The sequence below is a fragment of the Streptococcus sp. AS14 genome (genome assembly GCF_000286495.1).
GTDB lineage: Bacteria > Bacillota > Bacilli > Lactobacillales > Streptococcaceae > Streptococcus > Streptococcus sanguinis_P.
Genome location: NZ_ALKI01000012.1, coordinates 1 through 57,671, shown reverse-complemented (window position 1 = coordinate 57,671; position 57,671 = coordinate 1). Strand labels below are relative to the sequence as shown.

At 42.7% G+C, this 57,671-nt stretch carries 52 protein-coding genes, 9 tRNA genes and 4 pseudogenes; 15 read left to right on the top strand and 50 right to left on the bottom strand.

The annotated features are described in order from the left end of the window. Window positions 1–83: 83 nt before the first annotated feature. From HMPREF1150_RS06840 to pbp1b, 29 genes are all read right to left on the bottom strand, one after another. Entirely contained in the window at window positions 84–1,121 is a 1,038-nt protein-coding gene (locus HMPREF1150_RS06840) for a sensor histidine kinase KdpD (RefSeq protein WP_009659680.1), read from the bottom strand. Next, complete coding sequence (locus HMPREF1150_RS06845) at window positions 1,088–1,786, bottom strand: response regulator transcription factor (protein ID WP_009659583.1); 699 nt, start codon at window positions 1,784–1,786, stop codon at window positions 1,088–1,090. The genes HMPREF1150_RS06840 and HMPREF1150_RS06845 overlap by 34 nt, the downstream gene beginning before the upstream one ends. 12 nt (window positions 1,787–1,798) lie before the next feature. Beyond that, on the bottom strand, window positions 1,799–2,521 hold the full coding sequence (locus tag HMPREF1150_RS06850) for a lantibiotic ABC transporter permease (protein WP_009659777.1): 723 nt from the start codon (window positions 2,519–2,521) through the stop codon (window positions 1,799–1,801). Beyond that, the gene (locus tag HMPREF1150_RS06855; RefSeq protein WP_009659764.1) at window positions 2,521–3,309 is read right to left on the bottom strand and encodes a lantibiotic ABC transporter permease; all 789 of its coding nucleotides are present in this window, start codon (window positions 3,307–3,309) and stop codon (window positions 2,521–2,523) included. Before HMPREF1150_RS06855 ends, HMPREF1150_RS06850 begins: the two co-directional genes overlap by 1 nt. A gap of 1 nt (window position 3,310) precedes the next feature. Further along, on the bottom strand, window positions 3,311–4,018 hold the full coding sequence (locus HMPREF1150_RS06860) for an ABC transporter ATP-binding protein (RefSeq protein WP_009659738.1): 708 nt from the start codon (window positions 4,016–4,018) through the stop codon (window positions 3,311–3,313). A gap of 93 nt (window positions 4,019–4,111) precedes the next feature. Then, the gene (gene folK, locus HMPREF1150_RS06865; RefSeq protein ID WP_009659675.1) at window positions 4,112–4,924 is read right to left on the bottom strand and encodes a 2-amino-4-hydroxy-6-hydroxymethyldihydropteridine diphosphokinase; all 813 of its coding nucleotides are present in this window, start codon (window positions 4,922–4,924) and stop codon (window positions 4,112–4,114) included. Between the two features lie 87 nt (window positions 4,925–5,011). Continuing rightward, entirely contained in the window at window positions 5,012–5,566 is a 555-nt protein-coding gene (folE, locus tag HMPREF1150_RS06870; protein ID WP_002901696.1) for a GTP cyclohydrolase I FolE, read from the bottom strand. Beyond that, window positions 5,547–6,944, bottom strand: coding sequence for a folylpolyglutamate synthase/dihydrofolate synthase family protein (locus HMPREF1150_RS06875; protein WP_002901698.1), 1,398 nt, complete (start codon window positions 6,942–6,944; stop codon window positions 5,547–5,549). Before HMPREF1150_RS06875 ends, folE begins: the two co-directional genes overlap by 20 nt. A 1-nt stretch (window position 6,945) precedes the next feature. After that, on the bottom strand, window positions 6,946–7,905 hold the full coding sequence (folP, locus tag HMPREF1150_RS06880; protein ID WP_009659647.1) for a dihydropteroate synthase: 960 nt from the start codon (window positions 7,903–7,905) through the stop codon (window positions 6,946–6,948). A 194-nt stretch (window positions 7,906–8,099) separates the two neighbouring features. Continuing rightward, the gene (locus tag HMPREF1150_RS06885) at window positions 8,100–8,738 is read right to left on the bottom strand and encodes a hypothetical protein (RefSeq protein WP_002901701.1); all 639 of its coding nucleotides are present in this window, start codon (window positions 8,736–8,738) and stop codon (window positions 8,100–8,102) included. A gap of 117 nt (window positions 8,739–8,855) precedes the next feature. After that, window positions 8,856–9,605 carry a CPBP family intramembrane glutamic endopeptidase gene (locus tag HMPREF1150_RS06890; protein WP_032905425.1) on the bottom strand — a complete coding sequence of 250 codons (750 nt, stop codon included), beginning with the start codon at window positions 9,603–9,605 and terminating at the stop codon, window positions 8,856–8,858. A gap of 143 nt (window positions 9,606–9,748) precedes the next feature. Further along, a complete protein-coding gene (locus HMPREF1150_RS06895; RefSeq protein WP_009659752.1) occupies window positions 9,749–10,942 on the bottom strand; it encodes an acetate kinase in 1,194 nt (397 codons plus the stop codon). Between the two features lie 36 nt (window positions 10,943–10,978). Continuing rightward, window positions 10,979–11,944: a class I SAM-dependent methyltransferase gene (locus tag HMPREF1150_RS06900; protein WP_002901707.1), complete on the bottom strand. Its 966-nt coding sequence runs from the start codon at window positions 11,942–11,944 to the stop codon at window positions 10,979–10,981. A gap of 81 nt (window positions 11,945–12,025) precedes the next feature. Then, complete coding sequence (gene comGG / locus HMPREF1150_RS06905; protein WP_002901710.1) at window positions 12,026–12,415, bottom strand: competence type IV pilus minor pilin ComGG; 390 nt, start codon at window positions 12,413–12,415, stop codon at window positions 12,026–12,028. Next, entirely contained in the window at window positions 12,396–12,833 is a 438-nt protein-coding gene (gene comGF / locus HMPREF1150_RS06910) for a competence type IV pilus minor pilin ComGF (protein ID WP_002901713.1), read from the bottom strand. Before comGF ends, comGG begins: the two co-directional genes overlap by 20 nt. Further along, on the bottom strand, window positions 12,817–13,110 hold the full coding sequence (gene comGE / locus HMPREF1150_RS0111185) for a competence type IV pilus minor pilin ComGE (RefSeq protein WP_002914478.1): 294 nt from the start codon (window positions 13,108–13,110) through the stop codon (window positions 12,817–12,819). The genes comGF and comGE overlap by 17 nt, the downstream gene beginning before the upstream one ends. After that, window positions 13,076–13,510 carry a competence type IV pilus minor pilin ComGD gene (comGD, locus tag HMPREF1150_RS06915; RefSeq protein WP_002901717.1) on the bottom strand — a complete coding sequence of 145 codons (435 nt, stop codon included), beginning with the start codon at window positions 13,508–13,510 and terminating at the stop codon, window positions 13,076–13,078. The genes comGE and comGD overlap by 35 nt, the downstream gene beginning before the upstream one ends. Next, window positions 13,470–13,787, bottom strand: a complete 318-nt coding sequence (comGC, locus tag HMPREF1150_RS06920; protein ID WP_002896769.1) for a competence type IV pilus major pilin ComGC — start codon at window positions 13,785–13,787, stop codon at window positions 13,470–13,472. Before comGC ends, comGD begins: the two co-directional genes overlap by 41 nt. Beyond that, window positions 13,787–14,821 (bottom strand): competence type IV pilus assembly protein ComGB, encoded by a 1,035-nt coding sequence (gene comGB, locus HMPREF1150_RS06925; protein ID WP_260468518.1) that lies wholly within the window; start codon window positions 14,819–14,821, stop codon window positions 13,787–13,789. Before comGB ends, comGC begins: the two co-directional genes overlap by 1 nt. After that, the gene (comGA, locus tag HMPREF1150_RS06930) at window positions 14,751–15,692 is read right to left on the bottom strand and encodes a competence type IV pilus ATPase ComGA (protein ID WP_009659597.1); all 942 of its coding nucleotides are present in this window, start codon (window positions 15,690–15,692) and stop codon (window positions 14,751–14,753) included. The genes comGB and comGA overlap by 71 nt, the downstream gene beginning before the upstream one ends. Before the next feature lie 129 nt (window positions 15,693–15,821). Beyond that, window positions 15,822–16,202: a DUF1033 family protein gene (locus tag HMPREF1150_RS06935; protein WP_002901723.1), complete on the bottom strand. Its 381-nt coding sequence runs from the start codon at window positions 16,200–16,202 to the stop codon at window positions 15,822–15,824. 318 nt (window positions 16,203–16,520) lie between these two features. Continuing rightward, on the bottom strand, window positions 16,521–17,627 hold the full coding sequence (locus tag HMPREF1150_RS06940) for a glycosyl hydrolase family 8 (protein ID WP_002901727.1): 1,107 nt from the start codon (window positions 17,625–17,627) through the stop codon (window positions 16,521–16,523). An 8-nt stretch (window positions 17,628–17,635) separates the two neighbouring features. Continuing rightward, complete coding sequence (locus HMPREF1150_RS06945) at window positions 17,636–18,946, bottom strand: glycosyltransferase (protein ID WP_002896777.1); 1,311 nt, start codon at window positions 18,944–18,946, stop codon at window positions 17,636–17,638. After that, complete coding sequence (locus tag HMPREF1150_RS11635; RefSeq protein ID WP_002896778.1) at window positions 18,939–19,082, bottom strand: hypothetical protein; 144 nt, start codon at window positions 19,080–19,082, stop codon at window positions 18,939–18,941. The genes HMPREF1150_RS06945 and HMPREF1150_RS11635 overlap by 8 nt, the downstream gene beginning before the upstream one ends. A gap of 11 nt (window positions 19,083–19,093) precedes the next feature. Further along, window positions 19,094–19,882, bottom strand: a complete 789-nt coding sequence (locus HMPREF1150_RS06950) for a hypothetical protein (RefSeq protein ID WP_002901732.1) — start codon at window positions 19,880–19,882, stop codon at window positions 19,094–19,096. Further along, the gene (gene wecB, locus HMPREF1150_RS06955) at window positions 19,875–21,032 is read right to left on the bottom strand and encodes a non-hydrolyzing UDP-N-acetylglucosamine 2-epimerase (RefSeq protein WP_002901734.1); all 1,158 of its coding nucleotides are present in this window, start codon (window positions 21,030–21,032) and stop codon (window positions 19,875–19,877) included. The genes HMPREF1150_RS06950 and wecB overlap by 8 nt, the downstream gene beginning before the upstream one ends. A gap of 762 nt (window positions 21,033–21,794) precedes the next feature. Continuing rightward, entirely contained in the window at window positions 21,795–25,442 is a 3,648-nt protein-coding gene (gene rpoC / locus HMPREF1150_RS06960) for a DNA-directed RNA polymerase subunit beta' (RefSeq protein WP_032905424.1), read from the bottom strand. A 40-nt stretch (window positions 25,443–25,482) separates the two neighbouring features. Then, window positions 25,483–29,049: a DNA-directed RNA polymerase subunit beta gene (gene rpoB, locus HMPREF1150_RS06965; RefSeq protein ID WP_009659821.1), complete on the bottom strand. Its 3,567-nt coding sequence runs from the start codon at window positions 29,047–29,049 to the stop codon at window positions 25,483–25,485. A 393-nt stretch (window positions 29,050–29,442) separates the two neighbouring features. Beyond that, entirely contained in the window at window positions 29,443–31,857 is a 2,415-nt protein-coding gene (gene pbp1b / locus HMPREF1150_RS06970) for a penicillin-binding protein PBP1B (protein ID WP_002910864.1), read from the bottom strand. Between the two features lie 154 nt (window positions 31,858–32,011). Here pbp1b and tyrS point away from each other — a divergent pair, with 154 nt between their 5' ends. After that, entirely contained in the window at window positions 32,012–33,268 is a 1,257-nt protein-coding gene (gene tyrS, locus HMPREF1150_RS06975) for a tyrosine--tRNA ligase (protein ID WP_009659641.1), read from the top strand. Window positions 33,269–33,360: 92 nt separating this feature from the next. Continuing rightward, window positions 33,361–34,209 (top strand): putative RNA methyltransferase, encoded by an 849-nt coding sequence (locus tag HMPREF1150_RS06980; protein WP_032905423.1) that lies wholly within the window; start codon window positions 33,361–33,363, stop codon window positions 34,207–34,209. Window positions 34,210–34,292: 83 nt separating this feature from the next. Here HMPREF1150_RS06980 and HMPREF1150_RS06985 read toward each other — a convergent pair whose 3' ends face one another. Together HMPREF1150_RS06985 and HMPREF1150_RS06990 are read right to left on the bottom strand one after the other, a co-directional pair. Continuing rightward, the gene (locus HMPREF1150_RS06985) at window positions 34,293–35,423 is read right to left on the bottom strand and encodes an ABC transporter ATP-binding protein (RefSeq protein ID WP_009659622.1); all 1,131 of its coding nucleotides are present in this window, start codon (window positions 35,421–35,423) and stop codon (window positions 34,293–34,295) included. A 177-nt stretch (window positions 35,424–35,600) separates the two neighbouring features. After that, window positions 35,601–37,823 (bottom strand): annotated as a pseudogene (locus HMPREF1150_RS06990) (SIALI-17 repeat-containing surface protein). A 355-nt stretch (window positions 37,824–38,178) separates the two neighbouring features. Here HMPREF1150_RS06990 and HMPREF1150_RS06995 point away from each other — a divergent pair. The 6 genes and pseudogenes from HMPREF1150_RS06995 to HMPREF1150_RS11625 all read left to right on the top strand — a co-directional run bounded on the left by HMPREF1150_RS06995 (window position 38,179) and on the right by HMPREF1150_RS11625 (window position 42,979). Beyond that, the gene (locus HMPREF1150_RS06995) at window positions 38,179–38,781 is read left to right on the top strand and encodes a TetR/AcrR family transcriptional regulator (RefSeq protein ID WP_009659650.1); all 603 of its coding nucleotides are present in this window, start codon (window positions 38,179–38,181) and stop codon (window positions 38,779–38,781) included. 412 nt (window positions 38,782–39,193) lie between these two features. Continuing rightward, complete coding sequence (locus tag HMPREF1150_RS07000) at window positions 39,194–39,508, top strand: YdcP family protein (RefSeq protein WP_000420682.1); 315 nt, start codon at window positions 39,194–39,196, stop codon at window positions 39,506–39,508. A 10-nt stretch (window positions 39,509–39,518) separates the two neighbouring features. Next, the gene (locus HMPREF1150_RS07005; protein ID WP_050547166.1) at window positions 39,519–40,397 is read left to right on the top strand and encodes a conjugal transfer protein; all 879 of its coding nucleotides are present in this window, start codon (window positions 39,519–39,521) and stop codon (window positions 40,395–40,397) included. 313 nt (window positions 40,398–40,710) lie between these two features. Beyond that, window positions 40,711–40,758, top strand: a pseudogene (locus HMPREF1150_RS12310) (hypothetical protein); the annotation flags it as partial. A 15-nt stretch (window positions 40,759–40,773) separates the two neighbouring features. Next, the gene (gene tet(M), locus HMPREF1150_RS07010; protein ID WP_000691736.1) at window positions 40,774–42,693 is read left to right on the top strand and encodes a tetracycline resistance ribosomal protection protein Tet(M); all 1,920 of its coding nucleotides are present in this window, start codon (window positions 40,774–40,776) and stop codon (window positions 42,691–42,693) included. Window positions 42,694–42,811: 118 nt separating this feature from the next. Next, window positions 42,812–42,979: a cysteine-rich KTR domain-containing protein gene (locus HMPREF1150_RS11625; protein WP_000336323.1), complete on the top strand. Its 168-nt coding sequence runs from the start codon at window positions 42,812–42,814 to the stop codon at window positions 42,977–42,979. A gap of 59 nt (window positions 42,980–43,038) precedes the next feature. Here HMPREF1150_RS11625 and HMPREF1150_RS07015 read toward each other — a convergent pair whose 3' ends face one another. Beyond that, window positions 43,039–43,392, bottom strand: a complete 354-nt coding sequence (locus HMPREF1150_RS07015; RefSeq protein WP_001227347.1) for a helix-turn-helix transcriptional regulator — start codon at window positions 43,390–43,392, stop codon at window positions 43,039–43,041. Between the two features lie 504 nt (window positions 43,393–43,896). Here HMPREF1150_RS07015 and HMPREF1150_RS07020 point away from each other — a divergent pair. Together HMPREF1150_RS07020 and HMPREF1150_RS0111175 are read left to right on the top strand one after the other, a co-directional pair. After that, window positions 43,897–44,319 (top strand): sigma-70 family RNA polymerase sigma factor, encoded by a 423-nt coding sequence (locus HMPREF1150_RS07020; protein ID WP_000804885.1) that lies wholly within the window; start codon window positions 43,897–43,899, stop codon window positions 44,317–44,319. Then, on the top strand, window positions 44,316–44,546 hold the full coding sequence (locus HMPREF1150_RS0111175; RefSeq protein ID WP_000857133.1) for a helix-turn-helix domain-containing protein: 231 nt from the start codon (window positions 44,316–44,318) through the stop codon (window positions 44,544–44,546). The genes HMPREF1150_RS07020 and HMPREF1150_RS0111175 overlap by 4 nt, the downstream gene beginning before the upstream one ends. A gap of 225 nt (window positions 44,547–44,771) precedes the next feature. On the opposite strand, the gene HMPREF1150_RS12225 is transcribed toward HMPREF1150_RS0111175, so the two are convergent. Continuing rightward, window positions 44,772–45,023, bottom strand: coding sequence for a hypothetical protein (locus tag HMPREF1150_RS12225; protein ID WP_001845478.1), 252 nt, complete (start codon window positions 45,021–45,023; stop codon window positions 44,772–44,774). Here HMPREF1150_RS12225 and HMPREF1150_RS07025 point away from each other — a divergent pair. The 3 genes from HMPREF1150_RS07025 to HMPREF1150_RS07035 all read left to right on the top strand — a co-directional run bounded on the left by HMPREF1150_RS07025 (window position 45,007) and on the right by HMPREF1150_RS07035 (window position 47,397). Continuing rightward, entirely contained in the window at window positions 45,007–45,210 is a 204-nt protein-coding gene (locus tag HMPREF1150_RS07025) for an excisionase (RefSeq protein ID WP_000814511.1), read from the top strand. The two genes, HMPREF1150_RS12225 and HMPREF1150_RS07025, sit on opposite strands and share 17 nt — an antisense overlap. Before the next feature lie 81 nt (window positions 45,211–45,291). Next, window positions 45,292–46,509 carry a tyrosine-type recombinase/integrase gene (locus tag HMPREF1150_RS07030; protein WP_001291561.1) on the top strand — a complete coding sequence of 406 codons (1,218 nt, stop codon included), beginning with the start codon at window positions 45,292–45,294 and terminating at the stop codon, window positions 46,507–46,509. Between the two features lie 315 nt (window positions 46,510–46,824). Beyond that, window positions 46,825–47,397 (top strand): TetR/AcrR family transcriptional regulator, encoded by a 573-nt coding sequence (locus HMPREF1150_RS07035; protein ID WP_002896832.1) that lies wholly within the window; start codon window positions 46,825–46,827, stop codon window positions 47,395–47,397. 142 nt (window positions 47,398–47,539) lie between these two features. Here the strand turns inward: HMPREF1150_RS07035 and HMPREF1150_RS12140 are convergent, their stop codons facing one another. The 8 genes from HMPREF1150_RS12140 to HMPREF1150_RS07075 all read right to left on the bottom strand — a co-directional run bounded on the left by HMPREF1150_RS12140 (window position 47,540) and on the right by HMPREF1150_RS07075 (window position 54,764). After that, the gene (locus tag HMPREF1150_RS12140) at window positions 47,540–48,142 is read right to left on the bottom strand and encodes a DUF6287 domain-containing protein (RefSeq protein ID WP_032905422.1); all 603 of its coding nucleotides are present in this window, start codon (window positions 48,140–48,142) and stop codon (window positions 47,540–47,542) included. A gap of 85 nt (window positions 48,143–48,227) precedes the next feature. Continuing rightward, window positions 48,228–48,446 carry a heavy-metal-associated domain-containing protein gene (locus HMPREF1150_RS07045; RefSeq protein ID WP_009659704.1) on the bottom strand — a complete coding sequence of 73 codons (219 nt, stop codon included), beginning with the start codon at window positions 48,444–48,446 and terminating at the stop codon, window positions 48,228–48,230. Between the two features lie 4 nt (window positions 48,447–48,450). Further along, entirely contained in the window at window positions 48,451–50,712 is a 2,262-nt protein-coding gene (locus tag HMPREF1150_RS07050) for a heavy metal translocating P-type ATPase (RefSeq protein WP_009659617.1), read from the bottom strand. Beyond that, the gene (locus HMPREF1150_RS07055) at window positions 50,712–51,155 is read right to left on the bottom strand and encodes a CopY/TcrY family copper transport repressor (protein WP_009659689.1); all 444 of its coding nucleotides are present in this window, start codon (window positions 51,153–51,155) and stop codon (window positions 50,712–50,714) included. The genes HMPREF1150_RS07050 and HMPREF1150_RS07055 overlap by 1 nt, the downstream gene beginning before the upstream one ends. 147 nt (window positions 51,156–51,302) lie before the next feature. After that, complete coding sequence (locus HMPREF1150_RS07060) at window positions 51,303–52,805, bottom strand: zinc ABC transporter substrate-binding protein AdcA (RefSeq protein WP_009659716.1); 1,503 nt, start codon at window positions 52,803–52,805, stop codon at window positions 51,303–51,305. A 9-nt stretch (window positions 52,806–52,814) separates the two neighbouring features. Then, window positions 52,815–53,621: a metal ABC transporter permease gene (locus HMPREF1150_RS07065; protein ID WP_009659808.1), complete on the bottom strand. Its 807-nt coding sequence runs from the start codon at window positions 53,619–53,621 to the stop codon at window positions 52,815–52,817. Beyond that, the gene (locus HMPREF1150_RS07070; protein ID WP_009659575.1) at window positions 53,614–54,324 is read right to left on the bottom strand and encodes a metal ABC transporter ATP-binding protein; all 711 of its coding nucleotides are present in this window, start codon (window positions 54,322–54,324) and stop codon (window positions 53,614–53,616) included. Before HMPREF1150_RS07070 ends, HMPREF1150_RS07065 begins: the two co-directional genes overlap by 8 nt. Next, entirely contained in the window at window positions 54,321–54,764 is a 444-nt protein-coding gene (locus HMPREF1150_RS07075; protein ID WP_009659703.1) for a zinc-dependent MarR family transcriptional regulator, read from the bottom strand. Before HMPREF1150_RS07075 ends, HMPREF1150_RS07070 begins: the two co-directional genes overlap by 4 nt. Before the next feature lie 922 nt (window positions 54,765–55,686). Between HMPREF1150_RS07075 and HMPREF1150_RS11610 the strand changes: the two are divergent. Both HMPREF1150_RS11610 and HMPREF1150_RS11605 read left to right on the top strand, forming a co-directional pair. Continuing rightward, a pseudogene (locus tag HMPREF1150_RS11610) lies at window positions 55,687–55,803 on the top strand (site-specific integrase); the annotation flags it as partial. Window positions 55,804–56,677: 874 nt separating this feature from the next. Further along, a pseudogene (locus HMPREF1150_RS11605) lies at window positions 56,678–56,842 on the top strand (transposase); the annotation flags it as partial. Between the two features lie 50 nt (window positions 56,843–56,892). Here HMPREF1150_RS11605 and HMPREF1150_RS07080 read toward each other — a convergent pair. The 9 genes from HMPREF1150_RS07080 to HMPREF1150_RS07120 form a co-directional block, all read right to left on the bottom strand. Next, a tRNA-Leu gene (locus HMPREF1150_RS07080) sits at window positions 56,893–56,976 on the bottom strand. Window positions 56,977–56,988: 12 nt separating this feature from the next. After that, window positions 56,989–57,060, bottom strand: a tRNA-Gln gene (locus HMPREF1150_RS07085). Between the two features lie 13 nt (window positions 57,061–57,073). Continuing rightward, a tRNA-His gene (locus HMPREF1150_RS07090) sits at window positions 57,074–57,146 on the bottom strand. A gap of 10 nt (window positions 57,147–57,156) precedes the next feature. Beyond that, window positions 57,157–57,227: transfer RNA gene (locus HMPREF1150_RS07095), tRNA-Trp, on the bottom strand. An 8-nt stretch (window positions 57,228–57,235) separates the two neighbouring features. Beyond that, window positions 57,236–57,316: transfer RNA gene (locus HMPREF1150_RS07100), tRNA-Tyr, on the bottom strand. A gap of 13 nt (window positions 57,317–57,329) precedes the next feature. Continuing rightward, window positions 57,330–57,402, bottom strand: a tRNA-Phe gene (locus tag HMPREF1150_RS07105). Between the two features lie 5 nt (window positions 57,403–57,407). Beyond that, window positions 57,408–57,481: transfer RNA gene (locus HMPREF1150_RS07110), tRNA-Met, on the bottom strand. A 19-nt stretch (window positions 57,482–57,500) separates the two neighbouring features. Continuing rightward, window positions 57,501–57,590, bottom strand: a tRNA-Ser gene (locus tag HMPREF1150_RS07115). A gap of 7 nt (window positions 57,591–57,597) precedes the next feature. Continuing rightward, a tRNA-Glu gene (locus HMPREF1150_RS07120) sits at window positions 57,598–57,669 on the bottom strand. Window positions 57,670–57,671: the final 2 nt, after the last annotated feature.

Here is a 57,671-nt window from a genome sequence, read left to right as displayed (position 1 = left end):
CTTTTGTCAAGAAGAAAGCGGCAAAAAAAGGACTGAAAATTTAAACATTGCAGTCCTTTCATCATCTTTATTGATTTCCTTTGTTATTTGCTTTTTAAAGCCACAGTCAACTCGACACAGGCTCCTCCTTGGTCTGGATTGAGCAGGGTCAGACGACCACCGTGCAAGAGAGCTACCTGCTTAGAAAAGGCTAAGCCGATTCCATGATGGGGATTAGCTGAATTGCGGCTTTGGTCACTCTGATAAAAGAGCTGTTCCGCTCCCAGCAGCATCTCCTCTGAAAATGCAGGTCCATTGTTCCAGATAGCAAAAACCAACTGATCCTGCTGTACTGATATCGTCAGCTTCACTTCCTTTTGATCCTGATTAGCATGTTCAAGCGCATTCAGTAAAATATTGAGCAAAGCTCGTTTGAGATAGTCCAAATGAATTGACAAAATCAGACTAAGATCACAATCTTCTTGGAGATAGAAACGATAGCTTTCCTGTTTGCTGAACAGTGCCCAGTCGTCCTGGAGATAAGCCAAAAAATCCTCTAAGGAAAGCTGACTGAACTGATTAGAATCAATCTGAAAAGTCTTAGCGTAATCAATCAAAGAGCCACAATACTCTTCCATCTTGTGACTGGCCTGCAAAATCTCAGCAGCATAGTCTGCCTGTGGCTGGCCCAACTGCGCCAACTCCAAGAGCTCAGCATTCCCCTTGATCACAGTTAGGGGCGTCTTCAAATCGTGCGATGTCGCTGATAGCTGTAAAATCAACTCCTGATTATGCTGCTGCTCTTTTTCTAGAAGACGAGCATTTTCTTGGTGGCTGCTCCGTAAATCGCTATAGACTTCTAGCATTTCCTCAATCCGAAAAAGCTGACTTTGATTTTCTTCTAAAAGCTTCTCGCTCGTTAGCATTTTTATTTCCCTGTCGATTTTTCGGAGCAATTTCAAAATATGATAAAAAGTAATCAGCAGCAAGCTCCCTGCCCAAAAGAACAAGGTGAAAAGAACGTGATTACTTCCTTGCGTAAATTCATAGCCTATAAGCACAAAAATCAAAACATGGAAAAAGACGATTTTTAAACTGGTTGTCCAGACTAGGCTTTTGAAATTTCGGGTTCTAATTGCCATCTATAGCCTACTCCTCTCACTGTTGCGATTGCTTGCAGCCCTTCTTGTTTGCATTTTTGGCGAATCTGATATACGTATTCTGAGATGGAGCGAAGCTGTGTTTCTGAGCTTTCTGGATAAAGCAAGGTATGCAGGCGTTCAGCTGAAAAGGTCTGCTTGGGATTGCTAGCAAGTAAATGCAGTAACTTAAACTCTCGCTCTGAAAATTTCAAGACTTTACCAGAACAGGCAACTTCATAGCGCTCTGGATAAAATTGACAAGAAGCAATTTCAGAATATCGCTCCTCCCGTCTTTCCTCCCGCCGAAGATGAGCTCTGACACGCGCCAGCAATTCTTTGGTCCCAAAAGGCTTGACAACATAGTCATCTGCTCCGCGAAAGAGCCCTTCCACTTTGTCCGCCTCCAACTCCTTGGCCGTCAGAAAGATGATTGGACACGAAAGATGAGGACGAATGTAGGAACACAGCTCAAAACCATTAACAGGCTCCATCATCACATCCAGCAGAATCAAGTCATATCCGACAAAATGCGTCAGCTCCAGCTCTTCTATCCGGTCAAGCGTCGTCACATCATAAGCATCGAGCTCTAGGACATTTTTCACCAGCTTCAAAATGCTCCGGTCGTCATCAACCACCAAAATACGATACTGTCTCATAATTTCCATTATAGCATACCTCTAGCGAACATCTCGTTTCAAGCTTAAGAATATAGCAGAGCTCCAAACCAAAGCTAACCATAACAGCTGTGTTCCCAGCCCTGATAGATCTATTGAATGCTGAAGCCCTTCATACTCAAAAAGATTTAGGGTAGCCAGATCGGGCAGGTATTTTGCTTCCTTGATGAACGTTGCCAATAAACGGCTGAGACCAATCAAGAGAGGAAAGAGCACCGACACCGGCACAACCCAAGATTGAAAGAGCAAAGCGAGGCCGGCAGTTAAGAAAGCTAGAAAAAGATTGCTGAGAAGACCAAAAAAGTTGTAATAAAGGAATTTCCCCAGTAAGGACCGGCTAAAGTCTAGGTCAAATCGAGCCAGCATAACAAGGAAACAGCTGCCTATCATGATACTGTAGAGGATCAGGAGCAGCATGGCCAGAAAAAGGATTTTCCCAGCTAACCAAGCCCTTCTATTTGATACGGTTAGAAAATTCGTTCGCATCCCAGACTTGACAAACTCCTGGGCAAAATAGAGGGAAGTAAAGATGACGATGACAGGCTGTGCCAGATAGAGGGCATGCAAAGCCTCACTCAGAGCCTTTGTCTGGCCAACTGCTGTTTGACTGTAGTCAAGATTCATTAGAAAAAATGGAACGATTACCAGGGCCACCAAGGCTGCACCAAGAGCGAGATAGTAAGAACGGAACTTAATCCATTCGCTTCTAAGTAGAGCTTTTATCATCAGTATCGCCCTCCTAAATCCGTCTTCAAAAAGCGCAGAGAGGTCATGCCGCCGATGACTAGTAACCATACGCCAAGTATCAACAGTCCTTGTAAGGGATTGTTGGCATATTGGGAAGTTGGCGTTGCCGCAAACAACTCTCCTGCTGGTTGTGGCAGATAAGCTCCCCAACTCGTGTGAGCAGCTAGGTAGTTTCCTAAATTATAGATTTGGGGTACGAGAAAAAGCAGAGGAACTAGCATGGTCCGAGCCAATAAACCTAACAAAAATGAAAGGATCCCTAATAAGGTTAGAGATAAGATTTTCCACAAAATCAAACTCCAAGCTGCTTGATTGAGCAGAATTGGATTAAGCCCTTCCTTTCCTAAAGCCAGGTGCATGACCATATAACTAAAGTAAATCGATAAAAAGCTACTGGCAAGAGAAAAGCAAGCAAAGGTCATGAGTTTCCCCACAAGCAACTTCAGGCGGTTATTACAGGTCAAAAGACTGGTTCTCAAGCTATGAGACTGAAATTCCATAGCTCCCAAAATTCCAGCTAAGATGACTAAAACCATGCCTGCCATTGAGGCACCATTGAGGCCTAGATATTCCAGCGGGTCAATGGCTTCTGCCAGACCGGGAACCGTCTCAGGCGTGGCATCCAAGCCGACAGATAAATACTGTCGGCCCTCCAGCCAGGATACGACAGGCACCAATAGCAACATGAAGGCCATACTCACTTTGAAAGCCTTGGTTGAGCAAATTTTCAACCATTCTGAATGCAATAAAGACATCGTTTCTTTCATCTTAAACCTCCTCTGTCAAATCAAAGAAGAGATCTTCTAGGCTGTCTGAATCTTGCAGCACCTCTTCCAATGGTCCCTGCTCAATAATTCGCCCATGATGAATCAAGACTACATCATCTGTCACCATTTGCACCTCTGATAGGATATGAGAAGATAGAAGTACCGTTTTCCCTAAATCAGCCTGCTGACGGATGAACTTTCTAAACCACTTAATCCCACTTGGATCCAGTCCATTAGTCGGCTCATCTAATATAAGAAACTGAGGATCACCCAGCAAAGCTGCGGCCAAACCCAGCCGCTGACCTTCCCCCAGAGACAGGCTTGACAAGAGGTCCTTTCTCTTATGAGCGATTCCAGTCATCTCCAAAACCTCATCGATCCGAGACTTGGGAATAGCATTACTCTCCGCAATAATCCTCAGGTGGTCATAGACCTTTCGATTTGGCAGACCGCCAATGCCGTCAAAGGCTGCACCTACCGTTCTGAGCGGATAGGTCATTGACTGATAGGTTTGCCCATCAAAAGTCGCAGTCCCAGACGTCGCCCGATCTAATCCCAAGAGAATCCTCAAGGTCGAACTTTTACCAGCACCGTTCGGGCCTAGAAAAGCTGTAATCCGCCCGCTTCTAGCTGTAAAAGAAATATCTTCTAAAATCTGCTTGCTCCCATGCTTTTTGCAGACTCCTTCTATTTTCACTATATGTTCCATATTGAACTCCTTTTGATTTTTCTTTAGTATACAGGGGCAAGTTCAGAGAAAGTTCAGACAACAAAAAACTTGCCTTGCGACAAGTTTCTTTTCTCATTTTTCAACCGCATCCCAGAGCTGGCGGATGCTTTTTTTCTGCACCGGATCGACAAAGTGTGGAGCGATTTCCACCAAAGATTGCAAGACAAAAGCTCGCTCAGCCACATAAGGATGAGGAACAATCAAGCCCGGACTGTATATCTCCTCCTGCCCTATGTAAAGGATATCCAGATCAATCACACGAGGTCCCCATTTGATCTCCCGCACGCGCCCTAGATCCGCTTCGATAGCCAAGAGCGTCTGCATTAACTCCTCAGGATTGAGCCAGGTTTCAACTTCAACAACTTGATTGAGAAACGGATCCTGCTCAACGCCACCCCAAGGCTCTGTCTCAATGCGGCTTGATGCCTGCAAAATTCTTATATTTTGCTCGGCCATTTTTTCCAGAGCCGCATCCAGATTGGCAGTTGGGCTGCCTTGATTGCTCCCCAGAGCGATAAAGGCTTTTCGCTTTTGACGCACCAGCTTGACTGAGCAGGTCTCTAAAGGCAGCGGCACGGGTGCCCAAGGCTTCTTGACCTCCAAGCTGACCTTCTGCACCAAAGGATGAGTCAGAAAAATCCGATCAATCAGCTTGTAAGCCAACGTCTCAATCAAGTCTTCCTTGCTTTCCTGACACCAGTGGGTCAAATCATGAGCCAATTCTCCATAGTGGATAGAAGCTGTCAGGTCGCCTGTTTTGGCAGCCCGAGTCATATCATAATCCAAAATCAGATCCAGCACAAAACGCTGGCCCAATTCCTTCTCCGCTCCAAACAGACCGTGATAAGCATACACTTCCAAATCCTTAATGCGTAGCTGATCCATTCTCTTATCCTTTCTGATTCAAGTTTCTGCATTTCATCCTTAATAAAACTATCTAACCTTTCCTAACATGCTCCACCACTGATAAGATCAATGTCCCATCAGCTTGTAAGCTTCATTTTTCAGATCCTTATTCGTCGCTAAAACGCCACGCGCTGCTGTAGTAACCGTTGCAGTGCCAGGCTTTCTGACTCCTCGCATATTCATACACATATGCTCAGCTTCCACCCAGACCAGGGCCCCTTGAGCACCCAGATAGTCCATCAAGGCCTCAGCAATCTCTACGGTCAATCGCTCTTGAATCTGCGGTTTCTTGGCATAGACCTCTACTGTTCGGGCCAGCTTGGACAGGCCTGCTACCCGACCATTAGGCACATAGGCGATGTGAACCTTCCCGTAAAATGGTAGGAAGTGATGCTCACACATGGAATGAAAGAAAATATCCTTCTCCACTACCATATTATTGTCAATGATTTCAAAAGACTTGGCCAGATGCTCCTCAGCAGTCTCACCCAGGCCAGCAAAGATTTCCTGGTACATTTTAGCAATGCGCTGTGGCGTCTCCTGCAAACCTTCGCGGCTTCCGTCTTCTCCAACCGCCTCAATAATCTGGGCAACAGCTGCTTCAATTTTCTTCGTGTCCATATACGCTCCTATGTTCATTTTTATTTTTTGATAACTGACTTGACTGAGAAGGACGCTCAGCAAAGTCTAACTTGCGATTCTCAAGGATTGATTTTCTAACCTGAGCTAGAAAATAAAGAGAACCCGTAATCAGCAAAAGCTCATCTGACTCATGCTCTACTGCTAAATAATCTGCTAAATAATCCGGCCATTCTTTGTAAGACAGGCTTTGCTGCTCAGCCAAGGCTTGCATACTCTCTTTAGAAAAACTCCGCGGATCGGCAAAGGCTGTCAAGCTTATAGCTGCTTTGGGAATCTTTTGCAGGAGCTCCACCATATCATTCAAGGCTTTGGTTTGGATACAAGCAAATAAAATGTGCTTCTTATAAGTCGGATAATGCTGGTTCAGTGTCGCAGCTAGCGACCGCAGGGCATGGGGATTATGGGCTCCATCCAGAAGAATAAGCGGCTGATCCAATATTCTTTCCAAACGCCCAGGCCATACAGCAGCAAGCAAAGCACTCTCAACCTCTGCTTTTGTCAATAAGGGCAGCGACTGCAGCTGACAGTATAGGTCGCACAAGTGCAGAGCTAGTCCAGCATTATCTGCCTGATGCAGTCCCATCAGAGCTGTTTGATACGAGTCTTTGGCCCGATAGGCATTCGAAAAGGAAAAGCTCTCCTCCGCCTTCTCTGACACTTGATGTTCCACTTGATAGTCTTGAGACCAAGAAAAGAGCGGAGCATCTTTTTCAGCAGCCTTTTGCTTGACTACTGCCAGAGCCTCTGGCTCCAACCTACCGGTCACAATGGGAACTCCAGGCTTGATAATGCCAGCTTTCTGCTGGGCAATAGCCTCTAGACTGTCACCCAGCAGGGCCACATGATCCAAACCAACTGTCGTGATAGCAGTCAGTAAGGGCTGGCAGACATTGGTACTATCCAAAAGCCCACCCATGCCGACCTCGATAATAGCCACATCCACCTGCTGCTCAGCAAAATAATCATAAGCCAGAGCCGTCACAATCTCAAACTCAGTTACCCCCTGCAAGCTAGAGTCTGTCGCATACTGGGCCAAAAGCTCTTGGTAAAGAGACAACAATCGCTGAAGGTCTTGGTCGGAGATCGCATTGCCATTAATGGCAATCTGCTCATTGTAGCTGACTAGGTAGGGAGAGGTGAAAGTGCCAACACGCAGGGCTCGCACCTCCAAAAGTTGGCGCAGATGGGCAATGGTCGAGCCCTTGCCATTAGTCCCTGCAATATGGATGACTGGCAGCCGCAAATGCGGATTCCCCCGCAGCTCCAGCAAACGCTCCATCCGCTCCAAGCCAAAATTGGGACTGGCTGTCCGATAGGCTTCCAACCAACTTAAATCAGGTAATTCTTGTTTTTTCATCTTACTTATATTGACCTAGATTGAGATCTTCTGTCTGCTGCGCTAGACGAATCGCATCACCAACGGCAGCAGCCATCCGGTGCTTAGCCACTTCGTGCACTCTGACAACTTCAACGCCTCTGCTAGCCGCAAGGCTAGTCAGATGGGCTGAAGCTGTATCACGGTTTTCGAAGCCTTCCTGAGTCTCAGGATTGACCTCAAAGTCGTTTTCTTCTAAGATACTAACGAGAAACCGCTTACGAGAAACCCCAAGAAAAATAGGGAAACCAGCCTGATGGAGACTATCCAACTCCTGCAAAATGAGAAGATTCTCCCGCTTGGTCAAACCGAAACCAATTCCTGGATCCAGCATGATATTATCACGCGAAAGACCGGCGTTTTCGGCCACCTTCAAAGATTTCTCAAAACACTTCCACATTAGTTCTGCAATCGGCAGCTCTGCAAAAAGAGATAACTCTTCCTTTGTGAAGGCTGAACCAAAGCCAAATTCTGGGAAAATTTTTGAGCTGGCATGTTGAGGACGAGCCATCACTGGATTAAACATGATAATGACTGGCGCGCCATATTTCGCAGCAGTCTCTGCCATCTTTTCATCACCCAAAAGACCGGTAATATCGTTGATGATATCTGCACCCGCAGCCAAAGCCGCTGCAGCCACTTCCGACTTCCAAGTGTCCACAGAAATCACAATATCACTTTCCCGACGAATAGCTTCAATGATCGGCACAACCCGTTCTATCTCTTCTTGAATAGCCACAAAATGACTGCCCGGCCGAGGCCGAGTAGACTCACCACCAATATCCAGCATGTGAGCTCCCTCAGCAATCAGCTTTCTAGCCTGAGCCAATGCCGTCTCAACCGTATTGTAGCGCCCACCATCTGAAAAGGAATCCGGCGTCGCATTGATAATGCCACAGAGACCCGTTCGGCCATCTGGAGCAATTGCTTTTAGATTCACCATTTGACTTTCATCTCATTTCTATCGACTGCCCTGCTCTTCAACAAAAAAGTCACACTCATCTAGTGTACCGCAAAGCTCTCAGCAGATGCAGCATCCAGTCCTATGAACTGCACTCGACTTCACAAGAAGACCTTGTCTAGTCCCTTGTTTCATTTACCATTTTACCATAATTCTTCTATTTGACAAAACACTTTCTAAAAGCAAAAGGGTAAAAGGCTGAGAATAATCATATTTCTGAGAATATGGGCCAGCATAGACAGCTCCAAACGCTGAAAATAAGGCCTGAGGAGATGGGCAAAGACTAGTCCCAAAACTAGATGGGACAGAAAACACAGAGTTTCCTGAGGATTTTTCGCAAGGGAAAAGCAGAGCAAACCTAGTGCAATCCCCCAGCTCTTCCGATAGCGAAGAGAGAAGTCACTGTCAACAAATTTCGGTGCTGCAGGGGATAAGACGGCGATGTCAATCCCCAAAAGCAAAAGAGAAGACGACAGAAAACTCTCCGTCAGCATCTGCTCCACCGCCTGACCTGACTGCACCTCCTTACCACACAGCAGAAGAACCCCCGCAGCATTGACCAAAATCATCAAAAAATACAAGAAAAGCAAGTGTCGACAATTGCTTGACTGACGCAGAGAACCTTTGATTTCCTGCAGCTCTCTGGCAAAATAAAAGGCACAACAAAAAAGCAACCCCAGCAAGCCCACCATAAAAAGCAGATTAGCCTGACTAAAGACCAAGCGATGAGGCATTGGATGAAGCATGAGCAGCAGTCCCGTCTGAGACAACATAGCCAGTAGTAACAATTGAATGATTTTCTCTAGTTTCAGCATATTCTCTCCATTCTTCTCTTATCATTATAGAAGAAGTAAGAGCAAGCTGGTAGAAATCCCCTCAAATGTCCTAATTTGTGCCTCAAATGACAAAAAAAGCAGGTATTCTCTGCTTTCCTACTTGTTCACCAAACCTGTCAGTATCATAATGAGTACTGCAACTCCATTTCTTAGCATGTGTGCTAAAATAGACATTTCCAAACGCTTAAATATGTAAGCAACAGCAGCTAAAACAGCACCCATACCTGCATATATAACAAAACTGCCGATATTGGTCGGACCATGAAAAAGACCGAAAAGAATGACTCCTACAACCAAGCCCCAAACATAATGCTTGGTAAAAATTTTCTGAGGAATCAAACCGCGAAAGACTACTTCCTCCAAGATAGGAGCCTGAATCACAGCTCCTACTACTAATAAAATCTTGGGTACATGCTGAAATAATGCATTCAAGGCATCCTGATTAGCAGTAGAAATAGCCTGACCTTCCAGCAGCATGATAATTGCTCCCAGCATGTTGACGCCAATCATGACAACATTAGAAACAGCTAACCAGCCAAACGAAGACCATTTAAAAAAGCTAAAGTCAAGGCTCAGCAGTTCTTCTTGCTTAGCCATTCTCAGAACAAAAAAGATAATCAAAATATATACCACCAGCACAAAGATGGTCTGTCCTACTGAAAAATTCTTCTCAGAAGACGTCATTTGCCGGATAAATATAAATGGTATCTGGCTGAGAAATAAGACAAACAGAGTCAGTAGGATGTACTCTAATTTTTTTAGAATTGCTTTCATATCTTCCTCCTTTTCCTTCCTAGTATAGCTCAATTTTCTCTTTTTGTATAGACAATTCTTAACTGCAAGCATCTTGTATATCACGGGTTGGGAACTAATACTGATAGTGATTATGAGAACGAATCGCTCAGTTTTTCCAAGGTCAGCAACCAAGAAAATCCGTTCTTAAAACATACAAAAAGCCCAGTCAAACTGAGCTTTTGAATTTTCTTAATTTATTGATTTTTGAAACGTTCGACGTCACGCGCAATGACCAATTCTTCATCAGTCGGGATAACCAAGACTTTGACCTTGGCATCAGAACTGGAAATCACGCCTTCTGCACCACGCACATTCTTTTCTAGATCTACGTTACAGCCAAACCAAGAAATACCATTAATAACCAGTTCACGAATGGTCACAGAATTTTCACCAATTCCTGCGGTAAAGATGATAGCATCAGCTCCATTCAAGACAGCAAGATACTGACCAATGTATTTTTGAATCCGGTCCACAAAAATGTCATTAGCTAATTGAGCCTTGGCATCACCTGCCCGCATTGCTTCATGAATATCACGCATATCACTTGACTTCTCAGAAACTCCAAGCAAGCCAGATTCACGATTCAAAACGCGGCTAATATCTTCCGGAGTATTAAAGTCATCTGTGTATTGCATCAGGTAAGGAATGATGGCTGGGTCGATATCCCCAGTCCGCGTTCCCATCATGACACCGCCAAGTGGTGTGAATCCCATAGAGGTATCTACAGAAACGCCCTTGTCAACTGCTGTGATAGAAGCTCCGTTACCGATATGGCAAGTAATAAGCTTGAGTTCTTCAATCGGACGACCCAAAACTTTCGCAGCTTCCTTGGCTACATACTCATGGCTGGTACCGTGAGCTCCGTACTTGCGGACCTTGTTTTCAGTGTAATATTTAGTCGGAATCGGATAGCGATAAGCTTTTTCCGGCATAGTTGTATGGAAAGAGGTGTCAAAGACTACCACGCTGGTAATGTCTGGCAGAATTTCTCTAAACGCACGGATGCCTGCAGCATTGGCCGGATTATGCAATGGAGCCAGAAGAGACAACTCCTCTACCTTTTGAATCACTTCTTCATCAACGAGGGCTGAATCCTTAAAGTGTTCACCGCCAGCCACAACACGATGGCCCACACCGGTAATCTCATCATAAGATTCAATGATATTAAAACGTTTCAAATCGTCCAGCAAAATTTTTACGGCCTGCGTGTGATCTGCAATATCAAGAACCTGCTTTTCTGAACGACCGTCAAACTTCACTGTTGAAATAGAATCCTTGAGACCAATCCGTTCCAGCAAGCCCTTAGCCAATACTTTTTCTTCCGGCATCAAGTAGAGTTGCCATTTTAAGCTTGAGCTTCCTGCATTAATAGAAATCGTTTTCGACATTTCTTCACCTCTTTAAGCGTTTTCAAAATTATTATATCAAAATTTTGTTTGAATTTCACTATCTTTATACCAGTTTTGAAAACTTTGACGGAATTTAAACATTTCATCATGATCTTGCAAATCCCGCAGAGGATAGATAAAAGGCTGAATATTATTCGCTTCTTGCTTCCTCAAGACAAAAAGAGTTTTGGCATGCTTGCTGCTTGAGAAAATAGACTCTGGCAAGGTTATCATCGCGATAAACTGAGCTTTGGCTAGGAGCCATTTTTTCAGCAGGGGAGCTTGAGCACTGGTCAAGAGGTCATTCGGCGCCAGAAATATAGCATAGCCTCCCGGTTTCAGATATTTGAGCGATTGCTCCATTAGAAGATGATGGGCATAAGTGTGCTCATCCGGACTAGCCACTTCATAGCGAGAGGCGATACTGTCGTCTGGATAAAAACCGACCGGTAAATCACTGATAATGATGTCACTCTCTTTCAGAACCTGAGGCCGAACTGCATCACCCTGAGCAAAGTGAGCCTTAGAGTTCATAACCTCTGCAATGCTGGCAGAAAGATCAATTAATAAATCATCTAGCTCCAGACCTAAGTAGTCAATCTTCTTTTGGGTATGATTGAGAACAGTCTCCGCCAAATTTCCTGTTCCGCTGCCGATTTCTAATACATCAGCTTCCTCTCCGTGAGCCAGCTGATCCAATAAGAAAGTAATCAGAAAACCAATTGTGTCAGGTGTGAATTGATGATTGACCTGCATGGGCTCCGTCTGGGCAGCCTTCATCAGGATAAACTGATAAGCTCTCCGCCACTCTTCCTTGTTCAAATGCAGAGCGCGGATTTTTTCATCGTTGGTCAGAACCTCTTGTAAATCAGTATCTCCATCTAGGTAAATGCCGTTCTGCTCAATAAGAGCATCGTAAAAATTAGTCGCCAGAGCGTTTTGGATATTCTGGACGTTTTCGAGAATCAGAGTATAAGCTTGTTCTATCTTTTCAAAATTCATGGAATCCTCCGTTCATCCTATCATACCAAAAATAAGGCCCCTTTCCAAGATATATAAAATTACAAAGATTTTACAGTTATATTAGTCCGATTTCCCAGCTTCGTCCGAAATCGCTTTCTCTTTTTTGGCAGTTGCTTTCTTGTCTTCCTTAGCTTTTTCCTCCTTCTTAGAAATGGTAAAAGTAAAGGAATAGGAATGTCCGCCGCTGAGCTGACTGCTGATTTCAAGATTTTTCCCTTGCCTGCGATAGACAGCCTTGCCCTGCTCAAACTCCATCTCACCGTTATCATCCTTGGCTGTAGCTTTTGTCAGAACTGCCATTGCATAGGCTTCCGTCCTTTCCCTGTTGAAAAGCTGCAAACGCTGACTGCTGACTTGACGGTTGAGATAAAACTGCAGGAGCAGGCTAAAGACAGCGGCCATCAATAGCGCATACAGTAAAATCCCAGCCTCAACTTTCTTCTTCCACACGATAGACGAACTCCCTCTCTAAGCCTTTTTCAAAGCGAAAATGAAGATGGACAAGCTTACCGTCCTGACGTACATCAGCTGCTTCCAAACCATAAATCATCGGCTGGTAGCCGCGACCGCTCTTATCTGTTTTACGGAAATCATCGCCCTTGGATTTACCCAAGGCCAAGTCCCTGCCATCCTGTCTGATGTAGATTTTATTGTCTTCAACCTTGTCAAATTGACTTCGCGAAAGCTCCGTCTCCAGTTGGTCGGCAAACAAAAGCCACTCTTGCTGTTGATTGTTCTCCTGCTGATGCAGTTCTGAAGATAAGAGCTGGGTCATAGCCTGAAAGACTAACACCCCGCCACTGAGAACCAGCAAGGCTACTAAAGTCTCCAAGAGAGTAAAGGCTTTGACTTTAAGGTTTTTGGACATGGATAACCACCTCCCCTTCGTGATAGACCAGTAGCTGCTTATCTGTCTTAAGCTGACGCACAGCAATTCCATTGATATGAAGCTCTTCTTGTCCTGTTTGCAGGGCCATACGAGCTACCCGAAGCACCTCTTCCTGCTGCAGAAGGATCTGCTGCTCTTTACGAGACTGGCTAATCTGTCCCAGAAGCAGACTGGCAATAGCCGCAAAAATTGCCATGGCAACCAGAGCTTCCAGCAGAATGCTAGCTTGAAGCCGTTGTCTTTTTAAACTTGCCATTTCCCATATAAAGCTGGTAAACAACTGTCCTGTCCTCCGTCTGAAAAGTAATTTTGCTGAGTGATGAATTCCCGCCAGCCCGGTCAAACAGAATGACCTGCTGCTCATGTTCCTGCAAAGTTTGTGGAAAGTCCAGCTCTTGATAGCCATTGGAAATCTGCCGTCCCGAAATCTTCAGAGAAAGCTTCTCATGACCGGCTACGCTCAGTCTCTGCGTCTCCTGGTAGAGCCTCTCAAACTCTAAAAAGAAGAGTTGCTCTTGAACCTGATTGAAGCCAGCCCTCACCGAGCCAGATAAGCCCAGTAAGAGAAAACTCACAACAAAAAGAACGAGGAGACTTTCCAGCAGTGTAAAAGCCTTAATTGGCAACCGCTTGAGTTTCGCCACTGTGTTTTCCATAGTAAGCCTTATATGAATCTGCCTGCTTCTGGCTGATATTTCCTGCGCTGACTAGCTTGCTCAGGCTAGCCTTTTCATTGGTATTCTTCAGTTCATACAGCTCTGCCTGGCTTTCTACTACCTTGACCACCGCTGCAGTTCCTGTATCTGAAACAGCATCTTTTTGCTTGGTCAGATTAGGCACAAAGAGCAGCAAGAGAACGCTGATAACCAGCAAGACAATCAGCATTTCCACAAGGGTAAATGCTTGAACTTTTAAGGTATTAAGTTTTTTCATTACAAATGAACCTCCATATTCTGATAAATGGGCAAGAGCATTGCCGCATAAAGTAAAACAATCACTAAGGCAACAAAAATAAATACTAGGGGCTGAATGAAATTCATGGCTCGGTTGATACGTAGGAAAAATTCCTCCCAAGTCTTTTCAGCATAGACTTCCAGTTCACTCCCCAACTTGGACTTTACCTCACCATACTCGATCATCAGGGACAATTCTTTCTTAAAGAAAGGATAGCTCGCCACCTTGTCCGCATAGCCTTGACCGCCTTGCAAAGCAGCAGCCATATCTTCTCCTATTTCCTGAAAGAGCTGGGAAGGCTGCTCCTGCATAATCGCAAAAATCTGACTCAGTTCCAAGCCCTGGCCAATCATATTTCCCCATTCACGAGCATAATAAGCGGTCAAGTAAGCCTGTACCAAACGGCCAAAAAAGGGCAGAGCTGCTAGTTTGCTGAAAAAACGAATCTTGGAAGACTTTCGATAGTAAAAGACAGCCAATGAAACCAAGATAGCTAAAACAAGGCTGCTCCACAAAAAGATCTGAGGCAGGTGATTAATCAGCCGAGTAGCTAGATTCTGGCTGTCTAATTGAGGCAGAAGATAGTTGCGCAATCCCAGCATGATAAGGACCAAAAAGCCCAACAACATGAGAGGATAGGTTCCTACCTCTATCAATTTTTTCTTAACCTTGGATAGATTTTCCAGATAGGCCTCAATCTTGCCCAGACTAAGTGTCAGATTGCCATGCAGCTCAGATAAGGACAGCTGGGTTACAACGCTGTCGGAAAATCCCAGTCGACTGACAATCTCTGAAAAGGACTGACCAGCTGACAAGCCTGCCCGCATTTCAGTGACATATACTTCCTCCAGCAAGGCACTTCGCCTCAGAAAGTCTACAATCTCTGCTAAGTGAAAACCGCTGCTAAAGAGATTATGAAAGAGCTCAATAATCTTTTTCTGCTTAGGCGTAGACAATTTTTTCGGTCTGCCTTTGCTCAGCACTGATATGTCCTTCTGCAAAAAGCTGATCAATCTGCTGATTCCAGACTGCGGCTTTGTGCTCTTGATAGTTTTGACTGACAAAATCAACGACACCTCCTCCCCCAATTAAACGCTGGTAACAAACACCTTGAAGCACCATTCTTAGCTCGTCCTCACTAACGCCTAATTCCAAAAGCCGCTCATAGACACCGCGAACACTCTTGGCATGAATTGTTGAAAAGACCGTAGCTCCGGTCAGACTTGCCCGAACCACTGCCCTAGCTGTCTCTCGATCACGGATTTCCCCGATAATCAAGAGATCAGGACGATGTCGCAGAGACAGCTTAATCAGACTGTCATAAGTCATGCCAATGGTTTCGTTCAGCTGCAGCTGCAGCATAGCCTCTTGCTTAATCTCAACCGGATCTTCAATCGACATAACCTGCTGACCAGAAAATTTGAGCTGAGCCAAATGGTACATTAAGGTCGTCTTGCCGCTGCCGACCGGACCCGAGAAAAGATAGAGACCGCGAGCCTGAATTTTCTTTCGCAGCTCTGGCAATTGCTCAAACCAAAAGCGCAGCTCCCTGTCTTCGTCATGAAGGAGTCGGATAACCAGACTTTCAAAACCACGGTAATCCCCAACTGTCGACAGCCGGATTGAAACCTTGGCTTCCTCGCAGTCATAATCGCAAGACCCAAGCTGACTGCGGCGCTTCTCTCCAACATTCATACCTGCGACAAACTTAAAGTGGCTGATAACAGCTGACAGAAGCTCGAAATCATAAGTTTTTATAAAGCGACGTTCATCACCGATTCTCATATAAAGCTCATAGCAAGTAGTCTTAGGAATGAGGTAAATATCCTGCGCCCCCTCTTGCCGAGCCTGCCTAATCATTTCTTTTGCAATTTCTTGAACCATACATCCTCCTCACCTTACTATTCGCAAAAAATCCAGAAAAAGAAAAAACAGCGGAAGAAACTTAACTTCTAACAAGTTAGGTCTCTTCTGCTGCTATATTATCAGATTTGCAAAATATATTCTTTCGATTTAAAGAGGCTTAGCGTTTTTTAGTTTAACTGAACAAGCTTGGTGCTTTTCAAGACCGTTCTGCTTAGTATAGCCTGGCCGGTACTTGCTCTTAGGAATCTGGCAATCATTCTCCAGCAAAAACAGCGAGTGGTACTGCTGAACATTCTCATCGCACTCCTCGCACCAGCGCTGATCCTCCGGATCCCAAAAAATTGTCATTAAATCACTGCGGCTCTTATACAAAGGTGACTGCTCTTCCATTTGCAGCCAGCGGCTTTTATAATACTTAAGGGCTTCATAATAATCATCGAACTGCTTCTTTGCAACGATATCCTCTTCCCAGCCATCCAGAAACCACCACGGTTCATAGTCCCCGTACATCTCAATTACACAATACATACTCGTCCTCTCTTTGTACCGTATATTATATATGAATTCTTTGACGAACAAAACTATTTTGCTCAAAATCAGAAAACAAGAACTTTATTGGAACGGAGACAAGCACATCACTCTTCATGATATGAAGATTAACCTCACGGATAGTAATCTTAATAATCTTAGAAACAAATGTTGCGTTCTTATAAAGGCTTTCTATTTTAACGGTTTGTCAAATAAATCTTAATCTTTTTGTTCAAAAAAAGTGAGACAAATATCATTTTGTCCCACCTTATTGTCTGCATGAGCTTAAGCAAAATGTTCATCTTACTCGTTTCTGCATTATAAAGTTTCTAAAGCAATCATTGTAGTCACAGCTGCGTCATAGTAATTATCTGACGGCAAGCCTTGCATGAAGAGATATTTATTCTGCTGCACCAATTTGCGGAATTCAATGTTGTTGTTAGCCGCATAGAATACTGGAGCAGTAAAGCTGCCAGCCTGATTACTATTTAGAGCTTTCCCTTTCAAAGTGTAGCCCGCATAGATCTTTTCTTGACTGAGGAAGAAGTTCAACATCTTCTTCAGCATTTTTTGACTTTTTTCATCCTTGCTTTGAGCCAAGTTGTAAGGAAGTCGGCAGGCATTATAAGAATAATAGCCATCATTTGCAGATTCAACCGTATCAGCATCAGCTGCCCGAACTTTGTCGCCTTCAACCCAGATAAAGTCTGGTATCAAACCAGTCTTATTATCAGCGCTGATTGCTTCAAGTTTGCTGAGCATATTATCTCGGATTGTCAGCCACTGCTTATCTTTGGTCAACTCATAGAAAGCTTGGAACTGCTGCGGTAAGGTATCAGAAGTCCGCATGAGATTATAAAATTTCGATTCTGCATTTGCCCAGTTCCCAACCGTCAAAACGCCGTTACTTTCATTATAGTTATATGCCAAGACATCTTTCAGAATGGCCTTAGCCTGATCTTGGTATTCTTTAGCCTTGTCCGGCCACTGCTTAGCAGCCTGAATCAAAGCATAGGCAATGTAGAGATCGCCGTCTGTAGCATTGTTTTCGTCTTCATGATTGCTCTTTCCGTCCTTAATCGTCTGTTTCCAAGACATGAGCTGGGTATCTTTCAGACGATGAGCTAGATAATATTGGTAGAGCTTTTCAAAATCAGCCGAACTGGCATCGCCTTGCTTAGCTGCAGCCACAGCAATCACCATGCCATAACCCTGTGCCTCAGACAGCACAACATCTTCAGTCTTACTGTTTGTCGTCCTGATATAAGACAATTTGTCCTTGGTTACGACATATTCTTTAGACCATTGGCTGTATATCTTCTTTTTGATATTAGGAGTACTGCCCATGCGGGTGTACAACAGGATAGCAGCCAAAACAGCCAGAATTGTCACAAACCAAATAAATCTTAATCTTGTTCTTTTCACACTTTCTCCTAACCTGCAAATCGTTTTGTTTTAACCCACTTGGTTTCTTTCCGCTTCAAAATCTTGTCCAAGATAACAGATCCTACTGCATCTAAAGAAACAACGATAAAGAGCTGAGAGTAAGTCAAATAGGACACAAGAGCCAGCCAAATCTGTTTGGTGGTCGCCTGTCCAAACTGAGAAGCCAGGGCGATATTGATCTGCAAAAGATAAAGCAAAATCATCAGAAGCCAGTTAAAGAGCATCAGCTGGACGATATAGATATTCTGAGCATCAAAAGCGAAAGGAATCCGCACATCCGGTACAAAGAGCTGGGTAATCATCGCCGCTACATTGGCAAAGAAAACCAAGTCAGATAAGACAATCGCCAAATTAAACCAGAAGAAGATACAAGAATAATTGAACACTTCCAGTTTCACGCGCCAGTTACCGCCACTAAAAAGATGTTTGAAGTTGGCAAGAACTACCTCGTAATTCCCCTTAGCCCAGCGCTTACGCTGCATGTAGTAGGACTTGAGGGTTTCTGGCTCTTGTTGGAAGGCCTCTGAGTTATAAGCCAAAGCAATCAGCTTGCCGCTCTGCATAATCTTAAAGGAAATTTCCGTATCCTCTGTCAAGGCACCATTTTTCCAACCACCGATACTCTTAACAAACTCAGTGTTAATCAAGAAGTTCGTACCTGGAATCCGTCCAATCTTAAAGAGATGCCACATACCTACGTGGTAAACACGCTGAGTTACAACGATTTCTTGGTTGATACAGCGGGTCAGGAAGTTCTGGTTGGCATTGCGGGTCTTGTTGCGTCCGAAAGAAGCAACGTGGCGTTCTGGATCTTCCAAAACTTTCTTGACTAGGAAGTAAAGAGCATTCTTTTCTGGCATGGCATCTGCATCATAGACACAGATATATTCACCCTTGGCCATCTTCAGGGCATCATTCAGCACCCCTGCCTTACCTCCCGTACCTGTACGGTCTGTAATTGTAATATTGCGTCCAGCGTACTCAGGCATAGCCTGAACTTTCAGCATTTCTTGATAAGTGTCATCCGAACAGTTGTCCGCAAAGAGCAGAACTTCCACTCGGTCATGAGGATAGTCCAAGTCCAGAATGGCCTTAGTTGTCTGAGCAATAACCACATCTTCATTGTGGGCTGGGACAACGACTGTAACCATAGGATAATGTTCCAATGGGCTGGTATCCACGTTGAAGTCACTGCGTTTCATCCAGAAATGCACGGAAGAGCATAGAATAACCAAGGCCCAAGCCAGAGACATCCAGATGGAGAACAGAGTGACAATCATAATAAGTTGACTAATCATGACGAGTCACCGCCCTAAAATTTTTATTGACCCGATTGTAAATAACCAGATAATAAATGAAGAGGACCAAAAAGCTAATAGCAAAAAAGATACTTAGCACCATAGAGATGATAAAAAATACTTCTGTTAAAGACATGTGTTTACCTCCTAGTATTCTACGATAATGTCGGTTTCAAGCTGACGCTCCAGATTGCTCAAAGCGTCATCGAAATTATGGAATTTGTCAATATTTTGAGCGTTCAGTTTTAAACTGCCGGACTGAAACTGAATTTTTTGATCAGTTTTCTTATTCTCAAAGTGCATCATCGTTAAATCATCACGCACTTTCTCTTGGAAATATTCCTTGACTTCCTGATCCAGATCTTCTACCAGAACGAGAAAGTTACCATTGGATACATAGTAAACAGTTTCTACATTCTGGAAGTCCCAGTTAAGCAGTCGTAAAATTCTCTTGAGCATCCGCTTGTACTCCCGAGAGTGAATTTGATAAAAATGATGATTGTGCGCCCAATGGACCAACAAGGCCTGAAAGGCTGGAGCTTGTTTCTGATTTACTTTCTGAACCATTTCTTCATAGGCCTCAGCAGCATCTTCGCTATCATCCTGCACTAATCCCAAGCGCTGATGAAGATAGAAATTCACTCGACTGGTCAGCCAAGCGCTGACAGGGAAGACATAAAGCAAGAAGAGAACTTGATTGTCCGGTAGGTAGGTTACATCAAAGAGCAAGATCAGAGTTGCGATAACCACACCCAGAATCATAGCCCATGTCACCAAGAGATCAGATAGGACAAAAACACTAAAAATACCTAATAAAATCAGCGCGATTCCGATATAAAATATGTTAGCTGCAAAATTCCAACTGTAGAAAAGAATTAGTCCAATTGTCAGTACAAAGACTGCTAATGATTTTTCTAGTCCTTTTTTCCTAAACATTTTTTACTCCTGTCTTAAATTCTTCTGGTCTAGCCGTTTGCTTAAAATAGTGGGCAATAGCTTGAGCAATCCGCTCAGAAGCCTTACCGTCACCATACGGATTGCTGGCTTGGGCCATTTTCTGATAGAGTGACTCATCTGTCAGCAAGGCTTCCATCGCCTCTGCTACTGCTTGAGTTTCTGTACCTACCAGCTTCAAGGTGCCGGCTTCAACTCCTTCTGGTCTCTCTGTTGTATCACGAAGTACCAGTACAGGCTTACCTAAGGAAGGTGCTTCTTCCTGTACTCCGCCTGAGTCTGACATAATGAAGTAGCTTTTAGCTGCGATATTATGGAAATCCAACACATCTAAAGGCTCAATCAGATGAATTTTCTCATTGTCACTCAGAATTTCTCTAGCCGCTTCCTGAACCGCTGGACTCAGGTGAACGGGATAGACAATTTCCACATCATCATGGGCATCTACAATCTGTCGTAGAGTTCGAAAGACCCTTCTCATCGGCTCACCTTGATTTTCCCGGCGATGCATGGTCACTAAAATCATCTTGCGAGCTGGATTAATACGGTCAAGAACCTCGTGCTGATAATCAGCCTGGACGGTCAGCTTGAGAGCGTCGATAGCTGTATTCCCTGTCACAAAAACTGTTTCTGCTGGATGGTTTTCCTTGAGCAAGTTAGCCTTACTCTGATCCGTTGGGGCAAAATACAAGTCTGTCAAAGAGTCGGTCATCTGACGATTCATCTCTTCTGGGAATGGAGAGTATTTATTCCAAGTCCGCAAACCAGCTTCCACGTGGCCGATACGAACTTGATTATAAAACGCTGCAAGACTAGCTGCAAAGGTCGTTGTCGTATCACCGTGCACCAGCATAATATCTGGCTTGTTTTCCTTTAAGATATCATCTAGCTTATGCAGGATCTTGACAGTAATATCTGTCAGGGTTTGATTCTTCCCCATAATATCCAAATCATAATCAGGCTTAATCTTAAAAGTTTCAAGTACCTGATCCAGCATCTGACGATGCTGAGCAGTCACAACTGTTGTTGTCTCAAACAAGTCTGCCTGCTTCTTCAGTTCAATAACCAGTGGAGCCATCTTAATTGCTTCTGGACGAGTTCCAAAAACAACCATTACCTTAATTTTCTTCATTTTTCCTCACCAAAAATCAACATTGTTATATTAACTTTTTACTAAAAAATGTTTGTTTTAAGTAACCTTAGTTATTTTACCATCAAGCGTTTCAATAATCAAAGCATGAACTATTATTTTATACTTTCTTAATAGTAATTTACATGTTGGTAACTTATTTAAGATTATTTTAATTTTCTTAACTTAACTGTAACTTAAAATTGCTGAAATTTTTCGGTTTTCTCAAAAAAATAAATAAAAAGGAAAGAACTTATAGGCTTAAAGTCCTATTTTATGCAGAATTTTGTGCTTTTTACCTATATTTTTTAATCTTTATTCATTGTAATAAAATATTATTCTATTTGTAATCTAATTGTTTTCTATTCTTTATATTTCAAAATCCTCCCTTCATGAATGAGCTAGCTGGATAAATGCCAGCTATCGTTCTCTATAACCTCCGACCACTACCATTAAAACCAATCTCCTCTTTTTTAAAATTTCAAATCTCCCCCTCCTACTATTTTAGGATTTTTAAAATAGTATAACCTAGCGCTATCATACTACAAAAAACCAGCTACTTCCCTGATTAAAAATAAATATGGCATCTCGCATCATAGAAAAACTGAAATAGGAAATCTTGACTGTTTCTTCTATAGTTGTTTATCCATAAAGGAGAACTTAAAAACAACTTTCTAAGTATATTATAGGATAATATTTAGTGGCGAGCAAGAAATTATCGGCTGCAACAAAAAATCCCTCCCGAAAATCGGGAGGGAAAGTTCTTTATTTAAGAACAATATTTTCTTCAGTTTCAAATCCACCTGGCAGTTCTGTCACTTCGTCGATAATTTCAACTTCATTGACAGCCTGAGGCTCCAGATTGCGGTAGCGGGCCATACCTGTACCGGCCGGGATAATCTTACCGATGATAACATTTTCCTTAAGGCCAAGGAGATGATCTTTCTTACCACGGATAGCAGCATCTGTCAGGACACGAGTTGTTTCCTGGAAGGAAGCTGCAGACAAGAAGCTGTTAGTTTCAAGGGAAGCTTTGGTGATTCCCATGAGGACTGGACGAGCTGTCGCAGGTACACCGCCTGAGATAACGACATCACGGTTAGCATCTGTAAAGTCTGTGATATCCATGAGAGTTCCCATGAGGAGATCTGTGTCACCTGGATCCATGACGCGCACCTTGCGAATCATCTGGCGAACCATTACCTCGATGTGTTTGTCACCGATTTCTACCCCTTGGCTGCGGTAAACTTTTTGTACTTCAGCAAGCAAGTAAGTTTCAACAGACAAGACATCGCGGACAGCCAGCAAGTGCTTAGGCTGGATAGAACCTTCAGTCAAGGCAGCACCACGAGAAACTTGGTCACCCACTTCAACCTTCATGCGGGCTGTAAATGGTACCACATACTCACCTTCGCCAGTTTGGCCTTTAACAAAGACCTTCTTGGTACGAGTAGATGCATCTTCTTCGATAGCAGTAACTTCACCCTTGACTTCAGTGATGATCGCTTCCCCTTTCGGATTGCGAGCTTCAAAGATTTCTTGGACACGAGGAAGACCTTGTGTGATATCGGTATTAGAGGCAACACCACCCGTGTGGAAGGTCCGCATGGTCAGCTGTGTACCAGGCTCCCCGATAGATTGAGCAGCGATTGTTCCGACTGCTTCACCGACTTCAACCGCATCACCCGTCGCCAAGTTGATACCGTAACAATGACGGCAGACACCGTGGCGGGTGTTACATGTAAAGACTGAGCGGATTGTCACTTCTTCAACACCAGCATTGACGATTTCACGTGCCTTATCTTCTGTAATCAATTCATTTGGACCAATGATAACCGCACCAGTTTCTGGATGTTTAACCGTCTTCTTAGTGTAACGACCATTGAGACGCTCTTCCAGAGACTCGATCATTTCCTTGCCTTCTGTGATAGAAGTGATAAGAAGTCCACGATCTGTTCCACAGTCATCTTCACGGATAATCACATCTTGGGCAACGTCAACCAGACGACGAGTCAGGTAACCTGAGTCGGCAGTCTTAAGGGCCGTATCTGTCATACCCTTACGAGCACCGTGGGTAGAGAAGAACATTTCCAGAACGGACAGCCCTTCACGGAAGTTAGACAAGATTGGCAATTCCATGATACGTCCATTTGGCGCAGCCATCAGACCACGCATACCGGCAAGCTGTGAGAAGTTAGAGATGTTACCACGGGCTCCAGAGTCCATCATCATAACGATAGGGTTCTTCGGATCCTGGTTGGCAACCAGACGTTTTTCCAATTTCTCACGAGCTGCCCGCCACTCAGCAGTCACTGCATTGTAGCGTTCGTCATCAGTAATCATACCGCGACGGAATTGTTTAGTAATTTGTTCAACACGCTTGTGGGATTCTTCAATAATCTCAGCCTTGTCTTCGACAACTGGGATATCAGCGATACCCACTGTCAGACCAGCCAAGGTAGAATGGTGATAACCCAAGTTCTTCAAGCGGTCAAGAAGAGCAGATGTTTCTGTTGTACGGAAGCGTTTAAAGATTTCCGCAATGATATTACCAAGATTTTTCTTCTTAAATGGAACATTGATCTCAAGCTGTTCAATGACTTCCTTGATGTCTTGTCCAGATTCCAAGAAATACTTAGCTGGCACACCTTCTGTCAAGTTAGCATTAGTCGGCTCTTGCAGGTAAGGCAATTCCTCTGGCATAATTGCGTTAAAGAGAATTTTACCAACAGTTGTGATCAAAATCTTATGCTTCTGGTCTTCTGTCCAAGGCTTATTAAGACTGTCTGTTGCGATACCAACACGAGTATGCAAGTGAACATAGCCGTTGCGGAGGGCCATGACCGCCTCATCCATATCCTTGAAAATCATGCCTTCGCCTTCGCGGCCAGCCTCTTCCATGGTCAGGTAGTAGTTCCCCAAGACCATATCCTGAGACGGTGTTACAACTGGTTTACCATCTTTGGGATTCAAGATGTGCTCAGCAGCCAGCATGAGGATACGAGCTTCAGCTTGGGCTTCCTCCGACAATGGTACGTGGATGGCCATTTGGTCACCGTCAAAGTCGGCATTGTAGGCTTCACAGACCAATGGATGCAAACGAAGAGCTTTACCATCAATCAGAACTGGCTCAAAGGCCTGAATTCCCAAACGGTGAAGGGTCGGTGCGCGGTTAAGAAGCACTGGGTGTTCCTTGATCACTTCTTCCAGAATATCCCAGATACGCTCATCTCCACGCTCTACCAAGCGTTTGGCAGCTTTTACGTTCTGCACAATATCGCGGGCAACGATTTCCCGCATGACAAACGGCTTGAAGAGCTCAATCGCCATTTCACGCGGCACACCACATTGATACATTTTCAACGTAGGACCAACGGCGATAACGGAACGACCTGAGAAGTCAACCCGTTTACCCAGCAAGTTTTGACGGAAACGCCCTTGTTTTCCTTTGAGCATGTGGCTCAGAGACTTAAGTGGACGGCTGCCTGGTCCTGTGATTGGACGGCCACGACGACCATTATCAATCAAAGCGTCAACCGCTTCTTGAAGCATCCGCTTCTCATTTTGAACGATGATACCAGGGGCGTTGAGTTCCAGCAAACGAGCCAAACGGTTGTTCCGGTTGATAACACGGCGATAGAGATCATTGAGGTCAGATGCCGCAAAACGACCACCATCCAACTGAACCATTGGACGCAAATCTGGCGGAATAACCGGCAGGATGTTGAGGACCATCCATTCTGGCTTATTGCCAGACTTGTAGAAGGCATCCAAGACATCCAAGCGACGGACAGCCTTGATCCGTTTTTGACCTGAAGCAGTCTTCAATTCTTCTTTGAGGACAGCAATCTCAGCTTCCAAGTCCACTTGTTTCAAGAGGTCTTGAATAGCTTCTGCTCCCATTTTGGCTACAAATGAGCCTGCGCCGTACTCGCGTAAACGCTCACGATACTCACGCTCCGTCATGATGGACTTATGCTCTAGCGGTGTATCCTTAGGATCAATCACCACATAAGCCGCAAAATAAATGACTTCTTCCAAGGCACGTGGGCTCATATCCAAAGTGAGCCCCATGCGGCTTGGAATTCCTTTAAAGTACCAAATATGTGAAACAGGAGCCTTCAGTTCGATGTGACCCATGCGCTCACGGCGAACCTTGGCGCGGGTTACTTCAACGCCACAACGGTCACAGACAATTCCTTTGTAACGAATCCGTTTGTACTTACCACAGGCACATTCCCAGTCCTTTGTTGGACCGAAGATCACTTCGTCAAAAAGGCCTTCGCGTTCTGGTTTCAGGGTTCGGTAATTGATTGTTTCAGGTTTCTTCACTTCCCCATAAGACCATGAACGGACCTTGTTAGGAGAAGCTAGGGTGATTTGCATACTTTTAAAACGATTTACATCAACCACTATTTCTTACCTTTCTTCATTTTCTAATCAGTGTGTATTCTTATTCTTTTCCTTCAGCCTCAAAAGCTGCTTTCGCTTCTTGAGCTGCTTTTTCACGCGCTTTTTCAAGATCATCAACGTGAATCACGTCATCATCCTCACCTTCGTCTAGATCACGCAGTTCTACTTCATTGTCATCTTCATCGAGAACGCGCATGTCCAGACCAAGAGATTGTAATTCTTTGACAAGAACGCGGAAGGATTCTGGCACACCTGGTTTTGGAATTGGTTTCCCTTTGGTAATAGCTTCATAAGCCTTCAAACGTCCGTTGACATCATCTGACTTGTAAGTCAGGATTTCTTGCAGAACGTTAGAAGCACCGTAAGCTTCCAAGGCCCAAACTTCCATCTCACCAAAACGTTGTCCACCAAACTGAGCTTTACCTCCGAGCGGCTGTTGGGTAACCATTGAGTAAGGACCCACTGAGCGGGCATGGAGTTTGTCATCTACCATGTGGTGGAGCTTGATCATGTACATGACACCGACAGATACACGGTTGTCAAATGGCTCACCGGTACGTCCATCGTAGAGAATGGTTTTAGCATCACTATCCATACCAGCTTCGCGCACTGTATCCCAGAGATCTTCTGAGCTTGCTCCATCAAAGACTGGTGTCGCAATATGGATGCCCAAGTTACGCGCTGCCATACCAAGGTGGAGCTCCATAACCTGACCAATGTTCATACGAGATGGTACCCCGAGTGGGTTCAACATGATATCAACTGGTGTTCCGTCTGGCAAGTAAGGCATGTCTTCCACAGGAACGATACGGGATACAACCCCCTTGTTTCCGTGACGACCGGCCATCTTATCTCCGACCTTGATCTTACGTTTTTGAGCGATGTAGACGCGAACCAGCATATTAACACCAGATTGCAGCTCATCACCATTAGCACGGGTAAAGATCTTCACGTCACGAACCACTCCGTCGGCACCGTGTGGCACACGCAGAGAGGTATCGCGGACTTCACGAGACTTGTCTCCGAAGATAGCGTGCAAGAGACGTTCCTCAGCAGAAAGGTCTTTTTCACCCTTAGGGGTAACTTTACCTACTAAGATGTCGCCTTCCTTGACTTCCGCCCCAATGCGGATAATCCCCATTTCGTCCAGATTGCGTAGGGCATCTTCCCCTACGTTTGGAATTTCGCGGGTAATTTCTTCTGGGCCAAGCTTGGTGTCACGAGTTTCTGACTCGTATTCTTCCAAGTGAACAGAGGTGTAGACATCGTCTTTCACCAGACGCTCACTCATGATAACCGCATCCTCGAAGTTGTAACCTTCCCATGTCATGTAGGCAACGATTGGGTTTTGTCCCAGGGCCATTTCTCCATTTTCCATAGAAGGTCCGTCAGCGATAAAGTCGCCTTTTTCAACGACATCGCCAACTTTTACCAAGGTACGTTGGTTGTAAGCAGTTCCTGAGTTCGAACGGCGGAATTTTTGAATTTGGTAAACGTCAAGTGACCCATCTTCGCGGCGGACTTCAACCTTCTCGGCATCCGCATAGGTAACCTTACCATCATGCTGGGCAATAACCGCTGCACCAGAGTCGTGGGCAGCTTGGTATTCCATACCAGTACCAACATAAGGTGCTTTTGGATCGATCAAAGGCACAGCCTGACGCTGCATGTTGGCACCCATGAGAGCACGGTTGGAGTCGTCATTTTCCAAGAAAGGAATACATGCTGTCGCTACGGCAACTACCTGCTTAGGCGATACATCCATGTAGTCTACTTGGTCTGATGGAAATTCTTGGTTATTACCTTGGTGGCGTCCCATAACGATAGGCTCAGCAAAGCCGCCTTTTTCATTCAGCTTAGAGTTGGCCTGCGCTACGATAAATTCATCTTCCTCATCAGCTGTCAGCCAAACGATTTCGTTGGTTACTACGCCAGCTTCACGGTCTACCTTACGGTAAGGTGTTTGAATAAAGCCGTATTTGTTAAGGTGTCCATAAGAAGACAAGTTATTGATCAAACCAATGTTTGGTCCTTCAGGCGTTTCAATCGGACACATGCGACCGTAGTGAGTATAGTGCACGTCCCGCACTTCATAGCCAGCACGGTCACGTGTCAAACCACCAGGTCCCAAGGCAGACAGACGACGCTTGTGAGAAAGCTCAGACAGTGGATTGTGTTGGTCCATGAACTGTGACAACTGTGAAGAACCAAAGAATTCTTTAATGGCTGCAGTTACTGGACGAATATTGATGATTTGTTGCGGTGTGAGAACTTCATTATCCTGAACAGACATCCGTTCGCGAACATTACGCTCCATCCGAGAAAGTCCAAGACGGACTTGGTTAGCCAAAAGCTCACCAACCGCACGAATACGACGGTTCCCTAAGTGGTCAATATCATCTACACGACCGATGCCTTCAGCTAAGTTGAGGAAGTAGCTCATCTCAGCCAAAATATCAGCTGGTGTTACAATCCGAACCTTGTCAGAAGGATTTGCGTTACCAATGATGGTCACAACGCGGTCTGGATCAGTCGGAGCCACTACCTTGAACTTCTGCAATTCTACAGGATCTGTCAAGACAGCTGAGTCGTTTGGAATATAAGTGATTTTGTTCAAACCATTGTCCAACTGCTCTGCAATGCTGTCAATGACACTGCGGGTCATAACTGTACCAGCTTCAACAAGGATTTCCCCTGTTTCAGCATCTACCAATGGCTCAGCAATGGTTTGGTTCAGCAAGCGTGTCTTGACATTGAGTTTCTTATTAATCTTGTACCGACCAACCGCTGCCAAGTCATAACGATGCGGATCAAAGAAACGCGCTTCAAGAAGGGAACGAGAACTTTCAGCCGTCTTAGGCTCACCTGGACGAAGACGCTCATAGATTTCTTTCAGAGCTTCATCTGTACGGGAGTCCATTGGGTTCTTGTGGATATCTTTTTCAATGGTATTGCGCACCAAGTCGCTGTCACCAAAGATGTCCAAGATCTCATCATCACCTGAGAAACCAAGCGCACGCACCAGAGTGGTAAATGGAATCTTCCGTGTCCGGTCAATACGAGTGTAGGCAATGTCTTTTGAGTCTGTTTCCAACTCTAACCAAGCTCCGCGGTTAGGAATAACCGTTGAACCGTAGCCAACTTTTCCGTTTTTGTCAACTTTATCGTTAAAGTAAACCCCTGGGGAACGCACCAACTGGGATACGATAATCCGCTCACCACCATTGATGATGAAGGTTCCCATTTCAGTCATGATTGGGAAATCACCAAAGAAGACTTCCTGAGTCTTGATTTCACCAGTTTCCTTGTTAATCAGACGGAAAGTCACAAAAATTGGCGCTGAGTAGCTGGCATCGTGGATACGTGCTTCTTCCAGCGTATATTTAGGCTCACGGATTTCATAACCGACAAATTCCAATTCCATGGTGTCGGTAAAGTTTGAAATAGGAAGTACATCTTTAAAGACTTCCTTCAGACCATGATCCAAGAAATCTTGGAACGAATCCGTTTGGATTTCAATCAAATTTGGTAAATCAAGAACTTCCTTAATTCTTGAAAAACTACGACGGGTACGGTGTTTACCGTATCGAACTTCATGTCCTGCCAAGTTTTTACTCCTTTATGATAAGATACTAAGCCCTTGATAAAGCGAGAAGAAGCATATCTTTACCTCACGCTTTTTAGAGCGAGTTCTGTGAAATGTTTTCAGAGAAAAATCCTCTGTCATTTACAACGCTGCAAAACAGCCACAATCAGTCCCTTTTGTTTAATTTTCAGAAAAATTAAATTATGATTACATAACCCGTTTTTCCTAAAAATAGGCACAAAAAGAGCAGCTAAATCTGACTTATTCAAGTTTGATTTAACTGCTGTAAGCTTCTATTTGGACAATATTTCAAATAAAGCACACGACAAATTATTGTTATCATTATACCTTATTTAGCTAGAAATTGCAAGGATTTCATCCGCTTTCTGAAAAGTTAAAACTGTTCTTGATGCGCTAGTTTCCTTGCCGGTTATTGTTGGAATTGGAGCTGGAATTAGAATTAGAGGTAGAACCGCCCAGAATAGCTGACCAAGCCTTCTGATAATCCGCATCTGATGCCCCAATACCAAAGCGATAGGTCGTGGTCGGAGCACCATTTTTAGCCCAATAGCTAGGCACTGTCGGACCGCTGAGATTAACAGAGCGGCCGTTTACCGTTACTGTACCTGGCTTTTCCCCTGTAGACTTGAGTACATCAGACTTAATCACACTCGGATCAAGAGTGAACTTATCACCAACACCCCAGGCATTTGGATCTGCCTGATAGATAGCATCTGCCATATAGGCCATGTAGGAAGCGTTATTGTTATAACCAGTCAACGCCGCCATAGAGCTATTATCATCATGACCAATCCAGCCTCCCAAAGTCATTTTAGGAGTAGAAAGCATCAGCCACATATCACCGTTGGTGTTGGTCGTTCCAGTCTTACCAATCCAATCGGCTCCAGCCAAGGTTCCATTGACCTGACTGATTCTGGATTTATAGGTCGTAGTAGCTCCAGAATTGATAACTCCCCGCATGAGCTCCTGCATAATCGTAGCAGCTGCTGGACTGTAAATCTGAACAGGATTGGCCTTATGCTGGTAAATCACCTTGCCGTCTCGGTCTGTGATTTTTTCAACCATGTATTTTTTTTGGTAGGTTCCATTATTAGCCAAGGTTTGGAAACCATTGGTATGTTGAGCTACAGATACTTCAATTCCCCCGCCCATTGGGAGACTCTCAATGCTGTAGTCATCAATGTAATAGCCCATTTTTTCCATATAGCCACGGACATTGACACCTTTTTCGCGTAATCCGCGGTAAGTCCAATATGCCGGGATATTCCAAGAAGTATTGAGAGCTTCTTGCAGGTCCATCATGGCTGTACCACGGCTGTCCACGTGCATGATTGGGTCACCGCTTGAAAAGTTAGTTGGATAATTGGAAAGAACGCTGGCGCTGCCCATCAGGCCTTGGTCAATAGCAATCCCATAAGCCAAAATCGGCTTAATAGTCGAACCCGGTGAGCGTTCCGTATCAAAGGCGTGATTGTTCTGATTAGAAGCATAATCTCTGCCTCCGACAAAGCCAATCACAGCACCGGTTTTGTTGTCCAAGAGGACATTTCCCACTTCAATTGCACCAGTTCCGTCATCCAAGACGCCGCCATAGTTGGCTACTGCATTTTGCATAGCAGTGTGGATGTTCTTGTTAATCGTGGTGGTGACAGTATAGCCGCCATCGCTCAGTTCCTTAGCGGCCAATTCCTTGTAGGCTTTGACAGTGTCATTGTTTTTCAGCTCTTGCTGAGAAACATTATCCCGCTGAATCAAGTACTCGTACATGGTCTGCTGAGCTTCTTCAATCGCTGTGTAATAAAGGTAGCCATGCGAAGATTTTTCCGAGCTTTCAGAAGGCTTGAAATCCTTGGTCAAGTCGTAGTCCTTGTACTCCTTGTACTCTTTCTCGCTTAGATGGCCCGTCCGGTACATATTATAGAGCACATCCTTGGCACGTTCCAAGCCCAGAGCCATATCCCCTTCACTCTTGAGACTGCCATCCGCTGCATAAGGCGAATAAACAATCGGGCTCTGTGGCAAGCCGGCAATAAAAGCAGACTGGGGCACAGTCAAATCCTTAGCAGAAACACCAAAAATCCCTTGAGCAGCTTCTTCCACACCAGCGATATTCTGCCCCTTATTGTTACGCCCAAAAGGCGAAACGTTCAAGTAGGTGGTCAAAATATCATCCTTGGACATGTAGCGCTCCAAAGCCAGCGCATCGACAATCTCCGCCGCTTTCCGCTTGAAGGTCGGCGCATCGCCCACCACCTGCTGCTTGATTAGCTGCTGGGTAATGGTTGAACCCCCGCTGGACGAGCCAACTCCGACAACAGAGCCGAGCGTAGCCCGAAGCACAGCTTTAGGCACCACTCCGTTATGCGTTTCAAAATTCTCATCCTCTGTAGCGATAACGGCTTTTTTTACATTTTCAGAAATGGCGTCACTCTTAACCGGGATGCGGAGCAAATCATTATCCACTTCTGCAATCAAGCTACCATCAGCATAGGTAAGCTTAGAAATCCCAGAGATATTATTCACCTGCTTGACCAGCTCTTCTTGCTTGGGCACTTCAACCTTACTGAATAGACTAGCTGCATAGCCTATCCCGATCCCAGCACCAATTACGCCACCGAAGAAGATAAACACAAAAGCCATATTCATCAGAAGCTTAAAAGTCCGCAAGAAAACAGCAAAAACATCACCGATAGACCAGCCGTTGTTGCTACTGCCGATTTTCTTGCTCCATTCTGGAAGATGTATTTTTTTGATAAAATGCTGGGCTTTTTCCCAGAACTCTTTTAATTTTTCTATTAATTGTTCCAAGTTTGATTCTCCTTGTTATCTTCCCATTATACCAAATATCTATGATTTATTTCAAGGAAACATTGCTATTTAAAAGCTTTATGATACAATAGAGTAACATAAATTTAAAATATAGTTAAGCCAATTTCTTGGCTTTTAGAATAGGAGAGACATGATGCACATTTTTGATGAGCTAAAAGAACGTGGCTTGGTATTCCAAACCACTGATGAAGCAGCTTTACGCAAAGCCTTAGAAGAAGGACAAGTCTCTTATTATAGTGGATACGATCCGACAGCTGACAGCCTGCACCTAGGCCACTTGGTAGCCATTCTGACCAGCCGCCGCCTGCAACTAGCCGGACACAAACCCTACGCTCTGGTCGGAGGAGCGACTGGATTGATTGGCGATCCATCCTTTAAGGATGCAGAACGCAGTCTCCAAACCAAGGAAACCGTGGAAGGCTGGGTGAAATCTATCCAAGATCAGCTTTCTCGCTTTCTGGACTTTGAAAAGGGTGATAATAAGGCCGAAATGGTCAACAACTATGACTGGTTTAGCAGCATCAGCTTTATCGACTTCCTGCGTGACGTCGGCAAATACTTCACTGTCAACTACATGATGAGTAAAGATTCCGTCAAGAGCCGGATTGAGACAGGGATTTCCTATACAGAATTCGCCTACCAGATCATGCAAGGATATGACTTTTATATCCTCAATCAAAACCACGGCGTAACCCTGCAAATCGGTGGTTCTGACCAATGGGGCAATATGACAGCAGGTACAGAACTCCTGCGCCGCAAAGCTGACAAGACTGGCCATGTGATAACCGTTCCGCTCATTACCGACGCTACTGGCAAAAAATTCGGCAAGTCAGAAGGCAATGCTGTCTGGCTCAATCCTGACAAGACTTCTCCTTATGAAATGTATCAATTCTGGATGAATGTCATGGACGCAGACGCTATCCGCTTCCTGAAAATCTTCACCTTCCTATCCTTGGATGAAATCGAAGAGATTCGCCAACAGTTTGAAGCAGCACCACATGAACGCTTGGCGCAGAAAGTCCTAGCTCGCGAAGTGGTCAGTCTGGTTCACGGTCAAGAAGCATATCAAGAAGCTCTCAACATCACTGAGCAACTCTTTGCTGGAAATATCAAAAATTTGTCCGTCAAGGAACTCAAACAAGGTTTGCGCGGTGTGCCTAACTATCAGGTCCAAGCAGAAGACAACCTTAATATTGTAGAACTGCTTGTGACAGCCGGCGTGGTAAACTCAAAACGGCAAGCCCGCGAGGATGTCCAAAACGGTGCTATCTACCTCAATGGCGAGCGCATCCAAGATTTAGACTATGTCCTTAGCGCCTCAGATAAATTGGAAGACGAGCTGACAGTTATCCGCCGCGGTAAGAAGAAATACTTTGTCCTGACCTACTAAAGATAAAAATCCGATTACCTGAATCGGATTTTTCTATGTCTTACCAAAAAGAAGTCATTCAGCTATATAAAAACAATAGAAAGAGAGCGACTATGAAACCAAAACTTGCCCGCTTTGCCCAAGCTCCAGCCCTGGCCTGTCCACTCTGCCAGCAAAGCTTGGCTATGGAAGAAAACAGCCTCAAGTGCGCCAATCGCCATTCCTACGACATCGCAAAATTCGGCTATGTCAATCTAGCTCCTCGGGCTAAACAAGCTAAAGACTATGACAAAACAAGCTTTCAAAATAGGCAAGTCATCTTGGAAGCCGGCTTTTATCAGCATGTCCTAGACGAGTTGCAGGATCTGCTGCAGGCCCTGCCTGAAGAACAGACCATTCTAGACGTCGCTTGCGGAGAGGGCTACTATGCTCGAAAAATTCAGGAAAAATTCCCCAACAAAGAAATTTACGCTTTTGATTTATCCAAAGATTCTATCCAACTAGCCGCCAAAAGCGATCAGAGCCTGGCTGTAAAATGGTTCGTCGGGGATTTGGCACACTTGCCCGTTCAGGATCAAAGCATGGATGTCTTGCTGGACATCTTCTCACCAGCTAACTATCATGAATTTCAACGAGTATTGAAAAAAGAGGGGCTTATCATTAAAGTCATCCCAACAGAAAATCATCTGAAAGAAATTCGCCAAAAAGTTGCTCAATATCTGGACAAGAAAGATTATTCTAATCAAGATATCATCCAGCATTTCCAGAAACACTTTACCATCCTATCTAGAAAGACCGTAGAATCAACCCATACTCTGCATTCTGAGGAGAAAACTGCCCTGCTGCAGATGACTCCTTTACTCTTTCATGTTGAAAAAAATCTAATCAATTGGGAGCAGCTTACACATGCCACCATTTCAGCTGAGATTCTTATCGGAAAACTAAAACAAGAAAAAATCTAATCACCTTTTAGTAAAAAATGATGTTATAACAGCCATTTTAAAAACGCAGACAGGACTGTCTGCGTTCTTTGTTTATCAACTGATTAATAGACTGTCTTCTCTGTCTCTGGATCAAAGAAGTGTGCTTTATTGAGGTCAAAACCTAGGTCAATACCCGCACCAGTTTCTAGGTAATCCCGTGAATCCACACGCGCTACAAACTCACTAGAACCCACTTGGCAGTAGAGATGAGACTCTGCTCCCAGAAATTCTGAAACAGAAATCTTAGCATGCACAACTGAATTCGGGAAAGTTTCCAAGAAAGCAGCTTCCGCATTGATATCTTCCGGACGAATACCGAAGATCAGTTCCTTGCCCTCGTAACCTTTCTCCCGCAGAACCTTGAGAGCTCCTTCTGGCACAGTCAAGCGCAGCCCTTCTGCGACAATCTCATTCCCATCAAGCTTAACTGGGATGAAGTTCATAGCTGGGCTGCCAATGAAGCCGGCAACGAATTTATTAACTGGGTTGTTATACACTTCCTGCGGTGTACCAATCTGTTCCACTCGTCCAATCGTTCCAGTTCCAGCAGGATTCTTAGTCGCTGACATGATAACGATACGATCCGCCAAGGTCATAGCTTCAGTCTGGTCATGGGTAACATAGATAGTTGTTGCCCCAATACGACGGTGAATCTTGGCAATCTCCGCCCGCATAGAAACACGCAGCTTAGCATCCAAGTTAGACAGAGGCTCATCCATAAGGAAAACCTTTGCATCCCGAACGATTGCGCGTCCCATTGCTACCCGCTGACGCTGACCACCAGACAAATCAGCTGGCTTACGCTGCAAAAATTCCTTCAAGCCCAGGATTTCTGCTGCTTCGTTGACCCGTTTGTCAATATCTTCCTTGCTGTACTTGCGCAGCTTGAGACCAAAAGCCATGTTGTCGTAGACAGTCATGTGCGGATAAAGGGCATAGTTCTGGAAAACCATGGCGATGTCGCGGTCTTTTGGCGCTACATCATTGACCACTGTACCGTCAATAGAGGCAGTTCCTTCAGTGATGTCTTCAAGACCCGCAATCATACGCAGCGTAGTTGATTTTCCGCAACCAGAAGGACCGACAAAGACGATAAATTCCTTGTCCTTGATATCTAGATTGAAGTCTTCCACTGAGTAGTGGTCGCTGTTGGGATATTTTTTATAGATATTTTTCAGATTTAATTCGACCATAATAAGCCCCTTCTTTTGAATAAAAATATTTTCTTTCAAGCTCTCGTTTGCAAAGCGCTTTCACATTGTCCATTATATCGTTTTTTTTTGACTTTTTCAAGCACTTTTAGTAAAACGTTTGCATAATTTTTGAAAATTTTCTCCATCAGAAAAGAGACCACTTGGTCTCTTTAAAACTTATTCTTCTTTTTTTCTACTACGGAATGACAATCCAGCTGCGCCTAAAGCGCTGATAACTCCTGCAACTGTGAGAAGAGCATTAGAAGCTTGACCCGTATGCGGCAAGACTGACGCACCACTCTTACTTTCCTTGTTTTTAAGCTGATCTAGCTGGGTGACCTTAGCTAATGAAGACTGCTCTTGTACTGATTTGGCCCCATCAACTGCTGGCAAAATACCGCTAGTTACTTGGTAAGCAGGTAAAGCATCAGCTACTGCCGCGTCAGCAGCATTGACACCGCCGGTAAATTCCGGAAGAGCCGTCATTTGAGGAGCGCTGTCTGGATGTGCGCTCCTGACTGATGGCTGAACGCCAGCATCATAGGCATTATTTTCTGTCACAGTTGGATCAGAATCATTGACGCCTCCAGTAAATTCAGGCCGTGTTACTGTTGCCGCTTCTGAATCACTAACATTGCCACTGAATTCTGGCTGTGCAGACGCCTGCGGAGCTGTATCAGGATGAGTTCCAACTTCATGGCTAGACAAATCATATTCCGACGCCGTTGCTATTGCCGGTTCAGAGTCGCTAACTCCTCCACTAAATTCTTGCCTAGCTTCCTGTGGTGAATCACTTGGAATAGAAGAAGCTGTCTCAGCTTTAGCAGCATTCTTGACAATCGCTTCTAGAGTTTCAAGAGCCTTTGTCTGCTCAGCAGCGATCTGTTCCTGCAGCTTCTCTGCTTTTTCAGCACTGTCTACACTATCATCTAGCTGCGCAATCGCATCTGTCACCGTCTTTAATACTGATCGAATCTTTTCTTTAGCTTGCTTTTTATCGAGTTCTGAAAGTGTTTGATGATGTTCAATTGCTTCAAGCTGTTTGCCGACTTCTTCTTCAAGCTCATCTAAAACCAAATCTTTGCCAACTGGATGAATCGTGTCCAAGCTAGCAATTCCAGCTTCCTCAATTCTCTCTAGTTCCTCTTCAGTATCAGCCTTTTCAAGCGCTCTTTTCGCATCTGCTAGAGTTGCTTCCGCTTCAGCTTTAGCTGTAGCCCGTTCTGCATCTGACAGATTCGGGTTGCTCCGTAAGTCTGCTAGCTTATCAGACAGAGCAAGATCTAGTTTCAGTCCAGTTGTAACTTTCAGCAAACCTTGCTTTTCTGCCGCTACCTGTTCTTGAATTTTTTCGGCATCATCAGGACTTTCAACCCAAGCATTATAAGCTGCAATTGCTTTTTGAGCTCTGACTGCTGCATCTTCAATTTTCTTTTTAGCTGCTGTTTTTTCCTCAGTAGAAAGACTTTGACTCTTCTCAACAGCCTCGATAGTAGCTGTTTTTTCTTCCTGAATTTCTTTTAAGAACTGCTCTTTGCCAATGGGGTGAATCTTAGCTAAGTGGGCTATGGCTGTTTCTTTTGCCCGGTCATAGACTTCCTGAGAATCTGCTCCTTCAATAGCCTTCTTGGCCGCTTCCACCACCTGCTCTATCTCGCCTCTGACTGCTTTCTTTTCTGCTTCTGAAAGATTAGGATTTGCTTCCAAGTCAGCTAACTTGGCAGCCAGAGTAAAATCTACGGTTGAACTTGCTATAAATTTGAAAAACTTATCTTCCTCGGTTACTGCCTGCTCTTGAATCACTTCCGCCTGCTCTGCTGTTGCTGCATTAACATCTAATTTCTGAATTGCATCCTCTGCTTCTGCAGCCTTCTTCCTTACAGACTCTTGGAAGCTTTTCTTTTGCTCCTCAGGCAGTAAATCGCTACTATCTACAAGTTTGTCAAACTCTGCTTTCCCATTTTGGATTTCATTTAGAAGTAAATCTTTGCCGACTGGATTGATAGAGTTGATGTCTGCCAATCCATCTTCTTTAGCTTGATCAATCCTTTCTTTATCCTCAGCTGCGGCAATTTCATTCTGAGCCTTTGCCGCTGTTTGATTGACTTCGTCCTTAGCTGCTGCAAGCTCCTCATCTGACAAATTCGGATTATTCCCAAGAACTGTCACTTTCTCAGCCAGAAATGTGCCTACTTCCTTGTTAGCAGCCTCCCTGACTGTTGTCAAATCCTGATTTACTGGCGATGCAGCGACTGGAGTCTCTACTGCATTTGCCACTGGCTACTCCTCATCAGCCGCCACTATACTGTGACCTAAAAACAGAGCACAAATAAGGACTGAACCAACACCTAAAACTGACTTCCGAATAGAATATCGCAAAACTTTTTCTGTTCTTTTCATTTTATTCTCCTCTGAACATATTTTATTATCCTGATCATTAATCCTGAATAAAAAGTCCAGTCAAACCTCCCATAAATCTTTCAGATTTGGTAATCTTTAAACTACACTTTCTATTTGACTTCTGATAAGATTTTTTATTATTTTATCATATTAACATTTTAAAACAAAACAATTATCGGCTTGATCTATGTACATTAATTGTAAAATTGTCCAGTTTTTAAATAGACACAATGTCCAAAAATCAAACTAAAATTTTTCCATTTAACAATGTGTAAACTTTTTTAGTAAAAATTCTGGGCTATTTTCTAGCTTATTTCAGACAGAAAAAGTAAAATGGTATAGGAGGGATAAAATTATGGCTCTTAATACACGAGATAGGATTTTGGATGCATTTTTTGAATTAGCAGATAAACAGCCAGACAGGCTGCGTTTTACCTTTACAGAAATCGCTAAAGAAGCCGGCTTGTCCAGACAAGCCATTTACAAACGACACTTTAATAACACTACTGAAATTATCGAATACATTCGCCAAGATATGGTAAAGCAAGCCTTTGCTCCCAACTGGAATAGCAACAAAGCTGAAGCGGACTTAGATCCTTTCACTTTTTTGGCTCAAACGATTCTTCCCGCTATTTATGAGCAACGCCAACGTATTAAAATATTATATACCAGTTCTGTCGATCCCCTGTGGAGCGATTTTATTACTGCCAGTTACAAGGACTGGATCGAGCAAAATCTAAATCTTGACCACCAAAAATTAGGTATTCCTGAAGACCTGGCCAATCAACTGCTGGCCGGCTGGATTAGTTCTCTTATCGAGAATTGGATCACTCAGGATGACCCCGTTCCTTGCAAGCAGTTTTCTAAGACATTTCTCAACCTTGTATCTTCACCCCTAACCAGCTTTGCTGCTTATGATAGTCCAGCTGGTCCTTCAAATAAAATTGTTATCGCATAACCAACTAGAAGAAAAACAGAGAAATGACAGAACCGGTCCTTGTAAGGGAAGACTGGTTTTTTAATATTTTTATTTTAAAAATAGCATAAAAATCTAGTTATCCGCATAAAAACTGGACTTATCACACTTTATCAAGGTCAAAACCACTCAATTTACTACTAATTTACTACTTATGAATGAGCTTTGATACGACGATTTATCCTTGAAAAGTGAAGATATAAAGATACTTCCAATAAAATTTGAATATTTAATAGGTAGACACTTCAAAAAATGAGGTGTCTATTTTTTTACCCGATTTTGAAAGGAAGTGAACTTATGAAAACAAAAAATCAAGAATCAAAAGGTCGTTCCCCACTCTTTAAGACCATCAAACATTCATTCAGCCAATAAAAAAGAAAGGATAGGTAAAAATATGGAACTTAAATTTGTGATTCCCAACATGGAAAAAACATTCGGCAATTTAGAATTTGCTGGCGAGGATAAAGTCGTTCAGCGAAGAATCAACGGACGGCTAACTGTCTTATCAAGAAGCTATAATCTCTATTCTGATGTTCAAAGAGCAGATGATATTGTGGTGGTGCTTCCTGCTGAAGCTGGCGAAAAACATTTCGGCTTTGAGGAACGTGTGAAGTTAGTCAATCCACGTATTACCGCAGAGGGCTACAAAATCGGCACTCGTGGTTTTACAAATTACCTTTTACATGCTGACGACATGATAAAAGAATAAAGAAAAACAGATACCAAAGGAAAAGAAACCTCGTGTCTACTATAAGGTCAATCCTCATAAAAAGGTTGTGATTGCCTTGTGGGTACTTTTAGGGCTTAGTTTCAGCTTTGCGATATTCAAGCACTTTACAGCTATAGATACTCATACTATTCACGAAACAACTATCATAGAAAAGGAATACGTTGATACTCATCATGTAGAAAATTTTGTAGAGAACTTTGCGAAAGTCTACTATTCATGGGAGCAATCCGATAAGTCCATTGATAATCGAATGGAAAGTCTAAAAGGCTATCTGACAGATGAACTTCAAGCTCTCAATGTTGATACAGTACGCAAAGATATTCCTGTATCGTCTTCTGTAAGAGGATTTCAGATATGGACGGTAGAGCCAACTGGCGACAATGAGTTTAATGTAACCTACAGTGTAGACCAGCTCATTACAGAGGGAGAAAATACAAAGACCGTCCACTCTGCTTATATAGTGAGTGTCTATGTAGATGGTTCTGGAAATATGGTACTGGTTAAGAATCCGACCATTACCAACATACCTAAGAAATCAAGTTATAAACCAAAAGCCATTGAAAGTGAGGGGACGGTTGATTCCATTACAACCAATGAAATCAATGAGTTTTTAACGACGTTCTTCAAGCTCTATCCTACAGCGACAGCCAGTGAACTTTCCTACTATGTGAATGACGGGATATTAAAACCAATCGGAAAAGAGTACATCTTTCAAGAACTGGTAAATCCTATTCACAATCGTAAGGATAATCAAGTCACGGTATCGCTGACAGTGGAGTATATCGACCAGCAGACCAAAGCAACGCAGGTATCTCAATTTGATTTGGTACTTGAAAAGAACGGGAGTAATTGGAAGATTATAGAATAACAAATATTGGTACATTATTACAGCTATTTTGTAATCACGTACTCTCTTTGATAAAAAATTGGAGATTCCTTTACAAATATGCTCTTACGTGCTATTATTTAAGTATCTATTTAAAAGGAGTTAATAAATATGCGGCAAGGTATTCTTAAATAAACTGTCAATTTGATAGTGGGAACAAATAATTGGATGTCCTTTTTTAGGAGGGCTTAGTTTTTTGTACCCAGTTTAAGAATACCTTTATCATGTGATTCTAAAGTATCCAGAGAATATCTGTATGCTTTGTATACCTATGGTTATGCATAAAAATCCCAGTGATAAAAGTATTTATCACTGGGATTTTTATGCCCTTTTGGGTTTTTGAATGGAGGAAAATCACATGAAAATTATTAATATTGGAGTTTTAGCTCATGTTGATGCAGGAAAAACTACCTTAACAGAAAGCTTATTATATAACAGTGGAGCGATTACAGAATTAGGAAGCGTGGACAAAGGTACAACGAGGACGGATAATACGCTTTTAGAACGTCAGAGAGGAATTACAATTCAGACAGGAATAACCTCTTTTCAGTGGGAAAATACGAAGGTGAACATCATAGACACGCCAGGACATATGGATTTCTTAGCAGAAGTATATCGTTCATTATCAGTTTTAGATGGGGCAATTCTACTGATTTCTGCAAAAGATGGCGTACAAGCACAAACTCGTATATTATTTCATGCACTTAGGAAAATGGGGATTCCCACAATCTTTTTTATCAATAAGATTGACCAAAATGGAATTGATTTATCAACGGTTTATCAGGATATTAAAGAGAAACTTTCTGCCGAAATTGTAATCAAACAGAAGGTAGAACTGTATCCTAATATGTGTGTGACGAACTTTACCGAATCTGAACAATGGGATACGGTAATAGAGGGAAACGATGACCTTTTAGAGAAATATATGTCCGGTAAATCATTAGAAGCATTGGAACTCGAACAAGAGGAAAGCATAAGATTTCAGAATTGTTCTCTGTTCCCTCTTTATCATGGAAGTGCAAAAAGTAATATAGGGATTGATAACCTTATAGAAGTTATTACTAATAAATTTTATTCATCAACACATCGAGGTCCGTCTGAACTTTGCGGAAATGTTTTCAAAATTGAATATACAAAAAAAAGACAACGTCTTGCATATATACGCCTTTATAGTGGAGTACTACATTTACGAGATTCGGTTAGAGTATCAGAAAAAGAAAAAATAAAAGTTACAGAAATGTATACTTCAATAAATGGTGAATTATGTAAGATTGATAGAGCTTATTCTGGAGAAATTGTTATTTTGCAAAATGAGTTTTTGAAGTTAAATAGTGTTCTTGGAGATACAAAACTATTGCCACAGAGAAAAAAGATTGAAAATCCGCACCCTCTACTACAAACAACTGTTGAACCGAGTAAACCTGAACAGAGAGAAATGTTGCTTGATGCCCTTTTGGAAATCTCAGATAGTGATCCGCTTCTACGATATTACGTGGATTCTACGACACATGAAATTATACTTTCTTTCTTAGGGAAAGTACAAATGGAAGTGATTAGTGCACTGTTGCAAGAAAAGTATCATGTGGAGATAGAACTAAAAGAGCCTACAGTCATTTATATGGAGAGACCGTTAAAAAATGCAGAATATACCATTCACATCGAAGTGCCGCCAAATCCTTTCTGGGCTTCCATTGGTTTATCTGTATCACCGCTTCCGTTGGGAAGTGGAATGCAGTATGAGAGCTCGGTTTCTCTTGGATACTTAAATCAATCATTTCAAAATGCAGTTATGGAAGGGATACGCTATGGTTGCGAACAAGGATTATATGGTTGGAATGTGACGGACTGTAAAATCTGTTTTAAGTATGGCTTATACTATAGCCCTGTTAGTACCCCAGCAGATTTTCGGATGCTTGCTCCTATTGTATTGGAACAAGTCTTAAAAAAAGCTGGAACAGAATTGTTAGAGCCATATCTTAGTTTTAAAATTTATGCGCCACAGGAATATCTTTCACGAGCATACAACGATGCTCCTAAATATTGTGCGAACATCGTAGACACTCAATTGAAAAATAATGAGGTCATTCTTAGTGGAGAAATCCCTGCTCGGTGTATTCAAGAATATCGTAGTGATTTAACTTTCTTTACAAATGGACGTAGTGTTTGTTTAACAGAGTTAAAAGGGTACCATGTTACTACCGGTGAACCTGTTTGCCAGCCCCGTCGTCCAAATAGTCGGATAGATAAAGTACGATATATGTTCAATAAAATAACTTAGTGTATTTTATGTTGTTATATAAATATGGTTTCTTGTTAAATAAGATGAAATATTTTTTAATAAAGATTTGAATTAAAGTGTAAAGGAGGAGATAGTTATTATAAACTACAAGTGGATATTGTGTCCTGTATGTGGAAATAAAACACGATTAAAGATAAGGGAAGATACTGAATTAAAAAAATTCCCCCTCTATTGTCCGAAATGCAGACAAGAAAATTTAATTGAAATAAAGCAGTTCAAAGTAACTGTGATTACAGAGCCAGACGCAAAGACGCAGAGCCGATAAAATGAGATTAATACAATCTCATTTTATCGGCTCTTTCCGTTATGTATGGATTCTTTTAATTAGTCTTCGATGTTTCTTGCTTCGTTGATACCGCTGGCTAAAGATTCCATTAAGGATAGTTCTTTGTCTGTAAAGCTATCCATGTATTTCTCTATCTGTAATCGTCGGGTGCTTTTTACCAAGTTATTAGCAGGTAAGAAAAATTCATCAACGGAAACATGAAGTAACGATACAAGGTCATAAAGAACTTGTATGCTGGGGTGTTGCCCTTTATTTTCAATATTAGTTAAGTACCGTGGGTCAATTTCAATCAATGCTCCCACTTGTTCACGAGTTAAACCTCGTTTCAATCGAGCTTCTTTAATGGCTAAACCAAAGGCTCTAAAATCATATTTATCTTCTTTTTTACGCATAGTAGACCACCTCTATACATTTTATTGTTCCTACTGAATTAAAAACAGGTATAGAAAAACGTGTTATATGGTTTATAGGTTTATATTTAATAAAAAGCACTACTAAACGCCAATAAAAAAAACCGTTATATGGTAGTGCTATTTACGCTGTTAAAATATTGTATATTACTTCCAAATGGCGGTTTGTTGGAGGTCAACGTCGCCATGAAGTACATCATATACAATAAATTTCCTTACATTGGGTTCTTGTCAAAAAAAGTCGTCTATCTGCAATAGATAAGTACGTCCACCAATGTGGTTTTATAAATCATATAGATAGAATAACAGAAGCATGTAAACAGAGAAATAAATCTGTTTATATGCTTTTTTGGCTATTCAGAACTTTTTTACAAAGTTTATTTATCAGTAATGCAACAAATCCCCCTTTCACATTGGGACTAAGAGTGAAAGGAGATAAACGAGCAAGGCTCACTTCCTTTCCTAGACAGAAAGGGGGTGAGAAACATGAAACCATCTTCTTTTCAGACCACAATAGAAAATCAGTTTGACTATATCTGTAAACGTGCTATGGAAGACGAGCGAAAGAATTATATGCTTTATCTTTCAAGGATTGCAAAGCGTGAGGTGTCCTTTTCGGATGTTGGCGATTATCTTGTTAGCCAGTTTGCGACAACAGATAACTATTCAACTGACTTTCAGATTTTTACACTCAATGGGTTATCAGTAGGCGTTGAAAATGATTTGTTGAGTGAAGCATTACGTGAGTTGCCAGACAAGAAACGTGAAATTCTACTGCTGTTTTACTTTATGGACATGAGCGATTCAGAAATTGCAGACCTGTTGAAATTGAACCGTTCTACTGTCTATCGGCATAGAACCAGTGGACTAGCCTTAATTAAAAAGTTTATGGAGGAATTTGAAGAATGAAAACACAATATCCTATGATTCCCTTTCCTCTCATTGTAAAGGCAACAGATGGCGATACCGAAGCGATTAACCAGATTCTACATCATTACAGAGGGTACATAACGAAGCGTTCCCTACGACTTATGAAAGATGAATATGGCAATCAAAGTATGGTCGTTGATGAAGTCTTACGTGGAAGAATGGAAACCAGACTGATTACAAAGATTTTGTCATTTGAAATTAAGTAATATCCTCTCTCCTTTCGTGGAAGCGTGCTAAACCATTCCACGCTTCCCGAACAGGGAGGTTTGTTATTCCACCAAAGCATATTGAGCTTTCAATGTGTTTTGATAGGCTAACGAGCCATTGTTCTTTGAAAACTGAATAAAAGTAATCGAATACGTTTCGATAAGAAAAGAGCCAACGGAACTAACCGCCATGACCTATCTTATAAAGATAGCGAGCGATTCATGTTAGTGATCCGAGAAGCAATCTTTAGCAGGATTGCCTGCAACGACATTCTTATCGTGATAATGATACTCCCATACAGTCAATAGTCCGAGCGTGATAAAACCGTCGCAGGCAATGAGTATGGCTACATGAGAACCATGCAGGGGTGGAACTCCCGTGAGCTTTGCTAAAGCTGTTCGATTGCTGGTAAAACAACTTTTATGAAATCCAAATAAGTGATTTGGAAAGGAGGATTTTATGAAGCAGACTGACATTCCTATTTGGGAACGTTATACCCTAACCATTGAAGAAGCGTCAAAATATTTTCGTATTGGCGAAAACAAGCTACGACGCTTGGCAGAGGAAAATAAAAATGCAAATTGGCTGATTATGAATGGCAATCGTATTCAGATTAAACGAAAACAATTTGAAAAAATTATAGATACATTGGACGCAATCTAGCGTCGCCAAAGGGTCTTGTATATGATAAAATAGTATTAAGTCGTATCAAGGCTCTTTCCATAAAGGAAAGGAGCAAATGCCATGTCAGAAAAAAGACGTGACAATAAAGGTCGAATCTTAAAGACTGGAGAGAGCCAACGAAAAGACGGAAGATACTTATACAAATATATAGATTCATTTGGAGAACCGCAATTTGTTTACTCGTGGAAACTTGTGGCTACAGACCGAGTACCAGCAGGAAAGCGTGATTGTATCTCACTTAGAGAGAAAATCGCAGAGTTACAGAAAGACATTCATGATGGTATTGATGTTGTAGGAAAGAAAATGACACTCTGCCAGCTTTACGCAAAACAGAACGCTCAAAGACCAAAGGTTAGAAAAAACACTGAAACTGGACGCAAATATCTTATGGATATTTTGAAGAAAGACAAGTTAGGTGTAAGAAGTATTGACAGTATTAAGCCATCAGACGCTAAAGAATGGGCTATTAGAATGAGTGAAAATGGTTATGCTTATCAAACCATCAATAACTACAAACGTTCTTTAAAGGCTTCATTCTATATTGCTATACAAGATGATTGTGTTCGGAAGAATCCATTTGACTTTCAACTGAAAGCAGTTCTTGATGATGATACTGTCCCTAAGACCGTACTAACAGAAGAACAGGAAGAAAAACTGTTAGCCTTTGCAAAAGCTGATAAAACCTACAGCAAAAATTATGATGAAATTCTGATACTCTTAAAAACAGGTCTTCGTATTTCAGAGTTTGGTGGTTTGACACTTCCAGATTTAGATTTTGAGAATCGTCTTGTCAATATAGACCATCAGCTATTGAGAGATACTGAAATTGGGTACTACATTGAAACACCAAAGACCAAAAGTGGCGAACGTCAAGTTCCTATGGTTGAAGAAGCCTATCAAGCATTTAAGCGAGTGTTAGCGAATCGAAAGAATGATAAGCGTGTTGAGATTGATGGATATAGTGATTTCCTCTTTCTTAATAGAAAGAACTATCCAAAAGTGGCAAGTGATTACAACGGCATGATGAAAGGTCTTGTTAAGAAATACAATAAGTATAACGAGGATAAATTGCCACACATCACTCCACATAGTTTGCGACATACATTCTGTACCAACTATGCAAATGCAGGAATGAATCCAAAGGCATTACAGTACATTATGGGACATGCTAATATAGCCATGACGCTGAACTATTACGCACATGCAACATTCGATTCTGCAATGGCAGAAATGAAACGCTTGAATAAAGAGAAGCAACAGGAGCGTCTTGTTGCTTAGTAGTACAAATGAATTTACTACTTATTTACCACTTCTGACAGCTAAGACATGAGGAAATATGCAAAGAAACGTGAAGTATCTTCCTACAGTAAAAATACTCGAAAGCACATAGAATAAGGCTTTACGAGCATTTAAGAAAATATAAAAAGATAATTAGAAATTTATACTTTGTTTATATTAAATTTTAAAAATAATTGGACATTTCCTCTATAAAGTGTTATCATTTTAGTTGACAATCGGTAAACTATTTTGTTGGAATTTGCTCTGTTTTTAGACAAACCAGCAAGAACTTAATAAAAAAGAAGGAAGGTACTTATGCCCCAAGATACTCGAGACAAAGTCGTTAATGCCTTAATTGAGCTGGCAGAGCAAAATCCTGAAAAGTCTTATTTTACTTTTTCAGAGATTGCAAAACAAGCTGGTCTATCGCGCCAGGCTATCTATAAAAAGCATTTTAGTAATGTTGAAGACATTATCCAATACATCCGCCAGACAATTATGACTCCGTTTTTGCCCCTGTATGAAAGCTACGAAGAAGGAAATGGAGAAAATCCGTTCTGTTTCTTTGCCCAACATATGATTCCTACCCTTTATGAACATAGGAAATGGATGAAGGTGCTCTATACTACAGCTATCGATCCTTTCTGGAGTGACTATCTATCTACCTTCTTCACTCAGTGGGTCGTGCAAAATTTAGAAATTGACTCTAAAAAATTGGGAATTCCAAAAGAAATGGCTACGGAAATTGTTGTTAGATGGATTAACTCCCTCATTGAAATTTGGATTATCAAAGAAGATCCTATGCCAGCAGAGGATTTCGCCAAGCTCTTCCTGAATGTGATTTCAACCCCTATGGATCAGTTTATAACACCTCACAGTGAATCCTAATTCAACTCAAAATTATGAAGCCCGCCTAATTTAGGCAGGCTTTTTTTGTCTGTGAAATTTCTTACTCTCCCAAAGAAAAGAGAGCAGTTAGTCTCCTGCTCTCATCAATATATAAGCTATAAAATTAAACACCAAGCTTCATTTAATCTACGCGATAATAGAAGCTGCCTTGTTCGTCAAAGCTATTCAGGCCAACACCTGTCCAGATTCTATCTTGGCCAGCATCGGAGTTGTCTGTAAAGTTTTCCTTGTCTGCGACCTTAACTCCCTTAGGAAGAAACTCAATCAGAAAACCTCCGCTTTCTCCGCCGTAGACACCTCCAGCAGCAGTGCCATAGTCTGTCAGAGAAGCTCCATACAATTCATAACCACTTGAAACCAAGCCCTTGTCATCAAAAACAAGCTGGTTGCCAGAAGCATCCTGCCAGGTTCCTTTAACGCTGGCATAATTACCATTTGCAAGTGCTGAAATGTCCATCGCTTCCTTCTTTTCCTTGGTTTTTTCTGTGCTCGCACTCTCTGAGCTAGTACTGCTAGCCGCTGAAGATGCTGCTGCAGTTGATTGACTGGATGCCTGCTCCACAGAACTTGTTACCGAGCCCGTACTGCTAGTAGGCGTCTCTGATTGATTCGTAGCACTGCCCCTTGAGCAAGCTGTCATAGCTAATAAAGCAGCTCCTGCTAGTAAAAAAGGTAAAGCTTTTTTCTTCATTTTTCTCCTCTTTCTCACGGTAAGATAAATCATGTGATTAGTAACATTATAGATTATTTTATCGCTTTTTACAAGAAGAATTCTAACAGCTGGGCAAGCGCACAGCTACTGACTTTATTCACTCAGCTTCTGCCACATCCAGAACCCTGTAGATTGTTTTTGCCAGAACTGCTTCATAATCAGATGCATCATAAAGTTTATCAGTCGTGACTTGGGCTGTCTGCTTTTCTAGGTCTACCGCCACATCTGACACTCCCTCCATAGACAGGAAGTGCTGGGTGACGTGTTTGACACAATTTTGACAAGATAAATTTTCTAACTGAACTGTTTGTTTCATAGATTCATTCCTCCGTATATTCCTTCATTTTAAAGCGTCCTAGACGCAGTGCATTGACGACAACTGATACTGAACTCAAGCTCATGGCCAGACCAGCCAGCATAGGATTGAGCAAGGGACCGCCGAAAAGATGCAATAGCCCCATAGCAATCGGAATACCTAGTGTATTGTAGGCAAAAGCCCAGAAGAGATTTTCCTTGATATTACGGATGGTCGCTTGGCTGAGCTTGATAGCCTTGACTACATCCTGCAAATCACTATGCATGAGCACTACATCTGCTGACTCAATAGCCACATCGGCGCCAGAGCCGATGGCAATTCCAACATCGGCCTGGACCAGAGCCGGCGCATCATTGATACCGTCTCCTACCATGGCCAGTTTTTTTCCAGCTTCCTGTAAGTTCTTGATAGCAGCGGCCTTCCCATCTGGCAATACACCTGCGATGACTTTTTGGATGCCCGCTTTCTGGGCAATAGCTGTCGCGGTTTCTTCACGATCTCCTGTCAGCATGATGACTTCCAGTCCCATAGACTGGAGCTCCTGCACCGCCGACAGGCTGCTGGATTTCATCTCATCTGCTACCGCTATAATACCAGCCAGCTGTCCATCTACTGCGACAAACATGGCTGTCTTCCCTTCCTTGGACAGCTCTAACAACTGTTCTTGAAAGGCACTGCTGTCAATGTTCTTTTCTTTCATCAAAGACTCATTTCCCACCAGAAGATGCTTACCTTCAACCTGAGCTGACAAACCTCGGCCAACAATGGCCTCAAAATAGCTGACAGGCAGCAAATCAAGTTCCTCCTGCTGAGCAGCTTCTAAGATAGCCTGAGCCAAAGGATGCTCAGAATGCTGCTCAGCACTGGCTATTAGCTGCAACAAGTCAGAGCGATTAAAAGCACCTAAAGGCAACAAATCCGTCAGGCTGGGCTTACCAACCGTAATCGTCCCCGTCTTATCAAGAACAATAGTATCTAGCTGATAAGCAGCCTCCAAGGCTTGCCCAGACTTAATCAGAATTCCATTTTCAGCCCCTTTGCCAGTCCCAACCATGATGGCTGTCGGAGTGGCTAATCCCAGCGCACAAGGGCAGGCAATGACCAGAACTGCGACAAAAATTGACAGGGAAAAGCTAAGACTCTCACCAGCTAGAAAATACCAGCCAAGCGCGGACAAAGTAGCTAAGCTCAGCACGATTGGGACAAAATAAAGCGAAATTTTATCGGCCAAAGCCGCTATCGGAGCCTTAGACCCTTGCGCTTCCTCCACCAATCTAACAATCTGAGCTAAGGTCGTATCCGAACCCACCCTACTTGCTTGGTAATCAATACTTCCATTCTGATTGATTGTTGCACTGGTAATGGTATCGCCAACCTTTTTTTCAATTGGGACACTTTCTCCAGTCATCATGGACTCATCCACAAAGGTCTGGCCCTCCGTCACAAGGCCATCTACTGGCATACGCTCCCCTGGCTTGATACGGATAATGTCTCCAACTCGGATATCCTCCGTATCAATGGTCACAGCCTCTCCATAGCGAATCACTGTCGCCTGACTAGGCACTAACTCAAGCAAAGATTGAATCGCCTGAGACGTTCTCCCCTTGGCTGAACTCTCCAGATATTTACCCAGAAGAACCAAGGCAATAATCACTGCAACAGACTCAAAGTAAAGCTGATGAACAAAGGGATGATAACCTAGAAAAACCTGACTGACCGAGTAGAGACTGTAGAGAAATGCTGCACTCGTTCCCACCGCAATCAAACTATCCATATTGGGATGCCGCTTGATAAGATTACGAAATCCTCTCTGATAAAAACCACGACCGATCCACACAGCAGGCAACGTTAAAAGTAGTTGTGACAGAACGAAGACCAAAGGATACGCCATATGATCCAAGAAGCTGGGCAGAGGAAGACCGACCATACTACCCATAGAGATATAAAGCAAGGGCAGAGCCGTAAGCAAAAGAATTAGTAATTCTTGTTTCTTTTTCCACAATTCCTGAGCTTTCATTGCAGACTCTTCGCTCACATGGGACGGTCGGTCTTTTCCTTTTTCTTCTGCCTGATAACCAGCCTCGGCTACAGCATCCAGCACTTGCTTGCTGTCAAATCCTGCCTTAGGCAGCAAACTGAGACGTTCTGTTGCCAGATTGACACTGACATCCTCGACTGTTTCCAAGTCCTTGACCGCCATCTCTACCGTCATAGCACAGGCAGCGCAGGTCATTCCTGAGAGCTTGTATTCTTTCTTCTCGCTCATCAATGCGCCTCCTTTCCGTGCCCACAACGACACTGGCCTTGCGGACAGTGGCATTTGATTTCTAAAGGTGCCGAAGCCCTTTTCTTATCAATGACTTGGCTGAGCCGCTCCAAGTCCCTTTGACTAAACTGACTTCTCTCAATCATCGAAATCAAAAGGTCTCCATGTTTAGTGTTACAGATATTGTCAAAAAGAGCCTGCCAAGTACTTTCCAGATGGTCCGCTTCTAAAATCCGAGCATCATAGTAAAACTTACCCTCGATCTTTTCCATAGCGATAAATTCTTTGGTCTTCAGACGATTCAAAAGAGTCTTGATGGTTGCCGGTTTCCAGGAAAAATCGGCTTCCAAACGAGCTATAATCTCTGTACTGCGACTGTGTGGATACGCCCATAGCACACGCATCACTTGCCATTCTGCTTGGCTAATATTTTGCTGTTCCATTGTTTAACACTCCCTTATCATTTACATTTGTAATCTAACTCTTTATTAGTTTACATTTGTAATCGTAATTTGTCAAGTGTTTTTATCGTCATTTTCCGATATACAAAAAAGAAGACGGGCTAGTCCCGTCTTCTTACTTTATTTATATTAGTGCGCCAACATCTCTTGGGCAATTTCTTGACCGGTCAACTTACTTGGATAGTAGGTTGGCCAGTTTTCCAGCTCGTCAAAGAGTGCTTCCTGGCTTTCGCCACCATAGAAGATATGGAAGTGAGCCGCCTTGGTCGGTGCAATGTTGTGGTCGCTAAACTGAACATACTTGTACTCCCCAGCATCCTCGTCTGTCGCTTCAAACATGAAGCGAACTCCACGATTTCCCTTAGAGTAAGTCAGAGTGTGCTTACCAACGTATTTATACGTATATTTCTTGGATTTTCCATCTACCACAAATTCCATAGTCTTGTCTGTGATATTGATATTGGAAACATCTGTCTTGTAGCCCTTGTCATAGTAGTCCTTGTATTCAGCTGCCGTCATTTTCCCAGTCAGCTTAGCCTTGTAGTCAAAGACTTGGTCCAAGGTCCCGTCTTTCAGATAAGGGTAAACAGACTGCCACTCGCCAGCATAGTCAGACAAGGTCCGATCCTTGACGGCACTGTCTTCAAAGTAGCCGTTTTGCACTGTCTTATCGTCTTCTTCTTTCTCGGCTGCAATCTCCGCTCCCTCTTGGTCAGTTGTCTTCTTGAGAGCCTTTAGATTGGCCTGCATGATAGAAATATAGTCTGCTCCGTCCTTGGTCTGTTCTTCGGTCAAGCTTTCCAGCGGATTCAAGACATCAAGCTCTACTCCTGTTTCCTTAGCCAGAGTAGAAGCCAAAGCCTGGGAAGCATTCTCTTCAAAGTAAATATACTTGATTTTATTTTTCTTAATGTACTCGGTCAATTCAGCCAAGCGTGAAGCGGATGGCTCACTGTCTGGTGAAAGTCCAGAAATTGGCACCTGCTTCAAACCATAGTCCAATGCTAGATAGTTAAAGGCTGCGTGTTGAGTGACAAAGCTCTTTTGCTTGGCGTTGGCCAACCCATCTTCATATTCTTTATCCAAGGCTTCCAGCTTCTTGATATAAGCCGCTGCATTTTTCTCAAAAGCCGCTTTCTTGTCAGGATAAGACTTGCTCAAGCTATCACGGATGTGCTCCACCATTTTAATAGCTCGCTTCGGTGATAGCCAAACATGGGGATCATAGGCATGATGATGTCCCTCTTCCCCATGGTCGTGGTCTTCTTCCTCTTCACCGCCAGGCAGCAAGAGCATATTTCCAGTCGCCTTGATAACCTTTTCTTCCTTATTTTTCAAGTTTTTTAGCAAATCTGGAACCCAAGTCTCCATGTTTTCATTTTCATAGACAAAGGCATCTGCATCCTGAATCGTCGCAACTGCCTTAGCTGAAGGCTCATAATCATGCGGCTCTGTACCGGCCCCGATTAGAAGTTCAACATTGGCCTCATCTCCAGCCACCTGCTTGGTAAACTCATAAACCGGATAAAAAGTCGTGACAATATTGAGCTTGCCATCTGCATTTTTTTGATTAGAACAAGCTACTAAGAAAATACTCAGTAAGCCTGCTAATAGTAAGCTAATTTTTTTCATTTTCTGCTCCTATTTCATAAATTTTTTGACCAGATTGACCAGCAAGAACAAGCCGACGAAGATAATCGTAATGCTGGCACTAGCTGGCGTCTCTGCATAGTAAGAAATATAAAGTCCGGCAATCATACCAAAGAAACCAATGGCATTTGCCAGCAAAATGACCGACTTGAAATTTTTCCCAATCCGCAGGGCAATACTGGCCGGCAAGACCATAATGGTCGAAACTAGCAAGGCTCCCGCAGCTGGAATCATGAGGGCAATCGCAACACCCGTCACAATATTAAAGAGAATGGACATGGTACGCACAGGCAGCCCATCCACAAAGGCCGTATCCTCATCAAAGGTCAAGATGTACATAGGGCGAATGAAGAGGAAGGTCAAGACAAGCACCACAGCAGCAATAACAAAGAGAGAAATCACCTGCTCCATACTGATAGTCACAATGGAGCCAAACAGATACTGATCCAAACTCATCGAGCTAGAACTCTTGCCTTTACTCATAACAATCAAAGAAATAGCTAAGCCGGTTGACATAAGAATGGCTGTACCGATTTCCATGAAATTCTTATAGATAGTTCGCAGATACTCTAAAAATACTGCTGCGACAATGACGACAAGCACCGTTGTGAGAGTGGGCGATAGCCCAAGAACCAAGCCAAAAGCCACACCCGCCAGTGAAACGTGGCTGAGGGTGTCACTCATAAGACTCTGCCGACGTAAAATTAGGAAGGTCCCCAGAATCGGTGAGAAGAGGCTCATGGCAATAACTGCCAAGAAGGCTCGCTGCATAAAATCATAGGAAAATAGATTAAGCATGACTCACCTCCTGTCCATTGTCGTTTTCATGCACATTGAAACAGCGCCAAGGTGAGTCCTGATTACGGACCAGATGAATGTTACGATCAGCATATTTACGAACTTCCTCCGGATCGTGCGTAATCATCAAGACAGCCTTCCCATGCTTATGAGCACTATGGTGCATGAGCTTGTAAAATTCATCCTTACTGCCTGCATCCATCCCTGTTGTCGGCTCATCTAGGACAAAAATATCTGGATCTGAAGCAAACATCCGAGCAATCACAGCTCTCTGCTTCTGGCCACCAGAAAGTGAACCAATCCGCTTATCTCGATGTTCCCACATTCCAACCGACTCCAAACTTGCCTTGATATGCTCCTCATCATGCTCATTCAAACGACGAAACCAACCCTTGCGCGGATAACGTCCCGACTTGACAAACTCATACACCGTACTAGGAAAACCAGCATTAAAACTAGCAATCTGCTGAGGTAAATAAGCAATCCGCAGTTTCTTGCCTCGCACATTAGTCTTGGAAATCTTAACTTCCCCATGCTTAGGCTGTAAAATTCCCAAACTAGCCTTGATAAGTGTCGTCTTAGCAGCTCCATTTTCCCCCGTCAAGGTGACAAACTCACCGCTATCTAGAAAATAATGAATATGCTCTAGTACAGGCTCCTTGTCATAGTAAAAGGAAAGATTATCCACTGTGATATATCTCATTTACCAATCTCTCCCACTAAGGCTTCCAAGAACTTCGCAATCACCGCCTGTTCACTAGCAGAAAACTGCTCAGCCAACTTTTGATAGGTCTCCAAAGTATGTGCGTGATGATGCTGATGTTCCTTTGCAATCGGCTGCGCTAACTCAGTCAAACGGTAAAAGGTAACCCGTGCATCTCTCTTATCTTTAAAGGCTTGCAGCATCTCTTGCCGAGCCAAAGATTTCACAGCCTTGGTCACAGCAGCTTGACTCACATTCAGTTTTTTGGCTAAATCAGAATTTGTCAAAGATTCCTCAGACAAAAGCATTAAAATATGCTCTTGCGTATTGGTTAAAGGCACATCACTCGTGCAAGAACCAATCAGAATCTCATGCTGATTTTCTGCTTTCAAAATAACTTCATTTAAAAATTGATCGATCTTCTGCGCTAAATGAGTCATTTCTCCCCTCCTTCTCTTAACCAGTTAAAGCTTTACTGGTTAATTATACCATAAAAAAGAAAAGAGTCAAGAATTTTCAGTAAAAGTAAGATGCTTTTCACAAAAAATATTTAATCATACAATTAGATTCTTAAGCCCTAAATAAAACTCAATCAGAGAATAAAAAGGAACAAACCGAGCTGACTCTTATTAGCATTCTAGATCTTATAAGACATTTAATGGTAAAAGTCTTCAATATCCATCACACTAGTTGAGTATGAATCTACAAAAAATTGATTATTCTAACAACTAATATCTAAAATTAAAAAAACGCTTCGCTAAAGTTAAGCACTTTTTAGTGATTCGATTATTGATGCAATCTGATGACAAAAGCAAACTATCAAATCATCAATTCCTCAATTTCCTTTCCCCCTTCAAATTCATCAACACTTTCGAAAAGTTGTATAGCTTGTTGAAATGCATATTCGCTAATTCCGTATCGCGAAGAGCTAAATATATTTCGCCTATCCCTCATAGCTACAACCCTGAGAAATCACTTCATAAGTACATAAAGATTGTTTCAATGACAGGTTTATGAATTTAAGAGCTCCATCAAGATTGCTTAATTTTAGTCTCAAATAGCCTTGTTCATAATTATTTACAGCTTTCTTGAAGTTGTCATTTGGAAAATGCTCACCAACTATCTTCTCTTCTTCAATGATTTTTAAAGCCTTTTAAACATTCCCTGTCCTATAAAAATCATTGCTAATTGATATAATCCAATGTGCTCATTCTCTTTGTTTCCATTTTCTTGAGCTAAAAAATATACTTTTCAAAGATATGGATACACATCTTGTAACTTTTTTTCTGTCCAGAATAGATTTTCCGTCAGATTTAAATAGGCCAAAATCTTTACGAGTATCTGTTAACAATCCTGAACCATTCTCTATTAATCGATCAAGGTGAGAATTATTTAATTGTCAAAGAAAGATTAGGCCATACTTCTATAACCTCAACGATTAATACATACTCCCACTTATACCCGAGGCAGAAAAAATAGATAATTTATTATAATCTAAATAATAAACTTATTATCTTCGTAAAAAATGGTAGACTAATAGAACAATTTATGGTATATTGTAGTTGCCAAACGGATACAACAATTTTCATATGTATATCCAAATAAGAAAAACTAATAAGTAATTGCTATCAAAAAAGACTATAGGAGGAAAATTTAATGCTAGACTTTAAAAGTCAATATAGAGTTAATTGTAGTTAATACATTTTTTAATATTATCATATAATAAACTAAAAAATTTTAAATTTAACTCTGATTTATAATATCAGATACTTATTTAGCATCGCAATATTAAATAAAAGAATCAAAAAAGTGGTTCTAATCTACTCGATCTATTTAATAGATAGCATGCTTTGGTTTTCTTCCCTCGTCCACTGGGCGGGGTTTTTTTGTTCATAAATTTAGAATATAAGTACAAAAAAAACAGGTGCTTACCTCACCTGAAAATTAACTAATTCAAAAATGTCTTAATTAAGAATTTAATACCTTCAATAAGACAGTACTTAACAATTGGTTCAATAATAGGGAAACAATGTCGAGAGATTAGTCGCCAAACGGATCTTACAACTTTGTTTCTTTTTTGTGATCTTTTCATATGTGTTACCTTTATGGTCTACACATTTAAAAATTTTTCTATAGGCAAGACAAAAAATTTTTAAATAGCTCTACAACCAAAAAGAAAGCTTCATCTTATATATTATATAAAATGTTTTCAACCAACTTACTACCCCACCCTACCTCCAATATTAACATTTTACAATAAATAATTAATTAAAACAATATAAAAAAAATAATTTAAAAGGCTCTATAATTTCTGTAGTGGGTAACACCACTGTAGGAATTATGGATCCTTTTTCTGGAACTGCCCTACTCCGATGCAAAACTAGAAGCTACTAACAACCTTATCAAGGTCATCAAACGCAACTCTTTCGGCTTCCGAAACTTTGAAAACTTTAAAACTAGAATCCTCATCGCTTTGAATATCAAAAAGAAGAGGAACTTTTTAGTCCTCCTACAGTAGAGAAAGAGGCACAAAAAAAGAAGCTAAAATGCTTCGCTAAACTTAAGCTATACCGGCGGCCGGGGTCGAACCGGCACGTCCGTGAGGACACTGGATTTTGAGTCCAGCGCGTCTGCCAATTCCGCCACGCCGGCTCAAGTTTTTAACTGGGGTAGCTGGATTCGAACCAACGCATGAGGGAGTCAAAGTCCCTTGCCTTACCGCTTGGCGATACCCCAATAATAATAAATAGGCGAGTGATGGGGATCGAACCCACGCATGCCAGAGCCACAATCTGGTGTGTTAACCACTTCACCACACCCGCCATATTTAAACACGGGCAGTAGGAATTGAACCCACACTGAAGGTTTTGGAGACCTTAGTTCTACCTTTAAACTATGCCCGTAAAGGTTATGGAAGGGGAGGGATTCGAACCCCCGAACCCGAAGGAGCGGATTTACAGTCCGCCGCGTTTAGCCTCTTCGCTACCCTTCCGATTATAAAATTATGGCGCGAGACGGAATCGAACCGCCGACACATGGAGCTTCAATCCATTGCTCTACCAACTGAGCTACCGAGCCAATTATTGCGGGAGCAGGATTTGAACCTACGACCTTCGGGTTATGAGCCCGACGAGCTACCTAGCTGCTCCATCCCGCGTCAATACTATTCATCCCTAAGGAGGATGTGGGATTCGAACCCACGCACGCTTTTACACGCCTGACGGTTTTCAAGACCGTTCCCTTCAGCCGGACTTGGGTAATCCTCCGAATATATAGTCCGTACGGGATTCGAACCCGTGTTACCGCCGTGAAAAGGCGGTGTCTTAACCCCTTGACCAACGGACCAT

Bases quoted from the DNA above. Each gene is read 5' to 3' on its own strand.
- HMPREF1150_RS07055 (WP_009659689.1), bottom strand. From the start codon at position 51,155: ATGGAACAGCAAAATATTAGCCAAGCAGAATGGCAAGTGATGCGTGTG.
- tyrS (WP_009659641.1), top strand. From the start codon at position 32,012: ATGCACATTTTTGATGAGCTAAAAGAACGTGGCTTGGTATTCCAAACC.
- HMPREF1150_RS11635 (WP_002896778.1), bottom strand. From the start codon at position 19,082: ATGTCTTTAACAGAAGTATTTTTTATCATCTCTATGGTGCTAAGTATC.
- HMPREF1150_RS06995 (WP_009659650.1), top strand. From the start codon at position 38,179: ATGGCTCTTAATACACGAGATAGGATTTTGGATGCATTTTTTGAATTA.
- HMPREF1150_RS06855 (WP_009659764.1), bottom strand. From the start codon at position 3,309: ATGAAAGAAACGATGTCTTTATTGCATTCAGAATGGTTGAAAATTTGC.
- HMPREF1150_RS07060 (WP_009659716.1), bottom strand. From the start codon at position 52,805: ATGAAAAAAATTAGCTTACTATTAGCAGGCTTACTGAGTATTTTCTTA.
- comGC (WP_002896769.1), bottom strand. From the start codon at position 13,787: ATGAAAAAACTTAATACCTTAAAAGTTCAAGCATTTACCCTTGTGGAA.
- HMPREF1150_RS06860 (WP_009659738.1), bottom strand. From the start codon at position 4,018: ATGGAACATATAGTGAAAATAGAAGGAGTCTGCAAAAAGCATGGGAGC.
- HMPREF1150_RS07020 (WP_000804885.1), top strand. From the start codon at position 43,897: ATGAAACCATCTTCTTTTCAGACCACAATAGAAAATCAGTTTGACTAT.
- HMPREF1150_RS07035 (WP_002896832.1), top strand. From the start codon at position 46,825: ATGCCCCAAGATACTCGAGACAAAGTCGTTAATGCCTTAATTGAGCTG.
- HMPREF1150_RS06945 (WP_002896777.1), bottom strand. From the start codon at position 18,946: ATGATTAGTCAACTTATTATGATTGTCACTCTGTTCTCCATCTGGATG.
- wecB (WP_002901734.1), bottom strand. From the start codon at position 21,032: ATGAAGAAAATTAAGGTAATGGTTGTTTTTGGAACTCGTCCAGAAGCA.
- HMPREF1150_RS07045 (WP_009659704.1), bottom strand. From the start codon at position 48,446: ATGAAACAAACAGTTCAGTTAGAAAATTTATCTTGTCAAAATTGTGTC.
- HMPREF1150_RS06935 (WP_002901723.1), bottom strand. From the start codon at position 16,202: ATGTATTGTGTAATTGAGATGTACGGGGACTATGAACCGTGGTGGTTT.
- folK (WP_009659675.1), bottom strand. From the start codon at position 4,924: ATGGATCAGCTACGCATTAAGGATTTGGAAGTGTATGCTTATCACGGT.
- HMPREF1150_RS06900 (WP_002901707.1), bottom strand. From the start codon at position 11,944: ATGAATTTTGAAAAGATAGAACAAGCTTATACTCTGATTCTCGAAAAC.
- folP (WP_009659647.1), bottom strand. From the start codon at position 7,905: ATGGTGAATCTAAAAGCAATTGCTCCAGATGGCCGAACGGGTCTCTGT.
- comGA (WP_009659597.1), bottom strand. From the start codon at position 15,692: ATGGTTCAAGAAATTGCAAAAGAAATGATTAGGCAGGCTCGGCAAGAG.
- HMPREF1150_RS06840 (WP_009659680.1), bottom strand. From the start codon at position 1,121: ATGGCAATTAGAACCCGAAATTTCAAAAGCCTAGTCTGGACAACCAGT.
- HMPREF1150_RS12225 (WP_001845478.1), bottom strand. From the start codon at position 45,023: ATGTCAGTCTGCTTCATAAAATCCTCCTTTCCAAATCACTTATTTGGA.
- HMPREF1150_RS07065 (WP_009659808.1), bottom strand. From the start codon at position 53,621: ATGCTTAATCTATTTTCCTATGATTTTATGCAGCGAGCCTTCTTGGCA.
- HMPREF1150_RS07075 (WP_009659703.1), bottom strand. From the start codon at position 54,764: ATGACTCATTTAGCGCAGAAGATCGATCAATTTTTAAATGAAGTTATT.
- folE (WP_002901696.1), bottom strand. From the start codon at position 5,566: ATGGACACGAAGAAAATTGAAGCAGCTGTTGCCCAGATTATTGAGGCG.
- comGE (WP_002914478.1), bottom strand. From the start codon at position 13,110: ATGGCAAGTTTAAAAAGACAACGGCTTCAAGCTAGCATTCTGCTGGAA.
- HMPREF1150_RS12140 (WP_032905422.1), bottom strand. From the start codon at position 48,142: ATGATTTATCTTACCGTGAGAAAGAGGAGAAAAATGAAGAAAAAAGCT.
- HMPREF1150_RS0111175 (WP_000857133.1), top strand. From the start codon at position 44,316: ATGAAAACACAATATCCTATGATTCCCTTTCCTCTCATTGTAAAGGCA.
- HMPREF1150_RS07025 (WP_000814511.1), top strand. From the start codon at position 45,007: ATGAAGCAGACTGACATTCCTATTTGGGAACGTTATACCCTAACCATT.
- HMPREF1150_RS06850 (WP_009659777.1), bottom strand. From the start codon at position 2,521: ATGATAAAAGCTCTACTTAGAAGCGAATGGATTAAGTTCCGTTCTTAC.
- HMPREF1150_RS07015 (WP_001227347.1), bottom strand. From the start codon at position 43,392: ATGCGTAAAAAAGAAGATAAATATGATTTTAGAGCCTTTGGTTTAGCC.
- HMPREF1150_RS06890 (WP_032905425.1), bottom strand. From the start codon at position 9,605: ATGCTTGCAGTTAAGAATTGTCTATACAAAAAGAGAAAATTGAGCTAT.
- HMPREF1150_RS07000 (WP_000420682.1), top strand. From the start codon at position 39,194: ATGGAACTTAAATTTGTGATTCCCAACATGGAAAAAACATTCGGCAAT.
- HMPREF1150_RS06845 (WP_009659583.1), bottom strand. From the start codon at position 1,786: ATGGAAATTATGAGACAGTATCGTATTTTGGTGGTTGATGACGACCGG.
- HMPREF1150_RS06980 (WP_032905423.1), top strand. From the start codon at position 33,361: ATGAAACCAAAACTTGCCCGCTTTGCCCAAGCTCCAGCCCTGGCCTGT.
- HMPREF1150_RS07030 (WP_001291561.1), top strand. From the start codon at position 45,292: ATGTCAGAAAAAAGACGTGACAATAAAGGTCGAATCTTAAAGACTGGA.
- comGF (WP_002901713.1), bottom strand. From the start codon at position 12,833: ATGTCCAAAAACCTTAAAGTCAAAGCCTTTACTCTCTTGGAGACTTTA.
- HMPREF1150_RS06895 (WP_009659752.1), bottom strand. From the start codon at position 10,942: ATGTCGAAAACGATTTCTATTAATGCAGGAAGCTCAAGCTTAAAATGG.
- HMPREF1150_RS07070 (WP_009659575.1), bottom strand. From the start codon at position 54,324: ATGAGATATATCACAGTGGATAATCTTTCCTTTTACTATGACAAGGAG.
- HMPREF1150_RS06885 (WP_002901701.1), bottom strand. From the start codon at position 8,738: ATGCTGAAACTAGAGAAAATCATTCAATTGTTACTACTGGCTATGTTG.
- HMPREF1150_RS06950 (WP_002901732.1), bottom strand. From the start codon at position 19,882: ATGTTTAGGAAAAAAGGACTAGAAAAATCATTAGCAGTCTTTGTACTG.
- comGD (WP_002901717.1), bottom strand. From the start codon at position 13,510: ATGGAAAACACAGTGGCGAAACTCAAGCGGTTGCCAATTAAGGCTTTT.
- HMPREF1150_RS06985 (WP_009659622.1), bottom strand. From the start codon at position 35,423: ATGGTCGAATTAAATCTGAAAAATATCTATAAAAAATATCCCAACAGC.
- HMPREF1150_RS07050 (WP_009659617.1), bottom strand. From the start codon at position 50,712: ATGAGCGAGAAGAAAGAATACAAGCTCTCAGGAATGACCTGCGCTGCC.
- HMPREF1150_RS06875 (WP_002901698.1), bottom strand. From the start codon at position 6,944: ATGAAAAAACAAGAATTACCTGATTTAAGTTGGTTGGAAGCCTATCGG.